Source organism: Nitrospirota bacterium, from assembly GCA_016195565.1.
Taxonomy (GTDB): domain Bacteria; phylum Nitrospirota; class Thermodesulfovibrionia; order Thermodesulfovibrionales; family UBA1546; genus UBA1546.
Map to the genome: position 1 here is coordinate 57,672 of JACPZK010000005.1, position 48,479 is coordinate 106,150.

The window sequence follows — 48,479 nt, forward strand, 5'->3', positions numbered from 1 at the left end:
TTCTAATCTTCGGCAAAAACCTTGGGACCTGTTTCATGTATTCAGCGTATTCATCGCCGAATATTTTAATCAACCGTTTCTCTTCCATGAATGCTCCGAAGATGAAGTAGATATCAGCAAGGATGCTCACAGCGAGCCAGTTCCTTGTTATGTTAGGCTCAAATGTGAAAATAATTATTCCTGCAAGGTAAAGCGGATGCCTGACAAAACCATAAACACCTGTCTTCACAAGCCTTGTCTGTGTTATCCCTTCAGCATCTCCTTTAACCTCTTTTTTTGTGATGTATCTCCAAACCTGTGTAATTCCCATAAACTCATGAGAGGTTAGAACCTTAAAAGAAAGTGTGCCGAATATAAGGCCAGTAATCTGAATTGCGTGCATTGCCCACCTGAACCATGCCGGTCCCCTGAACAAATAAACATCAGGTATCATGTTTATAAAATAAATTGCAATTAGTAATGTAATTATGCTGAAGCAGGTATAAATGAACCTGTAGAAAACCTTCACAAATGTCTCACCCAAAAGCCTCTGCGTTTGGGACTTAATGAAAGATGTCACGCAGAGAGAGTGGATAAAGGCAAATGATAAGAATATCAGTATCACTCTCCCTATGGCTTCATACCAGGTCATGGAAGTATTGTATACTAATCAGCTTTATTCATGATATTTTCATATTGCTGAAATAAAAACCGGTAAGCTATACTTTATAATCAGCAGTTAAGAAAATTTCAGGAGATAGAGATGCCTTTTTTCAGTGAACTTTTTGTAAGTGAAATATTAAGAAAGCCTGTCCTGGACCCGAGAGGCGAAGAACTCGGCAAGGTGAAGGACCTGGTTGTTGTTAAAGGCGAGCCATTGCCAAAGATTTCCAACCTTGTTATTGAGAAGAAAAGAAAGCTCTTTAATCTTCCATGGAGTGATTTGAGCATATTCAATAAAAGGATAATCGCTGCGAATATTTACGGCGCAAGGCTTCAGTCCTACGAACTCAGCGAGCAAGACCTCCTTGTGGCAAGGGATATTTTTGATAAGCAGATAGTTGATGCAAATGGAGCAAAGGTTGTGAGAGTGAATGACGTCAAGCTCGAAGGACTTAATACAGAGGCAGTGCTTTTAGCTGTTGACGTGGGGATGAGAGGAATAATGAGGAGGCTTGGAGTTGAGAGAGGCGGAGAAGACCTGATGAGGCTTCTCAGGATGCATCTGCCGTACAATCTTATAAGCTGGAATTATATACAGCCGCTGGAACCAAAACTTACTGCAATATCACTTACAGTTCCGAGACAGATGGTGGCTGATCTGCATCCTGCGGACCTGGCAGCGATAATAAGCCAGGTTTCTCACAAAGAGGGCGCTATTCTGTTTAAGGGCCTTGATGCGGAAACAGCTGCTGAGGCGCTTTCAGAACTTGAACCTGAGACACAGGCGGCAATAATAACAGGAATGGATACTGATAAAGCCGCTGATATAATAGAGGAGATGCCTCCTGATGAAGCTGCTGATGTCATAAGCGACCTGTCCGCAGAAAAGGCGCAGGAAATTTTAGGCAGTCTTGAAAAAGAGGATGCAGAGGACATTCAGGAACTTATGGGACATGAAGAAGACACGGCAGGCGGTATTATGACAAATGCGTTTATAGCGTACAGGCCTGAAACGAGCGTAAAGGAGGCTATCGAAAGCTTCAGAAGAGATGCAGAAGAAGTTGAGACCATCTATTATATATATGTAACGGATGCGGAAGAGAAACTCAAAGGGGTGGTGTCGCTTAGGGAAATTCTGCTTTCTCCGCCTGAAACAAAACTGTCAGATATTATGGTGACCAAGTTCAAGACAGTCACGCCTGAGATTGATGAAATGCAGGTTGCCGGTATTATATCGAAGTATAACCTTGTTGCGCTTCCGGTTGTTGACAGCGAAGGGTTTCTACTCGGCATTGTTACAGTGGATGATATTATTGACAGGATTCTGCCGCCGGCAGCAAAGCATAAGAGAAGAAGGGTATGAAAATACAAGTTAAGAGTTTAGAATTAAAAGTTAGAAATTAAAACCTAAAACAGGCAATGCAGATTAGCAGAGGAAAGTTCTGATGAAATTTAGCAAAAAAGTTCTCCTGTTCCTGAGTGTAATGGGGCCCGGCATCATAACTGCGAATATAGATAATGATGCAAGCGGGATTACCACTTATTCTGTGGCAGGCGCAAGATTCGGCTATGCGCTTCTCTGGACATTGATACCCACGACTGTTGCGCTTGTTGTGATTCAGGAGATGGTTGCAAGGATGGGAGTTGTCACAGGCAAGGGGCTTTCAGATTTGATAAGAGAAAACTATGGCGTAAAATCAACATTCTATATGATGGCAGCCCTCCTCATCGCAAATTTCGGCACAACTCTCGCTAATTTCGCAGGATGGGCAGCGTCAATGGATATCCTCGGATTAAGCAAGTACGTGATGGTTCCTGTTGGCGCGGTGTCAGTCTGGTTCCTTGTTACAAAAGGCAGTTACAGGTCAGTTGAGAGAGTGCTGCTCTTTGCATGCCTTTTATATTTCGGGTATGTTATCTCGGGGTTCATGGCAAAACCTGACTGGATTCCTGTTTTTAAGAACACACTTGTGCCTCAGATAAAGTGGGATTCCGAATATGCGATACTCAGCATAGCAATAATAGGCACAACAATAACACCGTGGATGCAGTTTTACCTCCAGTCATCTATTGCAGAGAAGGGAATAAGAAAAGAGGATTATAAGGCATCCAGGCTTGATGTGATACTGGGATGTTCTATAACGGACATAATTGCATTTTTCATTATAGTTACATGCGCAGCCACGCTTTTTCCGTCAGGCATAAGGATAAATGAGGCCTCGGAGGCTGCAATTGCGCTCAAACCGCTTGCTGGAGAATATGCGTCTTTCATATTCGCTCTCTGCCTTGCCAACGGTTCGCTTCTTGGAGTGATAATAGTCCCGCTGGCAACAGCATATTACATATGCGAGGCAATGGGGTGGGAAGCGGGTATCAATAAAACATTCAGAGAAGCGCCTCAGTTTATGTGGATATACACAGCGCTCATAGTTGTTTCTGCCTTGGTGATATTGATTCCCGGCGCACCGCTAGTTTTTCTTATGATTCTGGCGTCTGTTGTAAACGGCATATTGCTCCCTTTTGTGCTGATATATGCGCTGTCGCTGGTGAACAACGCAAAGATAATGGGAGAATATGTAAACCCGAAGAGTTATAATTACATAACTTGGGGCACAGTAGTGGTTATAATCTGTCTCACTGTATTTTTTGTGGTTACAAGCATAATACCTGCAGGAGGAAAGATTTAATGGTAAAAGCAATAGAGTGGAAAGACGGGAAAGTTATTATGCTTGATCAGAGCAGGCTTCCTGTGGAAGTGAAGTTCATTGAGTGCGCTGATTATCATATCATTGCCGAGGGCATAAAAAAACTCTGGATAAGAGGCGCTCCCGCAATCGGCATAGCAGCGGCAATGGGGATAGCTCTCGGCGCACAGGATATAACGGCAAAGAATTACAGGGACTTCATGAAAGGAATAGAAGTTATATGCAACGAACTTCTTGCCACAAGGCCTACGGCAGTAAATATAAAATGGGCTGTTGAGAGGATAAAAAGGCTTTTAAAAGAGAGACGCGGTGAATCGGTTGCCCGGTTAAAGGAACTTCTCATTGAAGAGGCAAAAAAGATACATGAGGAAGATATTGAGGTTAATAAGGCAATAGGAAGATGGGGCGCGCAGTTTATAAAAGACGGCGATACAGTTCTCACTCACTGTAATGCAGGCGCTCTTGCAACAGGCGGGTACGGCACGGCAACAGCGCCGATATTTGTCGCAATAGAACAGGGCAAGAAAATACAGGTCATAGCTGATGAGACAAGGCCTGTGCTTCAGGGAGCGAGGCTTACCGCATGGGAACTGATGCAGGCAGGAGTGCCTGTGACGCTTATAACAGACAACTCTGCGGGCGCTCTCATGAAAAAAGGCGAGATAGACCTTGCTATTGTCGGCACTGACAGGACTGTCAGGAACGGAGATGTAGCTAACAAAATCGGGACATATTCTGTAGCTGTATTATGCAAAGAGCATAAGATACCATTCTATGTTGCTGCGCCGCTCAACAGCATTGATTTTTCAATTTCAACAGGCGATAAGATTCCGATAGAAGAGAGAGGCGCAGAGGAAGTTACGCATATATTCGGCAGCTGCCAGATTGCGCCTGACAACGTGAAAGTGAGAAATATGGCATTTGATGTTACCCCTGCAAAATATGTGACGGCAATTATCACTGAAAAGGGCGCATTCAGGCCGAAAGACCTGAAGAAGCTGTCAAAAAAAGGCGTAAACATTGAAGAGTACAGGCTCTGAGATAATTAAGCATGATTAAGACAACGGATATTAAAAAGGTTTTTGATGCGTATGAAAAGGAATTAAGTCTCGTTGAGGCTAAACTTGAAGGACTGTTCCAAAGCGAAGCTCCTCTCATACCGCTGATAGGCAAGTATCTGCTTGAGAGCGGCGGCAAGAGATTAAGGCCGCTTTTCCTGCTTTCAAGCGCAAGGCTTGCAGGCTATAAGGGGGATGAACATATAGCGCTTGCAGGCATCATAGAACTGATACATATGGCATCGCTGCTTCATGATGATGTTGTTGACGCTGCAAAGATACGCAGGGGCAGGCCGGCAGCCCATTCAGTATGGGGGAATCAGATTGTGATTCTGGTTGGAGATTTTCTGTATTCAAATGCCCTTAGAAAAGCTGTGTCCTTCAAAGATCAGAGAATAATGGAGGCCCTTTCAGAGGCAACAACGAGCATGACAGAAGGAGAGATTCTGCAGCTTCAGAAGACCGCTGATATCAATATTACAGAGGACGAATATATAAAAATAATATCTGCCAAGACAGGCTTGCTCATATCAGCGGCATGCAGGATTGGCGCAATACTGAGTTCCGAGCTGCTCGGAGCTGAAGAAAATGCCTTTGCAATGTTCGGGCTCAAGGCAGGCACGGCTTTCCAGATGGCTGATGATATTCTTGATTACATGGCAGAAGAGAGCGAGCTTGGCAAGAAACTCGGCAAGGACATAGGAGAGGGAAAGATAACATTGCCTGTTATTTATCTTTTAAAAAATGCCTCGGCTGATGAGAAAGAGGAAATAAAACGGATAATAGAAAAACCCTCGGAAGAAGGACTCAGGCGGATTCTCGTGCTCTTCAGGCAGTACAGCGTTCTGAAAGAGTCACTCAAAAGGGCACAGGCTCTTGTTGATGAGGCAAAGGATGAGCTTTCCATATTCCCTGACTCTCCTGACAGGGACGCCATGCTGAGCCTTGCCGACTATGCAATATCAAGAGATAAATAATATGCATCCATTGGTCAAACTTGCAAGGCAGACAGTAGAGATTTATGTTAATGAACGCCGTGTGATAGAGCCTCCGAGCAGCTCGGAGCTTGCGCCTGAGATGAAACAAAAGGCAGGAACATTTGTCTCTATAAAAAAACACGGAGAATTAAGAGGCTGCATAGGAACTTTCATTCCTTCCTGCGAGAATGTTGCCGGGGAGATTATAAGAAACGCAATATGCGCTGCAACACAGGACCCCAGATTCCACTGTGTTGAAAAGGAAGAACTGAGCGAGCTTGCTTATTCTGTTGATGTCCTGACTCCGCCTGAAGAGGTTAAAGACCTTAAAGACCTGAATCCTAAAAAATATGGGGTAATAGTCTCAAAAGGGCAGAGGAAAGGATTGCTTCTGCCTGACCTTGAAGGTGTTGACACTGTTGAAGAGCAGCTTCGCATTGCAAAGACGAAGGCAGGCATATATGATAATGAGGAAGTTAAAATCTTCAGGTTTGAGGTTAAAAGATACCGCTAACTGATAAGATAAAGCCATGGCAATATCATTTAAAGGCAGTCTAAGAGAATACAGCCTTCCAAAAATACTGACCAATCTTAACAGGAAACAGGCAACGGGAACCATGGTAGTCAGCACACCTAACTTTACCAAGAAGGCGTATTTGGTAAAGGGCGATGCCGTATTTGCCGCATCATCATACGAGGACGACAGGCTCGGAGAAATGCTGCTTAAGGCAGGGAAGATTACAGTTGAGCAGTACGATAAATCTGTGGAGATATTAAAAAGAACAAAGAAAAGACTGGGCGCAATCCTTGTGGAGCTTGGCTATCTGACGCCTAAAGACCTTTTCTGGGGAGTTAAATATCAGGTAAAAGAAATAATCTGCAGCCTTTTTCAGCTTGAAGACGCTGAATGTGAATTTATGGAAGGCAATGTGCCGACAGATGAGGTCATAACACTCAAGATGAGCATGGGCAATCTTATCCATGAAGGGGTGAAAAGGATAGATAACTGGACCAGGATACGGAGAGAGCTGCCTGATACAGGGATTGCATTAAAGCTTTCAAAAGACCCTATAAACCTTTTTCAGGATGTGGAGCTGAGCCCCTATGACAAGAAACTTCTCTCTACCATAGACGGCAAAAAAACAATCAAAGAGATTATTGACAGTTCATGGATGAATTCATTTGAAGCGATGAAGACTATCTATGTCCTCTGGTCTATCGGAATCCTTGAAGAAAAGATAGCTGAGAAGGAGGAAGTGAAAGAAGAGGCAGGCGAAACTGTATCATTGGACGATCTGCTTCAGCCCTTTGCAGAGGAAGAGGATGCGCTAATCAAAAAAGTTGAAGAGATATATTCAAATCTTGACAGGCTCAAACTGAACGAACTCCTTGAGGTCGGCGAAGATGCGGATGTGGATACAATTAAAAAGAATTACTACAGGCTTGCGCGGGAATTCCATCCTGACAGATACTTTAACACCTCTGATGCCGCGCTGAAGGATAAGCTGACAGCAGTGTTTGACGCACTTACAGCAGCATATACTGTTTTGAAGGATGATTTTAAGAGGAAGGAATATTTTGATTCTCCCGGCAAGCAAACAGGCGAGGCGCTGGCGGAAAAAATGCAGATGGAAGAAATACAAACAGAGGCGGCACAAGAGGAAATGCCTGAAGAAGAAATACATATAAAAGAAATATCTTGGGGAGAAGTGCATTTGGAAGGAACGCCGGAGGAAAAGGTAAAGGAAGAAGAAATAAAGGAAGAAAAAGAAATCGTGAAGGACAAAGGAGAGGGACTGTTCAAGCGAGGTGTTGATGAATTCAAGAAAGGCAAATTTGAGGATGCTGTTGCTCTTTTCAGGCAAGCCACAGAGGTAGATGCTGAAAAACCGCAGTATTGGAGCTATCTCTCTCTGTCACTTTCAAAGGTCCCTCATAAAATGAAGGAAGCTGAAGATGCCTTGCTTAAGGCAATAAAACTTGAACCCTTAAACGGAGAGCATTATGTGAATCTCGGCTCCCTGTATCTTAAGGCAGGCCTGCACAAGAGGGCATCAGGACAGTTTGAGAAGGCCTTGAAATTTGACCCCGGAAATGTAAATGCACAGAAAGGGCTGAAACAGGCAAAGGAGAGTAAAGTGAAGAGTTGAAAGTTAAAAGTTGCGAATTCTTTTTCTTTTAAATATTCCGCTTTTCCCGCCGCGTTTTTCCATAAGCATAATATCAGAGATAACCATTCCCTTATCAACTGCCTTGCACATGTCATAGATTGTGAGCGCGGCGGCAGATACAGCAGTAAGCGCCTCCATCTCAACGCCTGTCTGTCCTGTTATCTTAACGCGTGATTCTATATCTATTCTGCTTTTTTTCTCATCAAGTTTGAAGTCAATATCAACAGATGTGATATTAAGAGGATGGCAGAGAGGGATAATCTCGGATGTCCTTTTTGCAGCCATAATCCCGGCAAGTTTTGCAACATTCAAAACATCGCCTTTTGAGAGCTTGCCTGCTTTTATGAGTTTAAAAGTCTCTTTTTTCATAGAGACAGAGCCTCTTGCAACAGCCATTCTTTCGGTCAATGGTTTTGAGCCTACATCAACCATTTTAGGCCTGCCCTTTTCGTCTATGTGGGTAAGTTTTTTCACGGATCTAATATATCATTTTGATGGGTTTATAGGCAATTGTCTACGGCAGGGTTCTCAGTTGTTTTGACAGAATGTTGCGTATATGGTAAATTTTAATAAAAGATTCCCAAACAAAGGAGATTGCGAACATGAAACAAGCAACAGCAAGCAGCAGCGTTGACATGCTCCATAAAATAGATGCTATTGAAAAAGAGATTATGGGTTTAAAGTTGTCGGTCATCAAAAAACTTACGCCGACCGGCAAGAAAATAATATCTCTCAAGGGCATTCTTAAAGGCATTGACGTCACCGATGAGGATGTTGCATCCGCAAAGCAGTCCCTATATAGTAAAATTGGGATATAATCATCCATGAATCCCGTCTTCCACATTTTATAAGATATAGTTACTTCCACATGCCCTCATCTATGGCCTCAAAGTCTTTTATTCGTTTCTGAAACTCGGCATACTCCTTATCGCTCCATGTGCCTGCAAGATGATCAAGGTCGGTATGCACTACCATCCGCGACTTCTTTTTCAGCCCTAAGTCCTCCTTCAAAATTCTCAGTAAAACAGTATTAATGCTCGTGCCTTCCTGTTTCGCCTTTTCTTTAATCGCCTTTTTCATAGAATCATCAAGTCCTCTAAGTGTCACGACTGCCATGCGTACCTCCTTTGCTACCCCTCATTAAACAATATAAGACTGTCTATATTGCCAAAATGCCCATCGTCGGTGAAAAGCGACAGCCCATGCCTCATTGCAGAGGCAGCCACCCAGATGTCATTCGCCGGAATCGGTTTGCCCTTCCTCTTTAAATCCCAATAAATCTTGGCATAAAACTCAGCAGTTTCCTCATCCAACGGGAGGACATAAACCCGTGCAGAATCGAGAAACTGCTCAAGCTCTTTTCTGTTTTTAGCCTCCTTGCTGCCGCCCTTGAACCCACTCAATAATTCGCCTAACGCAATTATGTTTACGCCTATGTACTCAACGGTTCTGAACACCTGCAAAGCACGATGGTCATTCCTCTTAAAAGCGGCATAGGTGTTTGTATCTATGAGAATTCTTTTCATATTGCTTCTTTAGTTCAAATTCATAGCGTGCATCTAAAAAATGATAGCATATTGACGGTATATTTTGCTATCATCCTCCCTCAGCGATTGCTGAGCGGTCTTGCCCGCCGAGGAGGGATTGCTCTGCACGTTTTAAAATAATCATTTAATAGAACCGTCCCCTTTTCCGTTCTCTCGTCCCCTTTTCCGTTCTCTGACAGAATGTGTATTTTATCAGTTTTTAGACAGGCTCCACATCCCAAGTCTATCGCTGAGCAGCTACAAACGTATCTAATCAAAATCTCCGGTTTGGATGTGTATCGCGCAAGTCCATTATGGTAGAATGTGTAGCATGAATGTCAGAGTTGATGAGGATAAGTGCATCGGCTGCGGGACGTGCCAGGAGATATGCCCTGCGGTTTTTTATCTGAATGAGGTGACGGGAAAATCAAAGGTTGTGGACCCTGACGGGTGCGATTATGCAGGTTGCTGCGAGGCAGCGGAAGAGAACTGCCCGGTTGAAGCGATTATGCTTGAAGAATGATTTTTATAACTTACTTTCTGCGCCGAAATCAAATAGTCTGGAGAATAAAGTATGGAACGAGTGAAAATTGTATTGTGCGGCATGGTAATGGTCTTCATTTTGAGTGGTTGTGCCACAACCGGCGGTAAAACCACTCAAGACAAACGCCAGTCTATTCTCTCCATGAGAGACGAAGTTCTGAGCTTTATAAAATACACCCTCAGGCAAGAGCCGAGATTGCAGCGGCGCCGGGTTATGCAGTTTTCAGCAACGTCAACATCAATATAATTTTCGCCAGCTTCGGCGGCGGCTATGGGGTTGTTAACGACAATAAAACCGGCAGGCCCGTTTTCATGAAAATGGGAGAGGTCGGTATCGGGTTAGGGCTTGGCGTTAAGGATTTTCGCGCTGTATTTATATTCCATGACAGGGCAACTCTGACAAAGTTCATCAACAGCGGCTGGGAATTCGGGGGGCATGCCGATGCAGCGGCTAAGGCTGGCGACAAAGGCGCAGCTGTTGGAGGCGAAGCCTTGATCGATGGCATAACTATTTATCAGTTAACGAAGAGCGGGCTGGCGCTTCAGGTTACGGTTAAAGGAACAAGACGACGAGTTGAATTGAGCAATCTCAGCGCCGCCTTTTTAAATCAGCCCGTAATCCTTCAATGCCTTTTTCAGCTTGTCTTTATTCGCATCGGCCATCTCGCAGAGCGGAAGCCTGAATTCCTCTTTTATCTTTCCCATCATTGCAAGCGCTGTCTTAGCGGGTATCGGGTTTGTCTCTATGAACATGGAGGCATTCAGAGGCTCTAATTTGTAATGCAGTTTTCTCGCCTTTGCTATATCTCCCTTTTCCCAGGCAGCGCACATGTCGGAAACATCCTTCGGCGCTACATTCGCAGAAACAGAGATTACGCCTTTTCCGCCGAGCGCAAGGAGTGTGAGTGTTGTAAAATCATCGCCTGAAATGACCGATATCCTGTCGCCGCACAGCCTTATAACCTCGCTTACCTGTTTCATGTCTCCGGTTGCCTCTTTTATGGCAGCTATATTTTTAATTTCTGCAAGGCGCGCAACTGTTGAAGGCAGGATGTTGGAGGCAGTCCTTCCCGGCACGTTGTAAAGAACAATGGGAATATCAACAGCCTTTGCCACTGCTTTGTAATGCCTGTAGATGCCTTCCTGTGTGGGCTTGTTGTAGTAAGGAGAGACAAGCAAAGCTCCATCAGCGCCGGCCTTCTCTGCTTTTTTTGTTATCATTATTGTTTCATCAGTGGCGTTTGCTCCTGTTCCTGCTATTACAGGGATGCGTTTATTCACAGTCTTGACTGTTATCTCTATTACCCTGTAGTGTTCTTCGTAGTCAAGGGTTGCTGATTCTCCTGTAGTTCCGCACGGCACAATGGCATTGGTCCCCTGCTTTATATGCCACTCTATTAAATTGCATAAAGCCTTTTCATCAACCTTGCCTTTTTTAAAAGGTGTGACTATCGCAACTGTTGAGCCCTTAAACATATTCGCCTCCTCTCTATGTTTATACAAACTTTACGCCGACTCTGTATATGCCCTTAATTTCTCCGTTCCCGCTCCATCTGATAACTCCTACCTTATGCTTCATGTTGGTATTCAATCTCAGCACATGCCCCGGTTCAAGCGGATAGTCTGTCTTAATGCCTATCCCGCCCTCGCTGATATCAATACCTCTTGCCACAAGGTTCAATATCTTTGTGTCTATGACGTCAAGAACAGTCACAGCGCAATAAAAAGTTTCGATATAAGGTTTCCTTTCAAACTGTCTTTGCTCAAGCATCATCCCCCCTATAATTTAATATTTATCTGCCCTGTAAATACTTCCTCTGCAGTACCTGTCATATAAATATGGTTATCTTTGGCCCACTCAATAATTAAATCCCCTCCTGCGAGATGTACTGTAACATTCTTCTTTGTAAGCCCCTTGAGGCTGGAGGCAACAGCAACGGCAGATGCCCCTGTGCCGCATGCCATTGTCTCGCCGGCGCCTCTTTCCCATACTCTCATTTTTATCTCCGAGCGGTTTAATATCTCTATGAATTCTACGTTAGTTCTTTTAGGGAAAATCTCATGCATTTCAAGCAGCGGCCCGTAATAAGTTACAGGGAAAGCCATAACGTTGTCAACAACTATTACAGCATGAGGATTGCCCATAGAGACACAGGTTATTTTGAACTCCCTGTCCTCAATCTTTAAGGGATAGTCAATGATTAGTTTAGAGTTAGGAGTTAAGTCTATCCGACCCGTAGGGAGTTTTGAATTTTGAATTTTGAATTTTGAATTTATTTTTACCGGTATTTTTTCAAGTTCAAAAACCGGTTCTCCCATGTCAACCCTTACCATAGCGCCTTTTTTTTCAGACTTTATTATGCCTGCGGGTGTTTCAATATTAAGAATGGCTTTTCCGGATAACCTTCTGCTCCAGATATATCCGGCAAGGCATCTTATGCCGTTGCCGCACATCTCCACCTCGCTGCCATCAGCGTTAAATATCCGCATCTTGAAATCAGCGGTTCCGGACGGATAAAGCAGGAGCATCTGGTCAGCGCCTATGCCGAACTGCCTGTGGCAGAGTTTTTTGCTTAGAACTTTTAACTCTTCACTTTTAACTTTGAACTTCTGCGTAATGCAGTCAATGAGGATGAAGTCATTGCCGATGCCGTGCATCTTTGTAAAATTAATCGTCACTTTGCTAATCCCTAATCCCCAAAACCTAATCCCTGCTCTTTGTAATTGCCGAGCTCACGGCTCAGCAGGAAGAGACTCCTCAGCCACCGCCGCCACCGCATGCCCTGCCTGAAGCAGAGGGGCTGAATGTATCGCCTCCGGCAGCAGAGCATGAGAACGCGGACAGCAGTTTTTTTACAACATTAGAACCACAATCAGGGCATCTTGTATCTTTCTCTGATGTCCCTGTTTTTTGCAGGACTGAAAATGACCTTTTGCATTTACTGCATTTATATTCGTAAATCGGCATCTTTTACCTCCATGTGTAATATTTTATTTTGCACATCTGCATCTTTTAAGTCAATTGAGACTCTGCTATAATCCAATTATGAAACATCATGACCCCTCACCCTAACCCTCTCCCACAAGGGGAGAGGGAACATGACGGGATAACTCTCCCGCGGGGGAGAGGGAAATTAATAGTACCTCCCTGATGGGAGGGATTCCACATTTATATCCCCCGCCCTTGATGGGAGGGGGCGCGGGGGAGGGTGAAAGAGGTATTTTCAGATGAAAGAGGCAATGCTTTACGAGAAACTCGGCGATAAAAAGGTAAGATGCTTTCTCTGCAGCCACAGGTGTCTTATCTCGAGCGGAAAACGGGGGATATGCGCTGTCAGGGAGAACCTGGACGGCGCTCTTTTCAGTCTCGTATACGGCAAGGTTGTCGCTTCTAATGCAGACCCGATAGAGAAAAAACCGCTTTTCCATTTCCTGCCGGGCTCATCTTCCTTCTCCATAGCAACAGCAGGATGTAACCTGAGGTGCCGGCACTGCCAGAACTATGAGATATCCCAGTTCCCGAGGGAAAGGCCTGACGTTCCGATACCCGGAGAGGATATGACGCCTGAAGAGGTAGTGAACATGGCAGAGAGATACGGGTGCAAGAGCATAGCTTATACATATACAGAGCCTACGATATTTTTTGAATTCGCATATGACTGTGCAATGCTTGCAAAAGGAAAGGGGATAAAGAATGTATTTGTCAGCAATGGGTTCATGACGCCTGAAAGCGTAAGGGCTATTGCGCCGTATCTTGACGGGAACAACATTGACCTCAAAGGCAGCGAGAAGTTTTATAAGGAGGTATGCGGGGCAAAAGCTGAGCCTGTCAGGGATACGATAAGGCTTATGAAAGAGCTTGGCGTATGGGTGGAGGTTACAACATTGATAATCCCGGGTTATAACGATGCGGAGGAAGATTTGAAGAGCATTGCCGAATTCATAAAATCTGTTGACCCTGCCATCCCGTGGCATGTTACACAGTTCTATCCAACTTATAAGTTAACAGATGCGCCGCGCACTCCTATCAAGACGCTGAGATGGGCGCGTCAGATGGGCTTTGACACAGGGCTTAAGTATGTTTATGAAGGGAATGTGCCGGGCGAAGGAGGCGAGAATACCTATTGCCCGAATTGCAGGGAACTGCTTATCCGGAGATTCGGCTTCAGCATTCAAGAAAACAGGATAAAAGACGGGAAGTGTTTAAGCTGCGGTGCGGCAATAGAGGGGGTGTGGAGTTAACAGCCGAAAAATAGACATAGAATTATGAACCCGTTGATTTATCTGTCATTGCGAGAACCCGAAGGGTTCGTGGCAATCTCATCAGAAACTACGGGATTGCTTCGCTTTGCTCGCAATGACAACCTTCTATGTCTATTTTTCGGTAACAGTATAGGCTTGAACTTTTTCAGACGTTCTGTTAAGCTTTTTTTATAAGAAAATGGCATTTGAAGATATTGATAAATTAAAAGAGAAAGTGAAGAGGGATCCCAACTCAAAGCTTTTCGTCCCTCTTGCTGAAGAATACAGAAAAACAGGGATGCTTGATGAGGCCATATCTGTCCTGATGACCGGAATCACCAGCCAGCCGGGATATACAAGCGCAAGGGTATCACTCGGCAAGATATATCTTGAGAAAAAGATGGCGCCTGCGGCAAAGGAAGAATTCGAGAAGGTGATATCAGTGATACCCGATAACCTGTTTGCGCATAAGAAATTAGCCGAGATATACAGGGATACAGGAGAAAAAGAAAGGGCGATAGGAGAATACAGGGTAGTGCTCAAACTGAACCCTTTTGATGATGACGCTGTCTCAAATCTTGAGACTCTTCAGAGAGGCCATGTACAAGAGGAGAGCATAACAGCGCCGGAATCCGCTCCTGAAGAATTTTCTGTGCAGGGTAATGAAGCTGTTGAGCCCTCCACACAAACGGCGGGTAAAGAAACAATCAGGGCAGAAGAAGTTGAAGTTCTCCCTGCGGAAGAACCTTTACAGTCTCCGCATGGAGATGAGTTTGAGGAATTTAAGAGGTCTATAGCAGGGCAAGACGAATTAGCTTCTCCGCCTGAGGCGGATACGAAGGCTGGAGAGGGTACTCAGCCGGAAGGTGTTTTTGGTGAAGAGGTTATTTCGGATGAAGATATGGAAGAGGCGGAAAAGGAAGTAAGGTCCTATGCCGCGATATTCGGGGAGCAAGATATAGCACAGCCTCCTTCTTCTTTTGAGACTCTCAAGGAAGAAAAAGCGCCTGTAGCAGAGAGGCTGCCTGAAAAGGAAGACAAAGACAGATATAGCCTGAAGGATGCAGATCTGTTTATATCGGAAGATAATTACCTGAAGGCAATGAGTATTTACAGGGAGATGTTGTCTGCTAATCCACAGGATAAATATGTTATGCAGAAAGTTGAAGAATTAAGGATGCTGCTCAAGATACTTGGGAAAGACAAGGAAGCAGTAATTGATAAACTGGAAACCTTTGGTAAAAGGCTTAGGGAGAAAAAAGATGAGTTTTTCAGAAGTTCTTAAGGAAACAGTCGGGAAAGTTGACGGCGCAGTTTCTGCTATGATAATAAGCTCGGACGGTATGCCTGTTGAGGAATATGCCAGCGAGAAGCTTATTAATCTGGAAGACCTGAGCGCAGAGGCATCTGCAATGATTAAGGACATAGGCAATGCTGCCGAGACGCTCGGGCTTGGCGAGGCGAAGGAGTTTTCAATAATCTCCGATAAGTGCGGAATTATAATGAGGAAGATAAATAAGGATTATTATCTTGCGCTTATTATAAAGCCGGAGGGGAATTACGGAAAGGGCAGATTTGTTCTTAGGACCACAATCCCTAAAATAGAGAAAGAATTTTAGCCTCTTAGCTGTTTTATACTTTCCTCCATATCCTCAGGCATGGGGCTGTGGAATTCAAGGTATTCTCCTGTGACAGGATGAATAAATCCAAGCGATTCAGCGTGAAGCATCTGCCGTGGAAATGTCAGTTTTTCTCTTTCTTTTGTCTCCATCTCAATCTTTTTGCCGTAAGTGCGGTCTCCAAGCACGGGATGTCCGATAGATGCAAGGTGGACGCGTATCTGGTGTGTCCTTCCTGTCCGCAGTTTTGCTTCAATAAATGCTGTATGCCGGAATCTTTCAATTACCTTCCATATTGTCAGCGCCTCTTTGCCTCTCCTTACCCTTGTTGACATCTTTTTCCTGTCAGTCTCAGAGCGTCCGATGGCAAGGCTGATCTGCCCGCTGTTTTCTTTTGGGTTTCCGTAGATAAGCGCAACATATCTTCTGTTTATTGTCCGCTGTTTGAATTGCTCCGCAAGGTTGTAGTATGCGGCGCTGTCAAGAGCAACGACCATTACTCCTGATGTGTCTTTGTCAAGCCTATGCACAATGCCGGGTCTCAGCGGGCCGCCCGGCGCTTCAAGTTTCCCGCAGTAGTGGAAGAGGGCATTCATCAATGTGCCGCTGCGATGTCCGGCAGCCGGATAAACAACCATGCCTGATGGTTTGTTTACTACAACAAGGTGTTCGTCCATGTAGAGTATTTCAACAGGGATTGCTTCTGCAATGAGATGTTCCCGTTTTTCATCTTCGGCAGTTAATACAATAACGTCACCTGCTTTTACCCTGTAGTTCTGGCTTACAGTCCTGCTGTCAACAAGCAGAAACCCATTTTTTATGAGTCTCTGTATCTGTGAACGGGTAATCCCTGTTTCCTCAACGGCTAATACATCTATACGTTTGCCGGAATCCTTTTCCTGAACTTTCACTCTATGTGAGATCATTGTAATTTTAATTTTAACCCGAACCGTACGGATATTGTTTGATTTTTTTATTTACACGCGCCCTTTTAGAAAGCTATACTAACACGCTGTAGCTATTCTTTAGAGGAGTGAGCATAAAACCTCATGAGTTTTTAACTCACAAGGGATATGGAAATGTCAGTAAGTCTGTCATTCCGCACTTGATGCGGAATCCAGATAAAAGACAAAGAATGGATTCCCGCTTAATAACTGCGGGAATGACAAAAAAGAGGTATTTCTGGAGTTGAAGATGAGGAAAGCGTCTTTACTTTTTTTCTGTTTTATAATGCTTGCAGTGTTTATAAGCGGGACAGACAGCGTCTCAGCAGAGGAAATTTCTCTGCCTCTGGTGAATTCTATGGAGGTAAAGGGGCTTAAGAGGATAGAGGAAGCTGCCGTGAAATCCAAGATAACACAGAAAACAGGAGAACCGCTTTCTTCGGAGAAGACCACAAACGACATAAAAGACATTTACAAGATGGGCTATTTTGACGACGTCAAGGTTGAGATAGAGCCGCTTGAAGGCGGTGTAAGGGTTATATACCTGATAAAAGAAAAACCCACGATTATAAGCATAGACTTTCAGGGGAATAAGAAGCAGGAAGATTCAGACTTGAAAGAGAAGATAACAATAACGGCAAACTCTATAGCAGATACCGTCCTGATACAGGATAATGCCGACAAGCTGCGTGCCTTCTACGAAGAGGAAGGCTACTACCTGTCAAAAATCGTCCCTGTTGTGAAGAAGGTGAATGATGATGAGGTTACGCTTACATATCAAATAGAGGAAGGGCCTAAGGTCAAGATAAAGTCCATAGTAATTGAAGGCAATAAGGCCATCTCAAAAAAGGAAATAAAAAAGACAATAAAAACAGGTGAATGGTGGCTGTTCTCTTTCGTGACATCATCAGGGTACTATAAAAAAGACGAGATGAGCTTTGATATTGAGAGGATACGAAACCTTTACTTTAATAAAGGGTATATAAAGGTTGCTGTATCTGACCCCAAGATTCTCCTTACAGAGGATAAAAAGGGCATGATAATTACAATCATGATATCTGAAGGAGAGCAATACAGGATATCTTCTGTGGATATAACAGGGAATAAGGCGTTCCCCGAAAGCGAATTGAGGAAGAAGATAAAATCCGCTCCCAAGAATATATTCAGCAGGGCAATGCTGAGAAGTGACGTGGCTGCGCTCGGAGAAATGCATTCGGAGAAAGGGTATGCGCTTGTGAATGTTGCTCCTGACATTGTGCCTGATGATGCTGCAAAGCAGGTTAAGATAACCTTCAAAATAGATGAAGGGGATATTTACAAAATAGGCAGGATAGATATATCAGGCAATATCAAGACAAGGGATAAGGTCATAAGGAGGGAGATCAGGCTTGATGAGGGAGACACATTTAATAGTTCGCTTCTGAAGAGGAGCTATGAGAGGCTTAATAACCTTAATTTCTTTGAAACTGTTGATCTGCAGCCTAAACCTAAGCCGGAGGAGAAACTTGTGGACATTGATGTAAAGGTGAAAGAAAAGCCAACAGGTTCTCTCACCGTGGGCGGCGGGTACAGCTCTGTTGATAAGTTTATAGCCACTGCCGATGTCACGCAGGCCAATCTCTTCGGGACAGGGCGGCTCATAAAATTAAAGGGTGAATTCAGCGGCAGAAGCACAACATATAACCTTGGATACAGGGACCCCTGGTTTCTTGACAAAGAACTCTTATTCGGAACCGATGTCTATAAAACAACAAGAAAGTATTCCGCATACGACAGAAAGGCTATGGGGTTTGATGTATTGTTAGGCAAAAGCCTGTCTGAATACTGGAAAACAGATGTAACATATAACTTTGAGAATGTGACGATATTCAATATAGCCTCAGGGGCGTCAGAGAAGATAACAGAGCAGGAAGGCAAAAAAATAACAAGCAGCATTACGCCTGCAATTGCAAGGGATTCACGAAATAATTATCTTGACCCTCACACAGGCTCAAGAAACATGCTGTATGTGACTTATGCAGGAATTGGCGGAGACAATTTCTTTCTGAAAAGCGGCGTTGATTCCTCGTGGTTTTTCCCTGTCACAGAGGAGACCACACTTGCTTTTAGAGGCCGATATGGCCAGGCAACAGGAATATTCAATAAACCGCTGCCTCTTTATGAGAGATTTTATGTCGGAGGCATTTACACTGTGAGAGGTATCGGCTGGGGAGAGGGCGGGCCGCGTGATGCAAACGGCGAAGTAATAGGCGGGACAAAACAGGTTATATTTAACACAGAATATATCTTCCCTCTTGTCAGCGAGTTGAAATTTAAAGGGGTTATATTTTTTGATGCCGGCAGGGCCTTTGATTCTTTTAAGGACATTGAGGATCTTAAATACGGGGCAGGAGTAGGCTTCAGATGGTTCTCTCCTATAGGGCCAATAAGGCTGGAATGGGGGTATAATTTAAATAGAAAAACAGGGGAAAGTAAAAGCAAATGGGAATTTACATTCGGCAGCGCTTTTTAAATAGGCGCAAATACGTTATAGCGTAAAGCGTTATAGAGTTTATCGCGATAACGCAATAACTAAAGTTTAAAAAGGAGGAAAAATGAGAAAGATATTGCTATTAACATTGTGTTCAGTCCTGCTTTATGTCTCACCTGCAGGAGCGGCTGAAGCGCTCAAGATAGGGTTCGTTGATTTACCGCGTATATTTGCAGAATCAGACTCAGGCAAAAAGGCAAGGGCAGACATTGAAGCGATTGAAAAATCAAAAAAGGCAGTAATAGAAGAGAAGGTCAATTCTCTAAAAAAAATTGAAGAAGAGATTGCCAAACAGTCTTCCGTTCTTTCTGCCGAGGCAAAGAAGGCTAAGGAAGAGGAGTTTGAAAAGCTTCAGAGGGATGTTCAGAAGCTTGTGGCTGAAGCACGGGCAGAATTGCAAAAAAAAGAAACTGAGCTTACAAATGCAATTCTTAAAGACGTGAGCGACATTGTGGATGCTATCGGGTACGAGGAAGGATATGCGGTTATATTAAGAAGCGAGGTGGTTCTTTCTGCCAAGAAAGAGCTTGATATTACGGGCGCAGTTATAACAAGGCTTAATGAATCAAAAGGTAAGCCAAAAGAGGCGCCAAAAGTAAAACCGAAGGAAAAACCAAAAGACAAGAAATAAGGATTGGCCCCGTTAGAAAGCTTGCCCCGATAGAAGCAGCGCTTCACACGGGGCAAGCCCCCGCAATAGTTTCTAATGGGGTTGACCTTTCAGGAATTCTGTGCCAGAATAGCAAGTGAAGTTTCGGAAGTTTTTTAATAAGGAGGTACAGCACAGTGGCAAAAGGAACCGTAAAGTGGTTTAATGAGTCCAAGGGTTTTGGATTCATAACCAGTGAAGACGGCGGAGATGTTTTTGTTCACTATTCTGAGCTTCAGGGAGATGGCTTTAAGTCTCTATCTGAAGGGCAGGCAGTGAGCTTTGATGTTGTTGACAGCCCCAAGGGGCCAAAGGCAGCAAACGTTACAAAACTCTAAGCCAATAAAAACAGTCCCGACTTGTCGGGACTGTTTTCATTCCTGATACTTTAATCTTTTCCCGTTCAATGCCAATTTTTAAAAGTTTCAGCAGGCAAAGGAACGCTAAAATAGTAGCCCTGTATTTCGTCACAGCTTAGAAGAGTATCATCTTAAGTAATGTGGAGCCGGGGATGGGGGTTGAACCCACGACCTGCTGATTACGAATCAGCTGCTCTACCACTGAGCTACCCCGGCAACAAAACAAATTCAAGATTCAAGATTCAAAATCTCGGAATTCTTTTATTTTAAATTTTGAATTATTCTTTATTATATTCCATCAGCGCTTCTTTTTCAGGCGCGTCAGGGCATTCCCTGTATTTTGGAGAAAAGTGCATGACAACAAGGTTTTTAACGCCTGCCTCTCTCGCTATCCTTCCTGCGGTTTTTGCAGTGAGGTGATGCCTCTCTATGGCCCTTTCCCTGTCTTCCTCAAGAAAGTAAGCCTCGCAATAAAGAGTATCGGAATCTTTAACGAGAGTTATTATTTTTCTTATATTCTCCTCATCCATTGAGGAATCAGCAACGTAGGATATCTTTTGCCCCTCTGTTATCATCGCGATTTCCATGAGTTCTTTTTTGGTATATATTCTGCCGGATATTTTAAATTCTCTGTCCCCGCCTGCATTCTCTCTGACAGCCCTTTTAAATTCTGAAAGCCATGGCCCTACCGGAAGCGCCAGCCTGTTCAGCGCTGCCTTATCAATATTTATATGAAAATCCTCTTCAAGGGAAAAGCCAAGGCATGGTATCTGATGCGTGAGGCACGATGCTTTAACCTCAAAATATCCTTCTTTTAATAAGGTCCCGTCAAATGGTTTTTCACCGTAATCTGTTTTGTTAAAACAATTCTCCGCATAAAAACCTGCATGGCTGATATAGTTTTCATTTATGCCGAAGGCCTCTATTTTCAGCGGATATTCTTTTATCAGGTTCCAGGTGTATCCACGGAGTTTTCCTTCGATGCACTCAGTGATGTTGGAAGGCCCGAATATCCTTAGTGGAGCCTCTCTTCTCAGAAGCGCCCTTAAAAGACTGTCAAACCCTATGAAATGGTCAATATGGGTATGTGTTACAAAGACGTCTGTTATTTTCTGGATATCGTTTGGTTTTAATCTGTTTGTATAGCCAAGGTCGAAGAGAAGCGCCCGTTTTTCCCTGAGCACTCTGACATATACGCACGGGTCGTCAAAGGGACTGTTTATGGGTTTGTGATGAAAAGTCGGTTTCATAGGGGATTATATCCTATTGTGATATAATAATAAAAATTAAAAGTTTAAAGTTAGAAATTAAAAGTTAATGAATTCCTTACTTTTGAATTTTTACTTTTGATTTTTGAATTTCTTAATTGGAGGGTGTATGTCTGAACTTAGAAAAGATCCGATTGTCGGACGCTGGGTTATAATCTCTGTCGAAAGGGGCAAGAGGCCGACGGATTTTATATCGCCTTCACAGAGGAAGAAAGGCGGTTTCTGTCCGTTCTGTCATGGCAATGAGCATACTGCTCCGCCTGAGATAATGGCATTCAGGCCTCCGGGCACTCTGCCGGATTCTCCGGGCTGGACCTTGAGAGTTGTACCTAATAAATTCCCTGCGCTTCAGATACATGGAGAATTGAGCAAGACAGGGGAGGGAATATTTGACAAGATTAACGGGATAGGCGCTCATGAGGTTGTGATAGAGACGCCGGAGCATAACCTTTCACTCTCAACCATGCCTTTAAAGGCGGTTGAAGATGCGTTGTGGGCCTATTATATGAGACTTAATGACCTGAAGAAAGACCGGAGATTCAGGTATGTCCTGATATTCAAGAATGAAGGCGAGGATGCCGGCGCTTCGCTTGAACATACGCACAGCCAGCTTATCGCCCTTCCTATCGTGCCCAAACTTGTCAAAGAAGAAGTTGATGCGGCGGAACAGTATTTCAATTTTAAGGAAAGATGCATTTTCTGCGATGTCATAAATCAGGAACTTGAGGACGGCAGGCGCGTGATATACGAAAATAAGGATTATCTCGCGTTGGCGCCTTTTGCGCCGAGGGCTCCGTTTGAGACATGGATTTTACCCAAGAGGCATGAATCGGCATTTTACCCCCCGGATAAGGACTTCTCATTACTTGCAGAAATACTGCAGAGAATACTTAAGCAGATTGACAGGATACTTGATATTCCGCCATATAATTTTATTATCCATACATCACCTTTCTATAATGAGACAAACGAATACTACCACTGGCATATTGAGATAATGCCAAAGCTGACGAAGATCGCAGGCTTTGAATGGGGCTCGGGTTTTTATATAAACCCCACACCGCCTGAAGAAGCGGCAAAATTTATGAGAGAAGCTAAGATATAGCAATGAAGATACTTATTGCAACTCCTGAAGCAGTCCCTTTTGCCAAGACAGGCGGCCTCGCAGATGTCACCGGAGCGCTGCTGAACGAGTATAGGAAAATGAAGGAAGAGGCGTATCTTGTGGTGCCTCTGTATGGAAGAGTCAGGGAGAATTTCAAGCTGAGGGATACAGGTTTAAAAATAAGTGTTCCTTTGGGAAACAGGAAAGTAAAAGGCAGGATATTCAGTTATGAGAATTCAGCATATTTTATTGAGTGCGACGAGTTCTTTGACAGAGAAGAGATTTACGGCACACCGCGCGGTGACTATCCCGACAATGCAGCGCGGTTTATATTTTTTTCAAGAGGTGTGCTTGAAACATGCAGGGCCTTGGGATTTAGACCTGATGTAATTCACTGTAATGACTGGCAGACAGGGCTTATTCCTTTATATCTTAATACCGTATATAGTTCAGATAAATTTTTTGACAGGACTGCTTCCATAATCACAGTCCACAATTTGGGCTATCAGGGCTTATTTCCGCAGTCAGATATGCCGCTTACGGGATTTGACAGAAACCTGTTCACGCCTGAGGGGATAGAGTTTTACGGAAAGATAAATTTTTTAAAGGCGGGGTTAATATCAGCAGATTCCATAACCACGGTGAGCAATAATTATGCGAAAGAGATACTGAGCAGGGAATACGGATTCGGGCTTGACGGCGTTTTAAGGAAGAGGGTTTCTGTGTTTACGGGAATTGTAAACGGCATAGACAGCAGAGAGTGGAATCCGGAATCGGATGCCTTCATAAAAAGGAATTACAGCCTTCAGGATATTGACGGCAAAAAAGAGTGCAAGCTTCAGCTTCTGAAAGAATGTTCTATAAGGCCGGATGCTGAAAGGCCCCTCATAGGCATGGTGGGCAGGCTGTCCAGCCAGAAAGGGCTGGACCTCATTCTGGAATCTCTTGATGAAATCCTTTCTGCAGGCGCAAATCTCATCATCCTCGGCAGGGGTGATGAAATATTTCACAGGAGATTATCATCTGCCGCAAAAAAGTACAAAGGCAGGCTTCACGTTAAAGTAGGGTTTGAAGACAGTCTTGCACATAACATATATGCCGGCGCTGATATATTTTTAATGCCTTCAAGATATGAACCCTGCGGCATCGGCCAGCTTATTGCTATGAGGTATGGGACCATACCTGCGGCACGGAGGACAGGGGGGCTTGCGGATACAATATCGGATTACCAGCCGCTTGAGGGTGAAGGAACCGGGTTTCTATTTTCTGATTATACTGCCGATGCGCTTCAGGGCTGTCTGAAGAGAGCGCTCTGCGTGTATGTCAATAAGGCAAGATGGAAAAAGCTGATCCGGAGCGCAATGAAGATGAATTTTTCATGGGCGGATTCTGCAAAGAAATATATAGAGCTGTACGATAAAGTTGCAAGAATGAAGAGGCAATACTGAGGACATTATGAGCCTGAGGGGTAAGCTGACGGTTTTTACAATAGTTTTCTTTCTGCTGACCGCTGCGCTGATTGCAGGCAGCTTTCTTATTTTCAACCGGTTAAGCAGCACTTTCGACATCCAGAGATCGCTTATGAAGGAACATAACCTGCATGAGGACTGGAAATCATCCATAGTGAGTGTTGTGATGGCTGCCGAAGGATGGACTGTTACCGGCGAGGTCAAATTTCAGAGGCAATATAAACAGAGACTTAAAGAAGCATATACATTTTTTAACGGGCTTCCTGAGGCTGTGCGAAATAAAGAAGAAGTGAGAGCCATAAGAGCCGACTTTGACAAGATGAAAGAGTTTGCAAGCGCGATAATGTCGGCAAAACAGCCTGTAGGAGACATTCATGTTCTTTTTGCGCTTCGCATGCTTAAAGATAAGGAGAGAGAGGCCTATGAGAAACTCGGCGCTATTCATAGCGAATCAGTATTGAATCTTACTAATACTATTGCGCAAGGCGAGAGAATTGAAAGGCAGATGGGTTTTTATCTTGTTGTTCTTTTTGGCTTGAGTTCACTGGCAATTATGTCTCTTATTATCATCATGAAAAGAATAATTACGGCTCCGTTTGACGGCCTGATGAAGGCTACAGAAAAAATAAGCGGAGGCGAACTTGATTACAGGATAGATTCCGGGAGGAGAGATGAGTTTGGAATAATAGCGGGCAGATTTGACGAAATGATCGGAAAGTTGCAGGCGTCTCGCGTCAGCAATGAAGAGCTTTATGCATCAACAAAGAATCAGCTTCAAAAGCTTACGGTCCTTTATGAACTCATCACTGCTGTAACATCTGCAATGGATATTGATGAGATACTGGGGACCGTTACATCGAAAATTACAAGGCTGCTTGGCGCAAGGGGCTGCATTATAAGATTGCTGATGGAGGGCAATATCCTGAAAATAAAATCTTCCTATGGCCTGGCAGAGGATTTAAAAGAGCATATGGATCTCACACTGGGAAGCGGTATAGCCGGATGGGTTGCGAAAGAGGGTGAACCGCTGCTTGTTGAAGACGTGGCAGCGATGCCTCCTGATATGCAAGTGCCGTTAATCAATGCGAAGTCTGTGATATGTGTGCCGCTTAAAGTTGAAGGCAAGGTAATGGGAACCCTCGGCATCTACGATAAGGCAGGCTCTGAGGGAAATATCCTGCCGTTCTCGCCTGACGATATGAACACAGTGACTACCTTTGCCTCCATAGCAGCTGTCGCCATAGAGAAGGCAAGGATTTATGAAAGTGAACGCCTCAGCAAGCAAGAGGTGGCTCAGACAAAGGAATATCTTGAAAGCCTGATAAAAAATTCCGCGGATGCGATAGTCACTTCTGACCTCGATGGGAATATAACTTCATGGAATTATGGCGCTGAAAAGACCTTTGGCTACACAGCGGATGAGGCTGCGGGGAAATTCCTGCTGTTTGTCCCCCAGTTCCTTGTAGACGCTGAGAAGGAATACATAGGGAAAATAAAAAATGGAGAAACGCTCAAAGATATAGAGACATTGAGACAAAGGAAAGACGGCACAATAATTGAGGTCAGCCTGACACTTTCACCCATAAAAGATACTTCAGGAGAGGTTATAGGTATAAGCGGGATAACAAGGGATATCTCCGAGAGAAAACGCGTTGAAAAGGAACTTGTAAGGATGAACCAGGAACTCTCAAGGTTGTTCTTTATAAGTTCCGCTATGAGGGGCACCCTTGAGCTTGACAGGCTGCTCAGAATGATATTGACTGCAGTAACAATGAGCGATGGCCTTGGTTTCAACAGGGCGATTCTTTTTCTTGTTGATGAAAAAAAGGGAACTATAAAGGGCGCTATGGGTGTCGGGCCTGCAAGTTCTGAGGAGGCCTGGCAGGTATGGGAGAAGCTTTCTCTGGAGAAAAAGACGCTTCCTGATATTCTGTATGACATAGAAACCGGTCCTCTGGGAAAGGATTCATTCCTTGACAGGTTGAGCATGGGGATTGAGATCCCGCTTGAAGAAAAGACTATACTTACGCGCGCTGTTAAGGAGAAAACGGCTTTTAATGTCCCTGATGTCAAGGGAAAACCGCTGGCTGATGCTGTTCTTATTCAGCAGCTCGGAACCCATGCACACGCTGTAGTGCCTCTTATCTCAAGAGACAGGGTTATAGGAGTATTGTGGGTGGATAACCTCTTCACGAGGCGTTTGATTACTGATGAGGATATGAAATTTCTTATCGGTTTTTCAAATCAGGTTGCGAGCGTTGTGGAAAGCGCAAGGCTCTTTGATCAGGTAGCCCGTGCAGAGGCGGAACTTGAAAATATTTTCAGGTCCATTTCGGATATGGTCTATATTACAGATAAAGACTGTACGATAAGGAATGTAAACAAGGCAGTTGTTGACAGAATCGGAAAATCTGCCGGAGAGATAATAGGAGAAAAATGTTACAGGATATTCCACGGGATGGATGAACCATTTTCTGAATGTCCGCATCACAAAACTGTTCAGACGATGGGGGCATATATAGAAGAAGTCAAAGATTCGTATCTCGGAGGAATGTTTCTGACATCAGTCTCTCCTGTATTTAACCCAAATGGAGAGTTCATGGGGACTGTGCATGTGGTCAGGGATGTTACCGAGTTAAATAACCTGAGAGAAAAATTAGTTGCAACAGAGAGGATGGCTGCCCTAGGCGAAGTTGCTGCAAAGGTTGCGCATGAGATTAGAAATCCGCTTGTATCGGTCGGAGGTTTTGCAAAAAGGCTTGAAAAGAAACTTGACGGCAATCTTAAAGAATATGCAGGCATTATAGCGAGAGAGGTAGACAGGCTTGAAAGTATTCTCAGCGAGATACTCGGGTTTGTGAAAGAAGCCAGGCTGATGAAAGAAAAGGTTAATGTCGGAGAGCTTGTTGACGATATGATATTGCTCATGCAGACACAGCTAAGGGAAAGGGACATTAGAGTTCTTAACGAAAAAGGAGAGACGCCTCAGATTTATGTGGACGCCAACAGGATACGAGAGGCCTTGCTTAATATATTTAATAATGCAATTCAGGCTGTGGCGATTCACGGTACAATTACAATAAAGACATATACGGCAGACAGTAGTGCAGTCATAGAGATAAGCGATACAGGCCCGGGCATAGATGAAAAAGATCTGCCTTTCATCTTTAATCCGTTCTACACGACAAAGTTATCCGGCACAGGGCTTGGACTTGCAATCACTAAAAGGATTATAGAAGAGCATAAAGGGAAGATAGAGGTTGACAGCGCACCCGGCAAGGGGACAACATTCAGGGTGTTTCTGCCGGGTTAGAAATTTTATTCGCAAGGGAGTAAAATCTGTAAAAGGAGGGTGTATGAAGAAAGTGCTGGTAGTAGATGACGACATTCATATCCAGAAACTTTACAAAGAAGAGCTGGAAGAAGAGGGATACGAAGTTGTTGTGGCAGGCAGCGGCGCCAAGGCAATGGAGTTGTTTATTCAGGAAAACCCGGACCTTGTCACGCTGGATATATTAATGCCTGATGTGGACGGCATAAAGCTTCTTAGGCAAATGAAAGAAAAGAAACCCAGGCTTCCTGTCATAATGTCTACGGCGTATGACTACAGGGACGATTTTGCTGTCTGGGCTTCGGAGGCGTATATCGTCAAGTCAGCAGACCTTGATGAGCTGAAAAAAACAATAAGGACGCTTCTGGCTAAACAGTAATGTCACAGATAATAAAGGCACAATCCCCGGTATATGGCGGTTATGTAATTGCGCGTGACAGCGGAGTAATTTTTATAAAAGGAGCTGTTCCGGATGAGGTTGTTGAAGTTTCTATCAGCGAAAAGAAAAGAGATTACTCCATCGGCGCAGTCACAAATATTATTGAGCCCTCTCCTTACAGGATAAATCCTCCATGTTCTGTATTCGGCACCTGCGGAGGATGCCATTTTCAATTCATATCTTACGAAAGACAGGTCTCCATGAAAGAGGAGATACTGCTTGATTCTGTCAGCAGAATAGGGAAAATGGAAGCACATCTGTCCCCGGCTCTCACGGACAGGGATTACAACTATCGTTACAGGGGGCAGTTTAAAATTTCACAGGAGGGCAGGATAGGTTTTTATAAAGAGGGCACAAGGGATGTTGTGCCTGTTGAGGAATGCCCGCTGATGATAAAGGAGATTAACCTCATTGTGAAGGAACTGAATAACAGGAAGTTATCAGGGATAAAGGAGATACATATCTCTTGCGGAGATGCCGTAAATGCATTGATTAAGTCAAAGCTCGCAGCAGAGGATATTGAGGAAATAATGAGCGGCATTGGATTTTCAGGCATTGCATTTGAGACCGGAGAATCAACAGGCAGAGATTACATAAGGCTGGACCTTAACGGACTTCAGTATACCGTCACTCCATGGAGTTTTTTTCAGGCGCACTGGAATCTTAACAAAAAGGTTGTTGAGTTAATAGTAAATAAACTGCAGCCGCTGGGAAACATGCGTGTCCTTGACCTTTATGCGGGAGCCGGTAATTTCTCCCTGCCGTTGGCAGTATATGCATCTCAGGTTGCGGCTGTTGAAGAGAACCGGCATGCGGCAGATGACGGGCAGAGGAATGTAAAATTAAACAGCATAAAGAATTGCAAATTCATTAATTCATCGGCAGAGAGATACAGGATTCAGGAGAAATTCGATATTGTGTTGCTGGATCCTCCGAGGCCGGGACTGCATCCTGATGTTGCAAGGAAAGTCCTTGATTCGTCTCCGGGGAAAATTGTTTATGTCTCCTGCAATCCTGCGACGCTTGCGAGGGATTTGAAGAAGTTCAGCGAAAGATACAATGTGGATTCCCTCCGCATGATAGACTTTTTCCCCAATACGTATCATGTTGAGGCGCTGGCTTTTATGAGTTTAAAGTAGTAATGGCATGCATGCCTCCATAAAAATGCGGTTGATTTTTACATCCATGTCGATGCTAATGCATTTTTCGAATTGACATAGTAATTATTGACAATACACATCAATTGTGTTAGAAAAATTGCATGAGCGAAAAACAGAAATTACTTAAAGAACTTCCGTCTGTTGATGAGGTACTCAAGAGCAATGACGGCGCTAAGTGGCGCAGGACATATCCGAGAAAATATGTTCTGCAGGCAATAAGGGATGTTATTGACATGAGGAGAAAAGAGATAATGGAAGCGTCTTCCACAGATGTATCAGTGGAAGGGATGTCAGGCGAGATAGAGATGAAGATAGAAAAACTTTCGGCTTTTAGCCTTCAGCCTGTTATAAATGTAACAGGCATAGTGATACACACAAACCTTGGCAGGTCAGTATTGTCAGAGAAAATACTTGATAATGTAAGAAAAATTGCAGAGAGCTATTCCAATCTTGAATATAACCTTGAGGCGGGCAGGCGTGGAAAGAGATATGCCCATATCACGAGAATCCTCAGGGAAATCACAGGCGCTGAGGATGCCTTGATAGTCAACAACAATGCGGCTGCTGTTCTTCTCTGCCTTAGCGCTCTGGCAAAAGGCAAGGAGGTAATTGTCTCAAGAGGAGAGCTTGTTGAGATAGGAGGCTCGTTCAGGGTGCCTGATATTATGTCGTTAAGCGGAGCTGTCCTGAGAGAGGTCGGGACAACGAACAAGACGCATCTGTATGATTATAGAAATGCGATTAATGAAAACACGGCATTAATTCTCAAAGTGCATCAGTCAAATTACAGGATTTCAGGTTTCACAGAGGAAGTGCCTGTTGCTGATTTAAAAAAGCTTTCAGAGAAATATCACATCCCGGTGATGTACGATCTCGGAAGCGGATGCATGATAGACCTGAAACCCTATGGAATACATTCTGAGCCTGCGGTTCAGAATGTAGTAGAGTCCGGCGTGGATATTGTAACCTTCAGCGGTGACAAGCTCCTCGGAGGGCCGCAGGGAGGCGTTATCGTTGGCAGAAAGGAATATATTGAAAAGCTCCAGAAGAACCCTCTGACAAGGGCGATAAGGATAGACAAGCTCACCCTTGCGGCATTTGAGGCAACGCTTATGGAATATCTTGATGAAGATAAGGCCGTAGAGAATATTCCTACGCTTAAGCTGCTTCTCCAGAAGCCAGAGAGGATAAGGGAAAGGGCGAAAAAGATAGCGCTGCTGTTGAAGAGAAAGGTTAAGGCTGCAAAGATAGAGATAACAGAGGACACGTCAAAGGCAGGAGGAGGCTCATTGCCTGAGATAGAATTCCCGACATATGCTGTGTTAATAAGCCCTGACAATATCTCTGTCAATGACCTTGAGGAAAGGCTGAGAAAAGGGGCTCCTTCAATTATTGCGAGGGTTAAAGACAATGCGCTTTTGCTTGATGCACGGACAATAAGAGAAGATGAAATAGGCAGCCTTGTAAAAGGTGTTCATGCGGCTCTTTATTAATAGGGGTTACAAACAGGACTAACTTTCGCTTGCTACGATATTTTTAGACAGTTCTAAAACTCATTCCGCTACATCCTCGAAACTCGTTTCCCGAAATATTCGGGAAACTCAGACAGTCGAGGCTGTGGCCGCTTCATTTCGTTAAGAACTGTTACCGAAAAATCTCTGATGCCGCTCAAGTCAGTCCTATTTGTTTGATGCCAAATAAATTCTTGCCTTATAAATCGGCGTAATGTTATATTTTGTTTTGAAATGCAGTCAATAAAACTTGAAGATGACAACTACTGCTTTGCCTGCGGCAGGGAAAATCCCTGCGGGTTAAAACTGTCCTTTAATTATTCCAACGGCAAACTCACATCTGAATTCACACCCTCGAAGATACATCAGGGATATAGGGATATAACGCACGGCGGGATTATAACAACTGTGCTTGATGAGGCAATGATACAGGCTGCTATAGCCGAGGGCATAAACCCCGTTACTGCTGAAATAAATATAAGATTTAAGAAACCTCTGATGGCGGATGAAGAAACAATCGTAAGGGCAGAGATAACAAAAAGAGGCTCAAAACTTATTGAGGCATATTCATGTCTTTTAAAAAAGGAAGACGGCTCCATAATCGCCGAGGCGCATGCGAAACTGATACCATTGAAATAATCTTAACCCTATGGGGAAACTTCTCCCAAAAACAGAGGTAGCAATTCCTTAAAGTCCCCTCTCCCACAAGGGGAAAGGATTGCATAGTAGCGTTTTTCTCTGTTATCATTAAATTTAAATAATGAAAGAAATCTGGACGCCTGATCTCAGCCTGCTTACAAATATTCCATCGATATGCTTTCTTTATTTCTTTTATGGCCTTGCGTTTTTCTTTCTCGGAACCGCTATTGCAGTAAAAAATATGAAGGGAAGCGAATTGAAACTTGCAGGGTGCCTCTGGCTTCTTGCCGGTTTTGGATTTATACACGGCAGTCATGAATGGCTTGAACTCTATCTCCTTCTGCAGGGGCAGTACATATCAGTAACCGAGATGATTTACATAAAGCTCTTTACAGTATCTGCTGTTATGGTTTCTTTCTTTCTGCTCTTAGAATTTGGCATTAAACTCATACAGGCTGTCAATAATAAATGGGCAAAATGGCTAAAAGCAACTCCTCTAATTCTCTTTCTCCTCTGGGGAATACCCCTATGGAATTATGGATTCACTATGGATGTTTCATTTTTTGAAATGGCTGACATGAGGGCAAGAAACACCTTTGGCCTTATCGGCGGGCTCGTGACTGCTTACGGGCTGATAGCCTATTCCAGAGAGGTAAAAAACCTGAGCCTTCCAATAGCAAGAAACCTCCATCACGCAGGGGTTGTCTTCATATTTTATGGCATATTTGCGGGACTGGTATCTTCCTATGCCATACTGCCGTGGCTGCCCATACGCATAGAGATATTTCGCAGCATATCGGCAATCCTGATAGCATGTTTTATCATAAAGGCGCTGAATGTTTTTGATATAGAAACAAGGAAAAAATTGGAACAACAGCTAAAACGCCTTGCACAATCCGACAGGCTTGTATCGCTCGGACAGCTTGCAGCCGGCATTGCCCATGAGATAAATAACCCACTGACGAATGCATCCCTGAATGTGCAAATCCTGAAAAACAGGTTTGAAAACAGCGCCGCCGATAAGAACATTTTACAGAAACTCGAGACGATCGAAAAGAATGTTGACAAGGCATCCACCATTGCAAAAGAACTGCTTCAGTTTTCCCACCAGAGAGAATTAGAATTTATTCCTCTAAATATTAACAATGTAATAACCAGCGTTCTAACTCTTCTAAAATACAAGCTTAACGACGTAACAATTCACGAGAATTTATCAGATATCCCTGATGTGATGGCTGACCACAGAAAGCTGGAGCAGGTCTTCCTTAATATCCTGTCCAATTCTATTGAGGCAATGCCAGACGGAGGGGACATCTATATTGCTGCCTCATCGAGCAATGGTATGGTCAATGTACAGATATGCGACACAGGGGTTGGGATTCCAAAGGAAAACATCTCAAAGGTATTTGACCCCTTTTTTACAACAAAAGAAATCGGGGCAGGGACAGGACTTGGTCTTTCAATCTGTTATAGCATTATCCACCAGCATAACGGCTCAATAGAGATAACAAGCACTTTGGAGGAAGGAACAACAGCAATTGTTAAATTTCCGATAGGGGATTCTTTATCGCAGGATAAGGTATGAAAAAAGTACTGATAGTAGATGACGATGTGGAATTGAGGGCAAACCTCTCTGAGATATTGAAAGGAGCAGGCTATTACATAGCTGAGGCGCCCTCAGGAAAAGAGGCAATAGAGGAAATCGCCTCTAAAGACTTTGATATTGTGCTTCTTGATTTAATGATGCCCAAGATGAGCGGGCTTGACGTTCTTAAGGAGATAAAGAAAATCAAACCAAAAATAAAAGTCATTATGATTACCGCTTTTGCAACAGTAGAAAATGCTGTGGATGCCATAAAAAAAGGCGCAAGTGACTATATATCCAAACCATTCAGAATAGACGGCCTCCTCACTACTATAAGGCGCGTTATTGAAGAAGGAAAATTTGAAGAAGGCATAACAAAACTGAACCTTGACTACACGCTGAGTTCTCTGTCCAATCCCATAAGGCGAAACATCATCAGGCTGCTTCAGGCAAGAAAAAGCATGCGCCTTATGGAAATTGTTAGAGAACTTGGTATAGAGGACCACACAAAAGTTGTTTTCCACCTTAAGATGCTTAAAGAATCCGACATTATAGAACAGGATACGGATAAGTCATATTCCCTGACAGAAGAAGGAGAAAGAATTCTGTCCTGCCTCAAAATTCTTGAGAATTACCTTTCAGCATAATGTAGCGATTAAACTCTTCCTTACACTGTCATTCTGAGCGTTAGCGAAGAATCTCTTTCTTGAGATTGCTGCGCCCCGATTTTATCGGGACTCGCAATGACATCTCATCCAAGGGACAATTCCCTGTGAATTATTCTTCACAGAATATGTCTAATCTGTAAATAATTTTTCTATTGAATCCTTTTCATGGTTAAAGTTAAAATACAAAAGATTTAATCCATAAGGAGGATAAAACGATGAAGAAAGCAGTAATTTTAATCCTTGCCATCACTATTTGTGTGGCGGCGTGGACGGGTTTTGCCTCAGCAGCGGATGACGTGCAGAAGCAGATCGACGAGATAAGAGGGGCGCTGCCGAAGCTTGCCGTCCCCATGCGGGAAGTTGGAGATCGCTTCCAGAACATGTATTTTGCGGCCAAAGACGGGAACTGGGGGCTTGCCTACTACATGTCAAAGTACATGAACGGCGCCATGAACCCCGCAAAAGTGACGAAACCGGCTGAGTATCAAGTATGGAAAGCCTTCTACACTGACACCTTTGCACCGGTGAATAAGACGATTGTTGACAAGGACTTCAAGGCATTTGAGAAGGCATACATGGAAGTAACCAAGTCCTGCAATGCCTGCCACGAGGGAATGGGATACGGCTTCATCAAGGTGATAAAGATGAAGACTCCTCCTGACAGCGGCATCGATTACACGGTTAAGTCTAAGGCAGAAGACGTACCTAAGTAGATTGATTAGAAACTTTCAAGGGGGCTGGTTGTAAGAAGCCCCCTGAAAGTTTTACCCCCAGATTTAATAAGCTTCCAATGACAACGCTTGATTGTATTCCTGTGAATTGTTCTTCACAAATCATCCTTAATCAGTAAACAACATTTCTATTGAACCCCTTTCCTGATTAAAATTAAAATACAAAAGATTTAATCCATTATAATGAAACTTTTGCTCTTAAATATTAAATCCTATTTTATTTAAATTATACTGCCCGTTGCGGCAGAAAGGAGAGACAGGATGAAAATGAATAGAAGAGTTTTAGTATTACTGCTTATCTGTTTCTGTGTGTTGGGAATTGTAGTCTATGGCACACAGGCAGAAGGCAAAAAAACAGGGGGCAATACCATTAAAGGTATTGTTCAGGATGCATCAGGGCAGGCAGCGGAGAATGCCGCTGTTTATCTTATCCCTTCATTCGATGTGGAGGCGATGGCAAAGACACCGATAGAGATTAAAAGGGACTCAAAAAATGACGAGCCGCTGGAAGACAATCTTGCTGCAAACAAAGATAAGTATCAGAAAGGCACAACAGACAAGAAAGGAAACTTTAAAATTGCCGGTGTGGCAGACGGAAAATATTTCATCTATGTTGTGCCTTCAGACAAAGAGCATCTTCCGGGCGGTGACAAAGCAGATAAGGCAATGTCAACAGCCGAACTCAAGGGCAAGACCTTAAAGATACTCATATCGGGAAACGTCCCTGCCGATGCAACATATGTAGGGACGTCAAAATGCCTTACATGCCACAAGGCATATGAGACAGAGAAAAAGACCCTGCATAAACTGGGGATAAGTGTTGTAGGGAAGCCAAGCAAACTGCAGGATTATTCGCGGTTCCCACAATACAATGATGGTCTGAACAAACTGTTGGCAGGCGCCAAATTCTATTTCTATAGCTTCGACAAAGGCAGGGGGTTTGACAAATACATGATTTCCGAAAAGATGCCCTCCGACCCTGTATCCGTAAGTTTTACAGCCACATTCTTTAAAGATACAGACGGCAAACTGAAGTTCAAGACAGAGAATGTGAAAGACACCTCAGACCCTGCGAAGACATACACTGTGGAGATGACTTACGGCGGCGGGCTTTACAAGCAGCGCTACCTTTACAGGGTTGGCAAAAACCTTTTCCCATTTGTCCAGTACAATCCTACAGGGGATGACAGCTACGGTGACAGAACGAGAAAGGCTTTCAGGGACTATCATGGCGACTGGCTCTTCAATGAACAGACAAAGAAGCTGAGCAATCCTCCAATAGCAAAATCCTTTGAAAAGGAATGCGCATCCTGCCATTACACCGGCTACACGCTCAAGCACCTTGAGTCTGGCGAGTACATTGCAGGCGCTGTGAATGACCCCAATGGCGAGGCTGATATTGACGGAGACGGCATACCCAATGAATTAAATATTGGATGCGAAAACTGCCATGGAGCGGGATCCGCTCATGTAAAAGCCCCGAAGGAAAAGAAGGCATCTACAATAGTCAGCCCGGGCAAACTTTCGACAGAGCGCTCCTCTGTAGTCTGCGGACAGTGCCACAGCAGGCCGCAGGGCAACCTCAATAATGACCAGCCCGTAAACAAGGACAACAAGATGATGATTCCCGGCACAAGCAGAAACGATTATCTTGTTAATTACACAACAAGGGAAGACGCTGCAAAGGGTGACTATTGGGCAGATGGGATTCACTCAAAAGCGCATCACCAGCAGTATACAGATTTCATCAAGTCTAAGAAATACAGGAACGGAAATCACCTTCTGAAATGCAGTGACTGCCACGATCCTCACGGAATGACAAACTACAAGCATCAGATGAGAGCAGATGTGAAGGATGCGAAGAATTCCCTCTGCACCACCTGCCACAAGGCAAATGCCGACATCAAGAAGCACATGGAGGCAAAGACCGGTGTTGCCGAGATGGGCAAGATAAACTGCGTTGACTGCCATGCCACAAAAACCATGCAGACAGGTGCAGGGCGCGGCAAGGGTCTTGTGAGGAAAGACGGCAAAAACTACTGGGTGAACGATATCACCTCTCACCTCTTTGACGTCCCGAGAAAGGACAATGTCGGGGTGAAGGGTGTTGAACCCGGAAAGGCAATGCCTATTCCTTACACCAATGCCTGCGGCAAGTGCCACAATGTAGAAGGCCTCTAAACATTTAAACTAAGAGGGGCGGGTTCGGCCCGTCCCTCTTTCATTTTATGAGAAGCATATCACCTGAAAATAATCTGTAAGAACCAGCCCGCAACCGCCCCTCCGGCTACCAGCCATGCTGCATTCAGCTTAAACCGAATTCCTGCAATTGCGGCGCCTGCTGCAATAAAGATTGTCCTCCAGTCTGTAAGTGTCGAACCGGCGAGATTGACAACTACAGCTGCCATTAAACCAATGGCGCTTACATTCACAGCATCGAGAAATGCCGACATCATTTTTGATGACCTTAGGCGGGGGATGATAGGATTCAACAGAAAGACAAAAATAAATGAGGGAAGAAATATAGCAGCGGTAGATACCAAAGCTCCAGGCACACCTGAAACAATATAACCAACAAAAGTCGCAGTACTTAAGACAGGGCCTGGCGTGAATTGTCCGATGGCAATGGCATCAAGCAGTTGCTGCTGTGTAAGCCATCCATAGTCTTTTACCAGCCCGCCTTCAAGGAAGGCAATAAGGACATAACCGCTTCCATATAGAACAGAACCTACCTTAAGAAAGAACAACCCTAATTTCCAGAGAGATATCCCGATTATTCCTGTAGCCGAAACCGCCACTGCTGCCTTTGCTTCACTGCTCTTAAATATGTTCCCGAGATTGACTAAAAATGGAAGTATCCACCCTGAAGGCACTCTGCCCTCTGATCGCTTCATCTTATAAAGGATTATTCCGCTCATACCGCCAAAGAGTAATGCCAGTATCTCGCTTATTCCCAGTAAAGATGCAGCGCCAACAGCAGTCCCTATTATTATCAATTGAGTATTCTTTGCTGCTGTCTTGCCCAATCGAATAACAGCTACGAGGATAATAGAGATAACCGCCGGCTTAATGCCAACAAGGAACGGCGCCACCTCCGGCATTGCCCCAAATCTGACATACATCCATGCAAGGACGCCAGTGATAATAACAGCAGGCAGGATAAACGAGAGACCTGAAACAACAAGCCCTAAAAGCCCTCCTCTTATATATCCGATGTGGATTGCCATTTCTGTGGAGTTAGGGCCCGGGATGAGATTTGTCGCTCCAACGAGGTCGAGAAAATGCTCCCTCGTTATCCACTTCCTGCGGCGAACCACCTCTTCCTCCATCATGGCTATATGGGCTGCGGGGCCGCCGAACGCTATTGTCCCCAGTTTGAGGAATAATTTAATTAATTCAACGATGCTGTTTTTATTTTTCCGGTTGTTATTGTTCATCTCGAACACCCCCTGTATCTAATAATCTATATTATTGCTTTCCGTTATCGAGTTCTGATACAATAGCATAACAAACTTAAAAATGAAATATAAAAATGATTAGAGACTTCTTTTTAGGCTTTATAAGAATTCATATCCTGCACCATGCCTCCAAAGGGCCTGTATATGGATTGTGGCTCATAGAAGAGCTCGGCATGCACGGATATAAGTTGAGTCCCGGCACGCTCTACCCCATACTGCATAAACTTGAAGAGGAGAAGTTCTTGAGGTCGTACTCAGAAAATGTCGAAGGGAAAATAAGAAAATACTACAAGACAACCCCGAAAGGCATTAAGGCATTGTCAAAGATAAAAGAAAAGATAAATGAACTTGTGGAAGAGGTGATGAAATGACTGAAATAAACATTTTAATCCCTGTTGTTGCAGCATTTCTATCGGCGTCACTGACGCTCATGGCAGGGTTTGGACTCGCGACAATACTCACTCCTGTCTTTCTCATATTTTACGACGTAAAAATTGCCATACTAATAGTGGCTGTCGTGCATCTTGCGAATAATCTCTTAAAGCTCTCCCTTTTTAGAAGCTATGTAAGTTTAGATATTTTAAAACGCTTCGGAGCTTTAACGTTGATAGGGGCTTTTATCGGGGCATTCTTGCAGGGGAAAATGGATTCGTCCCTTGTAAAGATTTTGCTCGGAGCATCTTTGATTTTTCTTGGATTAAAGGAAATTTCAGGCTTCGGAGAAAAGCTTAGACTTCCAAAGAAGATAGATGTCATCGGAGGCTTTTTCTCAGGGCTTCTTGGAGGATTTGTCGGGAATCAGGGCGCAATAAGAAGCGCATATCTGCTCAATTACAATATCCCGAAAGAGACCTTTGTAGCTACAGCAGCGATAATCGCATCCGTTGTGGATGTGACAAGGATTCCGGTTTATATATTCAGCAATAAAGATGTGCTTACTGACAATGCAATCCTCTTGCTCGTAACAACTGCATCGGCTTTTGCAGGGACATTTGCAGGTAAAAGTTTCTTAAAGAAAATATCGCTCAAGACTTTTAAAATATATGTGGCTGCTACCATAGTGATAATCGGAGCGCTTCTGACATTCAGGATTATCTGAAGCAAAAACCATATTCTTCTTGGTATATAATACTATTCTCTTTTTGTTATCATATAGGCAGTAATGAAGAGTTATTTATTAATAATCGGAACTCTGATTGTAGTAATTTCCGCGCTTATTACCTTGAATGTCTTTTTTCAGCAGTCCCTTCAGATGGAGATGGCAGAGCAGTTCAACAAGCAGCAGCTCCTGCTTTCAGGGTCAATCGCCGAAAGCATAAAGTCGCATATCTATTTCCTCAAAAAAAATGTTCTCCATTTTGCAGGCCTTCTCTCGAAGGCGGAGTTGGAAAACAGAAGTGATTTTAACTGGATGCTTAGGGATGCAAAGATTAGTCAGGAGGCGGTCGCAACAACCCTGGGCATTCTTGACCCGAGGGGCGGCGTAATTTTCTATAAAGGGGATAAAGAGCAGATCAGAGCGGCTGCTTCCGAAATTGTCAGCCTTGCCAAAAAAACAGCTCCCGGCAGTATAGGCACGTTAGAGACGAAAAACACTGTTTATGTACTGGCTCCGGTTTATTATCAGAATGCTTTAAGAGGCGTGATTTTTGAGTCAATGAGGATAAATGACATAGCAGATTACTTTGTAAGCAGAATAAAACTGGGCGCAAGGGGATATGCATGGATGATGAATAAAAACGGGACTCTCATTTATCATCCTACACAGCCTGAAATGGTCGGCGGGAATGTCTACAAAGCATCGCCGGAATGTTTTAAATGCCATATAAGTTTTGACCTTGAAAAAAAGATTATAGAAGGAAAGGCAAGCGTTTACGGCAGGCATATCGCTGCAACAGGGGAAGACAAGATACTCGCTTTTTCCTCTGTGGATATCGGGAACATCTCATGGATAATAGCTATTTCGTCCCCGTATTCCGAAGTGACTCAGGCTACAAGACAGAGCATGAAACTTTATTCCTATCTCATAATCTCCATTTTTATAACAACAAGCATTGTTTCAGCTTTACTGATTGTTTTCAATAAAAAAAGAATAAAAGCAGAGGAAGTCTCAAAGCGTAAAGAAGAGCTTGAAAGATACGCTGCCGAGCTTGAAGAAAGAGTAACCGAAAGGACTGCTGAGCTTGCCAGCGAGAAGGAGAAGATAGCCCACTCTGAAAAACTTGCATCCATCGGCAGGCTTGCAGCAGGCATTGCCCACGAAATAGGGAATCCGCTGACGTCAATCTTTTCATTTATTCAGATACTCAGGGAGATGGAGGATGACAAATTCAAAAAAGAAAGCCTTGATACGATTTATTTTCACATCAACAGAATTTCAGAAATCCTGAAACAGCTTTCAGGCTTTTCAAGAATGCCTGCCGGAGAGGCCAGCGAATGCCGGATAAACGATATTATAGAAACCTCTCTTAACCTCATTCAATACGACAAGAAGGCGAAAAACGTAGCCATTGTAAAAGAACTTTCGCCGTCTCTGCCGGCAGTAGTCTGCGGCGGCAACCAGCTTTCACAGGTATTTGTTAATCTGATATTAAACGCTATCGATGCCATGCCTGACGGCGGCGCCCTTACCATAAAAAGCATGACAAAAGGCAGCGATATCGTTATCAGGTTTGAGGATACAGGGGTTGGCATTCCAAAAGAAGATTTAACGAAAATATTTGATCCGTTTTACACAACAAAAGAAAAAGGCACAGGTTTAGGGCTTGCAGTCAGCTATGACATAATAAAAAAGATGAACGGCGCGTTAAGCATTGAAAGCGAGCTTGGCAAAGGGAGTGTGTTTACGATAACAATGCCATATAAGTAAAGTGCAAAATTTAGAATTAAAAGTTAAAAATTTATGAAACCGAAAATACTTATAGTGGACGACGAGCCTGATATATGCAGGGCGCTTGAATTCCTGCTAAAGAGGGAGGATTATTCTGTCAGTTCTATTCATAGCGGTGAAGATGCCATAGATAAACTGAATAAAGAAAGCTTTGATATAGTGCTTACAGACCTGAAGATGGGAAAGGTTGATGGAATGACAGTGCTTGAGAAGGCAAAGGAGATAAGCCCTGACACGACGGTAATTATGATGACTGCATTTGCCTCTGTTGAATCTGCGGTGGAGGCTATGAAGAGAGGCGCTGCTGATTACATTGTAAAACCCTTCCTCAATGAAGAGATAAAACTTACGATAAGGAAGGTCATTGAACAGAAGAAACTTATAACCGAAAATATCGCTCTCAAACAACAGATAAGCCAACATATAGCTTGTAAAGATTTCGTTGCAAACTCCGAGTCAATGCTGAGAATTGTTGAGACTCTTGAGAAAGTGGTGCCTACAAAAAGCAATCTGCTTCTTTTGGGCGAGAGCGGGACAGGGAAAGGCCTCCTTGCAGAACTTATACACTGCAACAGTCCGCGGCGCGACAAGCCGTTTATTTCTATAAACTGCTCTGCTATCCCAGAGGGACTTCTGGAATCAGAGCTTTTTGGTTATAAAAAGGGGGCATTTACCGGCGCTGTATCTGACAAATTAGGGCTTATACCCCTGGCCCATCAGGGAACACTATTCCTCGACGAGATAGCCGACATGCCTGTTAATCTACAGGCAAAACTCTTAAAGGTTCTGGAGACAGGAGAGGTTTATCCCCTTGGAGACACAAGGCACAAAAGTGTTGATATAAGGATAATCTCAGCAACCAACACAGACATAGAAAACCGACTGAAAGAAGGAAAGTTCAGAGAGGACCTCTACTGGAGGTTGAATGTAATAGAGATAAAGATACCGCCATTGAGGGAAAGAAGGGACGATATAGAGGTGCTTGCAAAACATTTCATAACAAAATTTTCAGAGGAACATAAAAAAAATTTAAAAGGCATAGACCAACAAGCCCTCTCCATATTAATAGAATATTCATGGCCGGGAAATGTAAGAGAACTGGGCAATGTTATTGAGAGGGCGGTGGTGCTTACAGAAGGCAATTATATAACCACTGATGACCTTCAGGACAAGATTAAGAAGGTAAAGAATGCGAATGAAAAACCTGACGCATCTTCCACTCTTAAACTGCACATAAGCGATTATGAAAAGAAGCTGATTCTGCAAGCATATAAGGTGCATAATAAGGATAAAGAAGAGACAGCTAAAGCCCTCGGGATAGACCTTGCAACGCTTTACAGGAAATTTAAGAAATACGGGATAGAGGAGTAAGTAAAATATATGATGTCATTGCGAGGGATGAAATCCCAAAGCAATCTCAAGGCAGGCTCGGAGCAATCTCAAAAGACAAGATTGCTTCGCCTTTGGCTCGCAATGACAGAGAGAGTGTGTTAAATGAAAAAAACATTTCATATCGGCATTATCGGCGGCGGCATTCTTGGGATTGCAGTCGCCTTAAGCATGGATCTCCTGCTGGGCAAAAGCCTTGGAGGCGGATGGAGCGAAGCAGTGGCAAATGATATGAACAGCCTGTTCAAAACCAATCTGTCGCCCGGCAGTTTCATAGTGATTATAGGCGTGATAATAGTCGTTGGAATCATCGGAGCATTCGGCGCTTTTATCGGTGGGATCTTTAGCGTAATGCTTGCAGGATTCTTTAAGGCGCTAACAAAAGATAGGCAGAGGTAGAGGTAAAGGTAGAGGCGAAGAGTAATAATTTTTCTTTCTCTACCTTTTACCTTTTCCTTTACCTGTTTTCTTATCCCTTATGGCACTTTTCACAATCCGACGCAGGAGAGGCTGTTTTTCCGTTATGGCAAGCGCCGCAGAACTTCCCTTCATTGATATCCTTCATTGTAATATGAGCAGCGCCTGCCTTCATAACAAACGTTTTCGGGTGACATTCCTTGCAGCCAAACATCTTAGAATGCGACTCATGATTAAACTTTGAAGGCATGCTCGTCTTTTTCAGAGCAATAACCTTGATGTTGTGACAGTTGCCGCAAATGTCTTTGTTTATCTTCATATATTTATGAGCTTCAAAATCATGGCACTGATTGCAATGATACCCTGTTTTTGTGTGTATCTGATGCGAAAATATTCCTTTCTGCGGAGCGGATGAAAACTTCTGATAAGAATGGCACTTGAAACAGGGGAGACTGCTGACTGCTTCAGCAGCAGAGATCACCATTTCAGGAGCTTTTTCAGCCCTTTCTTTCTCTGTCTTTTGAGAGCACCCTAATATCAGTGAACCGGCAATAACAATTAATACCGCCCATCTCATTTATTTTCCCCTTTTTTATCTTCAAACTCAAGTTTATACTCAAGAGGATGTTCATGCTTCATCTGTTCTATAGAAATCCTTCCTGTAATCCATGTCATACTCATGGGAAACTTATCCCATTTTAAGTGTTCATTATAGAAATGCCAGAAGAGTATAAAGACTATGGCAAGAAGCGCCTCGTCGCTGTGCATGACAGAAATTACTTCCCATATCCAGTTTACAGTCCAAACCGGGAAAAGATATGACGCATGAACCGGGAATGCAAGGAAAAGACCTGACAGTCCAATGATTCCCATGCCCCAGAAGACCGCCCAGTAGTCAAATTTATGGATATAGCTGTATCTGCCGAACTGCGGCTTCTCTTTGCTTAATCCGAAAAAGTACAGCATATTTTTGATGAGATCAAATACATCCTTCGGGAGCGGGATAATGGTTGTGTCCTTGCGCACCTTCATTTTGCCTGTTGCCAGACTGTATCCCAAATAAAGGACATGCCAGGTAAAATCCAGAAGCATTGTAATGCCGGCAATGCGATGAATTATCCCTGCTGTTTCAGGGCCGCCCCATATTCCTATCCACCATTTTGAATAGTGTTCAACCTCTGGATATTTCAAGGCCCAGCCGGTAAAGGCGAGGAGTAAAAACGTTGTAAAAAGAATTACATGCTGAATTCTCTCAATGAGATTGAACCGCTGATATTCCTTTCGGACCTCATTACTCATGATGCTCCTCCTTTTTTCTAAAGACCCTGTCCCTGATTTCCGCAAATGCCTCAAGAATTACGTGACCAACAATAAATACAAATACAGACACTAAAAGAACTGTCAAACTTTTTCCAAAGTAATATGGGATGGGATTATCCTTGCCAATGGGTTTATGGGTGATTGCGGCGACGAACTTCTTGGTAGCTCCCTTATGGCACTTCCCGCAGGTTTCCGTCCTGTTATTCCATGCAACAGGGGACATCGGCTCTTCATACTGCTTTACATCGTGATAGCTGTGGCAATCTGTGCAGACAGGTGCATTTTGATGCCCCAGTATATATTTTTTACCATGGAAACTCTCATAATACCTTTCAAGTATATGTGTCCCCAAATTATATTTTTTCGCCAATTCTTTCTTTTCGTGGCACTTGCCGCAGGTCCTGACAACACTCTTTTTGTTAATGGTTGAAGTTTCTGTTTTTTTAGATGTGATATAGTGAGGCGAGCCGTGACAGTCTATGCAGGAAGCTCCGTCAGACTGTTTTTTCTGTATTACATTGCTGCCGTGAATGCTGTTCTGCCACGATTTATAAATATCACCATGACATTCCGAACATGCAGCAAGGGCTACGGGGTCAACCTTTGCCTTGTGCGATATTTTGCTTGCCAATACAGCAATGTCCTTTGGAACATCACCCATTGCTGTTGGTTTATGAGGATTCATGCCAAACTGTTTGTGGCATGCGATACAGTCAAATCCTCCGTGAATAGATTGTGAATATCTCTCACCGTCCACATTCACATCAACCAAATTACCTTTTTCTGTACGTATCTTGCCCTTCATCGCGCTATGGCAGGCAAGACAGTTAATCCCCGTTAGAAAGCCCTGCTTTTCTAACGGGGTAAAGGTTTCGGCATTTGCAGAATAGCTGAAACAAAACAGGAAAAAGCATAAAAAAACTATCACTGAAACCCTTCTCATGTAACCCCCTCTTAGTTCAGAGATGTGTCCAACTATTTTAAATAGCGGTTTATTATACATAACTACCCAACCCAACCCATAATTTGTGAAATAAAAAATAGTAATTAAACCTTTAGACAAAATTATTAACCCCAAAAGAGAGGGGGATATTCACCCCCTCTCTTTAAACGGAATATATACCCAAATCCAGCGATAAAAATTGTCATTGCGAGTGTAACGAAGCAATCTCGCCTTTTCCGATAAGATTGCCACGCACCCTTCGGGTGCTCGCAATGACAGAACCTCACCTGAGAACAACTATTGAGTTTTGGTTTTTAATTCTTGCTGCCCATCTTTATCTTCCCGTGCTCTATTCGTGAATGACACCACAGGCAGTCAATCTGCTTTTGCGTAACATGCTTTTCGTGAACGAATTTAATATCCTGATACATTTCTGTCTTTTCTATGTGGCAAAAATAACATCTATCTTTTGGAGTCTCACCATCGCCTTTTGTTATTTCTATATGACACTGGCTGCATTTACGGCCTGCCTTCAGCGCCTGTTCATGTGAAAAGGTCCTGCCCTTTACCACTATAGGCTGTTTTGGTGATGAATGGCATGAAGGGCAGCCTGTAACAGCCTTATCATGCGTAACTCCCTTGAAATGGCATAGGAAACATACATTCGTAGATACCTTTACATGTTCTCCCTGAACTATATCTGAATGGCAGCTTCTGCAGTGAAGTTTTATTCCTCTTTTCATCTCTGTGAAATGCGGCTTATGGTCAAAGTTTATACCCCTCTTTGTGAATATGACTTTTGATTCTACCAGTCTCTTATCATGACATCCGGACTGAAGACAGTTTTTATCCGGGACATTGGTTAAAGGACGGGGATTATATCCTCCTGCTAAAAACCTGAATTGTCCTGCGAGCGCGGCAGTAAGTGTATATTCATGGCATTTAAGACACGGTACTTTGTTGTGAGTAGAAGTCTCCCACTTTTTGTAAAACGGCGCCATATAATGGCATACCTTGCAATTTTGGGGAGAAGGGAATACGGCATTGTTTACATATAAGAATACTCCTGTCATCACTATGACAAAAACTAAAAGTCCTAAAAAGACCTTCTTGTTCATATTTGCCCCCCTTTTTTAAAAAATTTCACTTCTTTCCGTTCTTTGAGAAATATGTCAAAACATATCCGATGACAGTGCCTGCCAGTGAGCCAATGACAATCAAGAGGGCAGCTGCACATAAAATACCCATTAAAGCGCCGATGGCAACCATCACTTTTATGAGGAGCGTAGCAGAAACCGGCCCGCCGGCTAATTTGCTTGCGATAACGAGCGCAGTATAACTTCCAAAATAAAATCCGGGAAGAAGTCCGAAAATAATAAATGCGATACCGCCGAGAACAGCGCCAATCTTTGTTCCCATTGAGATTAGCTCTCTTTTTTGAGGCGTTTCAGTTTCCATAACAGCCCCCTTTTCAGAACAAGTCTTTAATTAAAAATATCACATTTAATGTTGCAATACAACAAGAATAACCGCCGGCAAATAAAAAAAGGGTGCATATCCCCTTTTTTGTTCTGTTCTAACAGCTTTACCCCGTTAGAAAGCCCCGCTGCTTGCAGCGGGGATGAAGATATAATTCCTTTTAGAGTGAACACGGGGTTTACTCTGCCTTGGTTGTGGCCTCTGCCGGCTTTCTTACATCCGCGGGCGCTGTTACAACCTCTACAAGATAACCGAGGGTTGTCCCTATTATTGAACCTACCACTATGCTCACCGACGCCGCGCATACTATCCCAAGCAGTATTCCTACTGCCATAAACATCCTCACCAATACCGTAGGCTCAACAGGGCCTCCCACCAGATGCTTAAGCACTATCAGTGAACCATAGCTGCCGAAGTAAAACCCGGGAAGAACCCCGAAGATTAAGAAGGCTATGCTCCCTAATGTTGCGCCTATCTTTGTTCCCATCCTTACCATTTCTTTTCTTGCTTTCATTTTAGACCTCCTTTTTAGCTATAAGCTGATAGCTGACAGCCGTCGGCTTTTTACTTTGTTTTTACTGTTGCTTCCATGCCGGTTGTCCTGCCGTACCTTACTGCATCTATTGCATGTCCGGCAAGCCAGCCAAGAAGTGAAGCTCCTGTTACGAATACGAAACCAGCCATAAGAATCCCGAACACCATAGATGCTCCAACTATTATTCTTGGCAGCACTGCTGAACTTACAGGTGTCCCGAATATGCTGCCTGCTATGTTAAGTCCAATAACACCTCCTATAAATGAGCCGGGGAGCAATCCGATTATTGCAAAGAGCACAAGCCCTGCCCCTGCTCCGATGTATAATCCTTTCTTTGCCATTTCCCTTGTTTTCATTTTTGTTTCCTCCTTTCGTTGTTCTTCCTCTTATAGCTGCATCTTCCATGCCAGGTTGAATATTATTGATTCTTAAGGATTTGTAATTCTAAATCTTCCGCGAAATTGCGAAAATAGGATTTTCATTTGCAGAAATGCAAAAACAGGGGAATTATTTAAAAAGAATATCCCTGAGGTTCTTGCAAAAGTAACATATATAAGATTGCTTCGTAGTTTCACTCCTCGCAATGACAATAAACACGCCATTTGTCATTGCGAGCGGAGCGAAGCAATCCTATTTTTCAGGACTTTTGCAAGAAGCTCTCCTGTTTAAATGATATTTTAGCGCTATTCCTTTTCCATCCATCGTGTGGGGAAGGTAAACTGGACAGTGGTCCCGATGTTTGGCTTGCTGTCTATTATAATCTCTCCCATGTGTTCTGATATGATTTGTCTGACAAGAGGAAGCCCCATCCCTGTTCTTCCCTTTGTGCTGTAAAACGGCTCAAATATCCTATGCAGCTCCTCTGAGGTCATCCCCTTCCCGGTGTCTGTGATTGTTAGAAATATATTATCTTCTTTTACGCTTGAGGATATCGTTATTTTCCCTCCGGATGGAGTGGCATCAATAGCGTTACCGAGAATATGTCTTACGGCTATTTTTATCAACTGCCTGTTTGCATTGAACATCAGGGGCTTATCGTATAAATTAACAGAAAGTCCGATATCCTTGTCTTTTATCTCTTGTTCTACAAGGCGAATTATGGAATATGCAATTTCATTAAAGTCCTCGCGCTTGAAAAGAAATCTTTTGCTCCTTACCAATTCATCAAAATCGGCAACAATCTTTTCCATTTTTTGGCACTCAGACAGGATATCTTCAAGTTTATCTTTAGGAATTCCTTCCATTTCTTTTTTGCTCAACTGTCTGCAAAGCCCTCCGATAACAGTGACAGGATTTCGGATGCGGTCAGCTACTCTCAAGCCGATCATGCCCATGGTTCGTTCAGCGACTATATCCTCCATTTCGTGATTTAGATTTAGAACCTCTTTACTTATATCCTCGATTGTCTTTTTATCCAATTCAATTTTCTCATAAAACCATCCGAATCTTTTGTTAATGAGCCAGAAAATAATGCCGAAGAATATCGTATAAATGCCGATAAAAATCGCAACAGCTTTTCTGGCGTTTGCAAGCGGTATATGGATGGGTATGTATACTATAAATGCGTCTACCACTTCGCCTGCCTTCATATAGTATCCGGATGTTGTGCCGTATCTTTCTATTACTTCTTTTGGAGCCGCTGCAGGGTCTCCATGACAGTAAAGACAGCTTTCCTTAACAGGGCTGCCGGCGCGGGCAATAACATAGTAATCGTAGCCTTCCTTTGATATAAAACCTTTCCATTCCTTGATATCTTTCTTTGTTCTGAAGGCGTTAATTATACCTCTTTCAAACTCGTCGGCATTATTTTTTAAGTTCGTCGGGTTTACAGAAGCATTTTTAAAGATATAATCCGGGAATCCCTGCAGTATTCTCCTTGCAGTGCTCCCGGCAGCATAAGACCTGGACATGCCTTCCAGTATAAACTTGTGCGGCAGTTCTTTCTTAAGGACAGGTCTCAGTTCTTCCTCCACATACTGCTTTACCGCATCTATGGCAGCAATATATAGCCTGCTCGCCTGATAGGCATGATTAATTGCATTCTGCCGCAGGACAAAGTATGTGATAGTAGAGATTACGGGAAGAGAGATGATATAAATAAGAATCAGCAGGAGACTGAATTGTCTTTTATGGTCCAGGCTTCTAAGTTTATAAATATTCATTTAGCGCCCCTGTAT

The 48,479-nt window shown here is 43.6% G+C and carries 49 protein-coding genes, 1 tRNA gene and 1 pseudogene (1 of these 51 only partly in view); 31 read left to right on the forward strand and 20 right to left on the reverse strand.

Annotation, left to right across the window (positions count from 1 at the left end; genetic code table 11):
- Positions 1-631 carry the 5' portion of an isoprenylcysteine carboxylmethyltransferase family protein gene (locus tag HY035_01765; protein ID MBI3377118.1) on the reverse strand. The gene continues 11 nt to the left of window position 1, outside the view, so only the first 631 of its 642 coding nucleotides appear in the window; it begins with the start codon at positions 629-631; its stop codon lies off the left edge, out of view.
- Positions 632-742: 111 nt separating this feature from the next.
- Between HY035_01765 and HY035_01770 the strand changes: the two genes are divergently transcribed.
- From HY035_01770 to HY035_01795, 6 genes are all read left to right on the forward strand, one after another.
- Entirely contained in the window at positions 743-2,005 is a 1,263-nt protein-coding gene (locus HY035_01770) for a magnesium transporter (GenBank protein MBI3377119.1), read from the forward strand.
- Between the two features lie 82 nt (positions 2,006-2,087).
- On the forward strand, positions 2,088-3,329 hold the full coding sequence (locus HY035_01775; protein ID MBI3377120.1) for an Nramp family divalent metal transporter: 1,242 nt from the start codon (positions 2,088-2,090) through the stop codon (positions 3,327-3,329).
- On the forward strand, positions 3,329-4,387 hold the full coding sequence (gene mtnA / locus HY035_01780; GenBank protein ID MBI3377121.1) for an S-methyl-5-thioribose-1-phosphate isomerase: 1,059 nt from the start codon (positions 3,329-3,331) through the stop codon (positions 4,385-4,387). The genes HY035_01775 and mtnA overlap by 1 nt, the downstream gene beginning before the upstream one ends.
- A gap of 11 nt (positions 4,388-4,398) precedes the next feature.
- A complete protein-coding gene (locus HY035_01785; GenBank protein MBI3377122.1) occupies positions 4,399-5,382 on the forward strand; it encodes a polyprenyl synthetase family protein in 984 nt (327 codons plus the stop codon).
- A gap of 1 nt (position 5,383) precedes the next feature.
- Complete coding sequence (gene amrA / locus HY035_01790; protein ID MBI3377123.1) at positions 5,384-5,896, forward strand: AmmeMemoRadiSam system protein A; 513 nt, start codon at positions 5,384-5,386, stop codon at positions 5,894-5,896.
- 16 nt (positions 5,897-5,912) lie between these two features.
- Positions 5,913-7,532, forward strand: a complete 1,620-nt coding sequence (locus tag HY035_01795) for a DUF4388 domain-containing protein (GenBank protein ID MBI3377124.1) — start codon at positions 5,913-5,915, stop codon at positions 7,530-7,532.
- Between the two features lie 3 nt (positions 7,533-7,535).
- Here the strand turns inward: HY035_01795 and moaC are convergent, their stop codons facing one another.
- Positions 7,536-8,027, reverse strand: a complete 492-nt coding sequence (moaC, locus tag HY035_01800; protein MBI3377125.1) for a cyclic pyranopterin monophosphate synthase MoaC — start codon at positions 8,025-8,027, stop codon at positions 7,536-7,538.
- A 128-nt stretch (positions 8,028-8,155) separates the two neighbouring features.
- Between moaC and HY035_01805 the strand changes: the two genes are divergently transcribed.
- Positions 8,156-8,371, forward strand: a complete 216-nt coding sequence (locus tag HY035_01805) for a hypothetical protein (GenBank protein ID MBI3377126.1) — start codon at positions 8,156-8,158, stop codon at positions 8,369-8,371.
- Between the two features lie 40 nt (positions 8,372-8,411).
- Here the strand turns inward: HY035_01805 and HY035_01810 are convergent, their stop codons facing one another.
- Both HY035_01810 and HY035_01815 read right to left on the reverse strand, forming a co-directional pair.
- Positions 8,412-8,669 (reverse strand): antitoxin, encoded by a 258-nt coding sequence (locus HY035_01810; GenBank protein MBI3377127.1) that lies wholly within the window; start codon positions 8,667-8,669, stop codon positions 8,412-8,414.
- Positions 8,670-8,683: 14 nt separating this feature from the next.
- Positions 8,684-9,079: a type II toxin-antitoxin system VapC family toxin gene (locus tag HY035_01815; protein MBI3377128.1), complete on the reverse strand. Its 396-nt coding sequence runs from the start codon at positions 9,077-9,079 to the stop codon at positions 8,684-8,686.
- Between the two features lie 331 nt (positions 9,080-9,410).
- Here HY035_01815 and HY035_01820 point away from each other — a divergent pair, with 331 nt between their 5' ends.
- Positions 9,411-9,602 carry a ferredoxin gene (locus HY035_01820; GenBank protein ID MBI3377129.1) on the forward strand — a complete coding sequence of 64 codons (192 nt, stop codon included), beginning with the start codon at positions 9,411-9,413 and terminating at the stop codon, positions 9,600-9,602.
- 51 nt (positions 9,603-9,653) lie between these two features.
- A pseudogene (locus HY035_01825) lies at positions 9,654-10,207 on the forward strand (hypothetical protein).
- Positions 10,208-10,225: 18 nt separating this feature from the next.
- Here the strand turns inward: HY035_01825 and HY035_01830 are convergent.
- From HY035_01830 to HY035_01845, 4 genes are all read right to left on the reverse strand, one after another.
- The gene (locus tag HY035_01830; protein ID MBI3377130.1) at positions 10,226-11,098 is read right to left on the reverse strand and encodes a 4-hydroxy-tetrahydrodipicolinate synthase; all 873 of its coding nucleotides are present in this window, start codon (positions 11,096-11,098) and stop codon (positions 10,226-10,228) included.
- A 19-nt stretch (positions 11,099-11,117) separates the two neighbouring features.
- Positions 11,118-11,396, reverse strand: a complete 279-nt coding sequence (locus HY035_01835; protein MBI3377131.1) for a PilZ domain-containing protein — start codon at positions 11,394-11,396, stop codon at positions 11,118-11,120.
- 5 nt (positions 11,397-11,401) lie between these two features.
- Positions 11,402-12,295, reverse strand: coding sequence for a diaminopimelate epimerase (locus HY035_01840; GenBank protein MBI3377132.1), 894 nt, complete (start codon positions 12,293-12,295; stop codon positions 11,402-11,404).
- A gap of 85 nt (positions 12,296-12,380) precedes the next feature.
- Positions 12,381-12,590 carry a zinc ribbon domain-containing protein gene (locus HY035_01845; protein ID MBI3377133.1) on the reverse strand — a complete coding sequence of 70 codons (210 nt, stop codon included), beginning with the start codon at positions 12,588-12,590 and terminating at the stop codon, positions 12,381-12,383.
- 260 nt (positions 12,591-12,850) lie between these two features.
- Between HY035_01845 and amrS the strand changes: the two genes are divergently transcribed.
- The 3 genes from amrS to HY035_01860 all read left to right on the forward strand — a co-directional run bounded on the left by amrS (position 12,851) and on the right by HY035_01860 (position 15,483).
- On the forward strand, positions 12,851-13,864 hold the full coding sequence (gene amrS, locus HY035_01850) for an AmmeMemoRadiSam system radical SAM enzyme (GenBank protein MBI3377134.1): 1,014 nt from the start codon (positions 12,851-12,853) through the stop codon (positions 13,862-13,864).
- Positions 13,865-14,063: 199 nt separating this feature from the next.
- Positions 14,064-15,149 (forward strand): hypothetical protein, encoded by a 1,086-nt coding sequence (locus HY035_01855; protein ID MBI3377135.1) that lies wholly within the window; start codon positions 14,064-14,066, stop codon positions 15,147-15,149.
- Positions 15,127-15,483, forward strand: coding sequence for a roadblock/LC7 domain-containing protein (locus HY035_01860; protein MBI3377136.1), 357 nt, complete (start codon positions 15,127-15,129; stop codon positions 15,481-15,483). The genes HY035_01855 and HY035_01860 overlap by 23 nt, the downstream gene beginning before the upstream one ends.
- Here the strand turns inward: HY035_01860 and HY035_01865 are convergent.
- On the reverse strand, positions 15,480-16,409 hold the full coding sequence (locus HY035_01865) for an RluA family pseudouridine synthase (protein MBI3377137.1): 930 nt from the start codon (positions 16,407-16,409) through the stop codon (positions 15,480-15,482). The two genes, HY035_01860 and HY035_01865, sit on opposite strands and share 4 nt — an antisense overlap.
- A 268-nt stretch (positions 16,410-16,677) precedes the next feature.
- Here HY035_01865 and bamA point away from each other — a divergent pair, with 268 nt between their 5' ends.
- The 3 genes from bamA (at position 16,678) to HY035_01880 (ending at position 19,944) form a co-directional block, all read left to right on the forward strand.
- On the forward strand, positions 16,678-18,939 hold the full coding sequence (bamA, locus tag HY035_01870; protein MBI3377138.1) for an outer membrane protein assembly factor BamA: 2,262 nt from the start codon (positions 16,678-16,680) through the stop codon (positions 18,937-18,939).
- Positions 18,940-19,021: 82 nt separating this feature from the next.
- Positions 19,022-19,588 carry an OmpH family outer membrane protein gene (locus tag HY035_01875; GenBank protein ID MBI3377139.1) on the forward strand — a complete coding sequence of 189 codons (567 nt, stop codon included), beginning with the start codon at positions 19,022-19,024 and terminating at the stop codon, positions 19,586-19,588.
- A gap of 155 nt (positions 19,589-19,743) precedes the next feature.
- A complete protein-coding gene (locus tag HY035_01880) occupies positions 19,744-19,944 on the forward strand; it encodes a cold-shock protein (protein ID MBI3377140.1) in 201 nt (66 codons plus the stop codon).
- Between the two features lie 162 nt (positions 19,945-20,106).
- On the opposite strand, the gene HY035_01885 is transcribed toward HY035_01880, so the two are convergent.
- Both HY035_01885 and HY035_01890 read right to left on the reverse strand, forming a co-directional pair.
- A tRNA-Thr gene (locus HY035_01885) sits at positions 20,107-20,181 on the reverse strand.
- Positions 20,182-20,243: 62 nt separating this feature from the next.
- Entirely contained in the window at positions 20,244-21,215 is a 972-nt protein-coding gene (locus HY035_01890; GenBank protein MBI3377141.1) for an MBL fold metallo-hydrolase, read from the reverse strand.
- A gap of 127 nt (positions 21,216-21,342) precedes the next feature.
- On the opposite strand from HY035_01890, the gene galT reads away from it, so the two are divergent.
- The 11 genes from galT to HY035_01945 all read left to right on the forward strand — a co-directional run bounded on the left by galT (position 21,343) and on the right by HY035_01945 (position 36,052).
- A complete protein-coding gene (gene galT, locus HY035_01895) occupies positions 21,343-22,338 on the forward strand; it encodes a galactose-1-phosphate uridylyltransferase (GenBank protein MBI3377142.1) in 996 nt (331 codons plus the stop codon).
- Between the two features lie 2 nt (positions 22,339-22,340).
- Positions 22,341-23,786, forward strand: a complete 1,446-nt coding sequence (gene glgA, locus HY035_01900) for a glycogen synthase GlgA (protein ID MBI3377143.1) — start codon at positions 22,341-22,343, stop codon at positions 23,784-23,786.
- A gap of 7 nt (positions 23,787-23,793) precedes the next feature.
- Entirely contained in the window at positions 23,794-27,120 is a 3,327-nt protein-coding gene (locus HY035_01905) for a PAS domain S-box protein (GenBank protein ID MBI3377144.1), read from the forward strand.
- Positions 27,121-27,163: 43 nt separating this feature from the next.
- Positions 27,164-27,517, forward strand: a complete 354-nt coding sequence (locus tag HY035_01910; protein ID MBI3377145.1) for a response regulator — start codon at positions 27,164-27,166, stop codon at positions 27,515-27,517.
- Positions 27,517-28,716: a class I SAM-dependent RNA methyltransferase gene (locus HY035_01915; protein ID MBI3377146.1), complete on the forward strand. Its 1,200-nt coding sequence runs from the start codon at positions 27,517-27,519 to the stop codon at positions 28,714-28,716. Before HY035_01910 ends, HY035_01915 begins: the two co-directional genes overlap by 1 nt.
- A 122-nt stretch (positions 28,717-28,838) precedes the next feature.
- Positions 28,839-30,230: an L-seryl-tRNA(Sec) selenium transferase gene (locus tag HY035_01920; GenBank protein ID MBI3377147.1), complete on the forward strand. Its 1,392-nt coding sequence runs from the start codon at positions 28,839-28,841 to the stop codon at positions 30,228-30,230.
- Between the two features lie 252 nt (positions 30,231-30,482).
- Complete coding sequence (locus tag HY035_01925) at positions 30,483-30,887, forward strand: PaaI family thioesterase (GenBank protein ID MBI3377148.1); 405 nt, start codon at positions 30,483-30,485, stop codon at positions 30,885-30,887.
- Between the two features lie 121 nt (positions 30,888-31,008).
- The gene (locus tag HY035_01930) at positions 31,009-32,472 is read left to right on the forward strand and encodes a hypothetical protein (GenBank protein MBI3377149.1); all 1,464 of its coding nucleotides are present in this window, start codon (positions 31,009-31,011) and stop codon (positions 32,470-32,472) included.
- Entirely contained in the window at positions 32,469-33,119 is a 651-nt protein-coding gene (locus HY035_01935) for a response regulator (protein ID MBI3377150.1), read from the forward strand. Before HY035_01930 ends, HY035_01935 begins: the two co-directional genes overlap by 4 nt.
- 236 nt (positions 33,120-33,355) lie before the next feature.
- Positions 33,356-33,853, forward strand: a complete 498-nt coding sequence (locus tag HY035_01940) for a hypothetical protein (protein ID MBI3377151.1) — start codon at positions 33,356-33,358, stop codon at positions 33,851-33,853.
- Positions 33,854-34,138: 285 nt separating this feature from the next.
- The gene (locus tag HY035_01945; protein MBI3377152.1) at positions 34,139-36,052 is read left to right on the forward strand and encodes a hypothetical protein; all 1,914 of its coding nucleotides are present in this window, start codon (positions 34,139-34,141) and stop codon (positions 36,050-36,052) included.
- A gap of 59 nt (positions 36,053-36,111) precedes the next feature.
- On the opposite strand, the gene chrA is transcribed toward HY035_01945, so the two are convergent.
- On the reverse strand, positions 36,112-37,308 hold the full coding sequence (chrA, locus tag HY035_01950; protein MBI3377153.1) for a chromate efflux transporter: 1,197 nt from the start codon (positions 37,306-37,308) through the stop codon (positions 36,112-36,114).
- A 95-nt stretch (positions 37,309-37,403) separates the two neighbouring features.
- Between chrA and HY035_01955 the strand changes: the two genes are divergently transcribed.
- The 5 genes from HY035_01955 (at position 37,404) to HY035_01975 (ending at position 42,007) form a co-directional block, all read left to right on the forward strand.
- Positions 37,404-37,700, forward strand: a complete 297-nt coding sequence (locus tag HY035_01955) for a helix-turn-helix transcriptional regulator (GenBank protein ID MBI3377154.1) — start codon at positions 37,404-37,406, stop codon at positions 37,698-37,700.
- Complete coding sequence (locus tag HY035_01960) at positions 37,697-38,428, forward strand: sulfite exporter TauE/SafE family protein (protein MBI3377155.1); 732 nt, start codon at positions 37,697-37,699, stop codon at positions 38,426-38,428. Before HY035_01955 ends, HY035_01960 begins: the two co-directional genes overlap by 4 nt.
- 63 nt (positions 38,429-38,491) lie before the next feature.
- Positions 38,492-40,198, forward strand: a complete 1,707-nt coding sequence (locus tag HY035_01965) for a hypothetical protein (protein MBI3377156.1) — start codon at positions 38,492-38,494, stop codon at positions 40,196-40,198.
- A gap of 33 nt (positions 40,199-40,231) precedes the next feature.
- Positions 40,232-41,590 carry a sigma-54-dependent Fis family transcriptional regulator gene (locus HY035_01970; protein MBI3377157.1) on the forward strand — a complete coding sequence of 453 codons (1,359 nt, stop codon included), beginning with the start codon at positions 40,232-40,234 and terminating at the stop codon, positions 41,588-41,590.
- A 123-nt stretch (positions 41,591-41,713) separates the two neighbouring features.
- A complete protein-coding gene (locus HY035_01975; GenBank protein ID MBI3377158.1) occupies positions 41,714-42,007 on the forward strand; it encodes a hypothetical protein in 294 nt (97 codons plus the stop codon).
- Between the two features lie 70 nt (positions 42,008-42,077).
- Here HY035_01975 and HY035_01980 read toward each other — a convergent pair whose 3' ends face one another.
- From HY035_01980 to HY035_02015, 8 genes are all read right to left on the reverse strand, one after another.
- Entirely contained in the window at positions 42,078-42,602 is a 525-nt protein-coding gene (locus HY035_01980; protein MBI3377159.1) for a cytochrome c3 family protein, read from the reverse strand.
- Complete coding sequence (locus HY035_01985; GenBank protein ID MBI3377160.1) at positions 42,599-43,324, reverse strand: cytochrome b/b6 domain-containing protein; 726 nt, start codon at positions 43,322-43,324, stop codon at positions 42,599-42,601. Before HY035_01985 ends, HY035_01980 begins: the two co-directional genes overlap by 4 nt.
- Positions 43,317-44,288: a hypothetical protein gene (locus tag HY035_01990; protein ID MBI3377161.1), complete on the reverse strand. Its 972-nt coding sequence runs from the start codon at positions 44,286-44,288 to the stop codon at positions 43,317-43,319. The genes HY035_01985 and HY035_01990 overlap by 8 nt, the downstream gene beginning before the upstream one ends.
- 314 nt (positions 44,289-44,602) lie before the next feature.
- A complete protein-coding gene (locus tag HY035_01995) occupies positions 44,603-45,406 on the reverse strand; it encodes a hypothetical protein (GenBank protein ID MBI3377162.1) in 804 nt (267 codons plus the stop codon).
- A 25-nt stretch (positions 45,407-45,431) separates the two neighbouring features.
- Positions 45,432-45,746, reverse strand: a complete 315-nt coding sequence (locus HY035_02000) for a hypothetical protein (protein MBI3377163.1) — start codon at positions 45,744-45,746, stop codon at positions 45,432-45,434.
- Between the two features lie 199 nt (positions 45,747-45,945).
- Positions 45,946-46,281: a hypothetical protein gene (locus HY035_02005; protein ID MBI3377164.1), complete on the reverse strand. Its 336-nt coding sequence runs from the start codon at positions 46,279-46,281 to the stop codon at positions 45,946-45,948.
- Between the two features lie 50 nt (positions 46,282-46,331).
- Positions 46,332-46,658, reverse strand: coding sequence for a hypothetical protein (locus HY035_02010; protein ID MBI3377165.1), 327 nt, complete (start codon positions 46,656-46,658; stop codon positions 46,332-46,334).
- A 327-nt stretch (positions 46,659-46,985) separates the two neighbouring features.
- On the reverse strand, positions 46,986-48,464 hold the full coding sequence (locus HY035_02015; protein MBI3377166.1) for a DUF3365 domain-containing protein: 1,479 nt from the start codon (positions 48,462-48,464) through the stop codon (positions 46,986-46,988).
- Between the last annotated feature and the right edge of the window lie 15 nt (positions 48,465-48,479).

Coding starts and splice junctions, on each gene's coding strand:
- HY035_01855 (MBI3377135.1), top strand. CDS start 14,064: ATGGCATTTGAAGATATTGATAAATTAAAAGAGAAAGTGAAGAGGGAT.
- HY035_02000 (MBI3377163.1), bottom strand. CDS start 45,746: ATGGAAACTGAAACGCCTCAAAAAAGAGAGCTAATCTCAATGGGAACA.
- HY035_01830 (MBI3377130.1), bottom strand. CDS start 11,098: ATGTTTAAGGGCTCAACAGTTGCGATAGTCACACCTTTTAAAAAAGGC.
- HY035_01905 (MBI3377144.1), top strand. CDS start 23,794: ATGAGCCTGAGGGGTAAGCTGACGGTTTTTACAATAGTTTTCTTTCTG.
- HY035_01890 (MBI3377141.1), bottom strand. CDS start 21,215: ATGAAACCGACTTTTCATCACAAACCCATAAACAGTCCCTTTGACGAC.
- HY035_01875 (MBI3377139.1), top strand. CDS start 19,022: ATGAGAAAGATATTGCTATTAACATTGTGTTCAGTCCTGCTTTATGTC.
- HY035_01975 (MBI3377158.1), top strand. CDS start 41,714: ATGAAAAAAACATTTCATATCGGCATTATCGGCGGCGGCATTCTTGGG.
- HY035_01960 (MBI3377155.1), top strand. CDS start 37,697: ATGACTGAAATAAACATTTTAATCCCTGTTGTTGCAGCATTTCTATCG.
- HY035_01785 (MBI3377122.1), top strand. CDS start 4,399: ATGATTAAGACAACGGATATTAAAAAGGTTTTTGATGCGTATGAAAAG.
- HY035_01920 (MBI3377147.1), top strand. CDS start 28,839: ATGAGCGAAAAACAGAAATTACTTAAAGAACTTCCGTCTGTTGATGAG.
- chrA (MBI3377153.1), bottom strand. CDS start 37,308: ATGAACAATAACAACCGGAAAAATAAAAACAGCATCGTTGAATTAATT.
- HY035_01910 (MBI3377145.1), top strand. CDS start 27,164: ATGAAGAAAGTGCTGGTAGTAGATGACGACATTCATATCCAGAAACTT.
- HY035_01865 (MBI3377137.1), bottom strand. CDS start 16,409: ATGATCTCACATAGAGTGAAAGTTCAGGAAAAGGATTCCGGCAAACGT.
- HY035_01980 (MBI3377159.1), bottom strand. CDS start 42,602: ATGAGATGGGCGGTATTAATTGTTATTGCCGGTTCACTGATATTAGGG.
- HY035_01930 (MBI3377149.1), top strand. CDS start 31,009: ATGAAAGAAATCTGGACGCCTGATCTCAGCCTGCTTACAAATATTCCA.
- HY035_01860 (MBI3377136.1), top strand. CDS start 15,127: ATGAGTTTTTCAGAAGTTCTTAAGGAAACAGTCGGGAAAGTTGACGGC.
- HY035_01915 (MBI3377146.1), top strand. CDS start 27,517: ATGTCACAGATAATAAAGGCACAATCCCCGGTATATGGCGGTTATGTA.
- HY035_01985 (MBI3377160.1), bottom strand. CDS start 43,324: ATGAGTAATGAGGTCCGAAAGGAATATCAGCGGTTCAATCTCATTGAG.
- HY035_01990 (MBI3377161.1), bottom strand. CDS start 44,288: ATGAGAAGGGTTTCAGTGATAGTTTTTTTATGCTTTTTCCTGTTTTGT.
- HY035_01770 (MBI3377119.1), top strand. CDS start 743: ATGCCTTTTTTCAGTGAACTTTTTGTAAGTGAAATATTAAGAAAGCCT.
- HY035_01935 (MBI3377150.1), top strand. CDS start 32,469: ATGAAAAAAGTACTGATAGTAGATGACGATGTGGAATTGAGGGCAAAC.
- HY035_01970 (MBI3377157.1), top strand. CDS start 40,232: ATGAAACCGAAAATACTTATAGTGGACGACGAGCCTGATATATGCAGG.
- amrS (MBI3377134.1), top strand. CDS start 12,851: ATGAAAGAGGCAATGCTTTACGAGAAACTCGGCGATAAAAAGGTAAGA.
- HY035_01775 (MBI3377120.1), top strand. CDS start 2,088: ATGAAATTTAGCAAAAAAGTTCTCCTGTTCCTGAGTGTAATGGGGCCC.
- HY035_01955 (MBI3377154.1), top strand. CDS start 37,404: ATGATTAGAGACTTCTTTTTAGGCTTTATAAGAATTCATATCCTGCAC.
- HY035_02005 (MBI3377164.1), bottom strand. CDS start 46,281: ATGAAAGCAAGAAAAGAAATGGTAAGGATGGGAACAAAGATAGGCGCA.
- galT (MBI3377142.1), top strand. CDS start 21,343: ATGTCTGAACTTAGAAAAGATCCGATTGTCGGACGCTGGGTTATAATC.
- HY035_01945 (MBI3377152.1), top strand. CDS start 34,139: ATGAATAGAAGAGTTTTAGTATTACTGCTTATCTGTTTCTGTGTGTTG.
- HY035_01815 (MBI3377128.1), bottom strand. CDS start 9,079: ATGAAAAGAATTCTCATAGATACAAACACCTATGCCGCTTTTAAGAGG.
- amrA (MBI3377123.1), top strand. CDS start 5,384: ATGCATCCATTGGTCAAACTTGCAAGGCAGACAGTAGAGATTTATGTT.
- HY035_01835 (MBI3377131.1), bottom strand. CDS start 11,396: ATGATGCTTGAGCAAAGACAGTTTGAAAGGAAACCTTATATCGAAACT.
- HY035_01810 (MBI3377127.1), bottom strand. CDS start 8,669: ATGGCAGTCGTGACACTTAGAGGACTTGATGATTCTATGAAAAAGGCG.
- HY035_01995 (MBI3377162.1), bottom strand. CDS start 45,406: ATGAACAAGAAGGTCTTTTTAGGACTTTTAGTTTTTGTCATAGTGATG.
- HY035_01820 (MBI3377129.1), top strand. CDS start 9,411: ATGAATGTCAGAGTTGATGAGGATAAGTGCATCGGCTGCGGGACGTGC.
- bamA (MBI3377138.1), top strand. CDS start 16,678: ATGAGGAAAGCGTCTTTACTTTTTTTCTGTTTTATAATGCTTGCAGTG.
- glgA (MBI3377143.1), top strand. CDS start 22,341: ATGAAGATACTTATTGCAACTCCTGAAGCAGTCCCTTTTGCCAAGACA.
- HY035_02015 (MBI3377166.1), bottom strand. CDS start 48,464: ATGAATATTTATAAACTTAGAAGCCTGGACCATAAAAGACAATTCAGT.
- HY035_02010 (MBI3377165.1), bottom strand. CDS start 46,658: ATGAAAACAAGGGAAATGGCAAAGAAAGGATTATACATCGGAGCAGGG.
- HY035_01965 (MBI3377156.1), top strand. CDS start 38,492: ATGAAGAGTTATTTATTAATAATCGGAACTCTGATTGTAGTAATTTCC.
- HY035_01795 (MBI3377124.1), top strand. CDS start 5,913: ATGGCAATATCATTTAAAGGCAGTCTAAGAGAATACAGCCTTCCAAAA.
- mtnA (MBI3377121.1), top strand. CDS start 3,329: ATGGTAAAAGCAATAGAGTGGAAAGACGGGAAAGTTATTATGCTTGAT.
- HY035_01805 (MBI3377126.1), top strand. CDS start 8,156: ATGAAACAAGCAACAGCAAGCAGCAGCGTTGACATGCTCCATAAAATA.
- HY035_01940 (MBI3377151.1), top strand. CDS start 33,356: ATGAAGAAAGCAGTAATTTTAATCCTTGCCATCACTATTTGTGTGGCG.
- HY035_01925 (MBI3377148.1), top strand. CDS start 30,483: ATGCAGTCAATAAAACTTGAAGATGACAACTACTGCTTTGCCTGCGGC.
- HY035_01845 (MBI3377133.1), bottom strand. CDS start 12,590: ATGCCGATTTACGAATATAAATGCAGTAAATGCAAAAGGTCATTTTCA.